This window comes from Streptomyces sp. NPDC002701 (assembly GCF_042889045.1).
In the GTDB taxonomy this organism is placed as follows: domain Bacteria; phylum Actinomycetota; class Actinomycetes; order Streptomycetales; family Streptomycetaceae; genus Streptomyces.
Genome location: NZ_JBIAQL010000028.1, coordinates 1 through 53695, shown reverse-complemented (window position 1 = coordinate 53695; position 53695 = coordinate 1). Strand labels below are relative to the sequence as shown.

Genomic DNA, 53695 nt, shown 5'->3' with positions numbered 1-53695 from the left:
CCGTGCCCGTGTGCACCGGTCCGCTCGACACGGCGGCGTCCCACGTGGGCGGTCAGATCAGAGCAGGGCGACCCGTCCGGAGGAAAGTGGTCGCCGTTGATCAGCGCGCCGCCGGGACGGAGCAGGGCGGCGAGACTGCGGTAGGTACGCAGCAGCACGGAGGCGGGAAGATAGTGCAGGGCTGTGGTCGAGACAGCGACATCCAGCCGGCGGTCGAGCTGCAGCGCATCCGTCCAGCCGTCCTCTCCGATCACCGCGTCCACGTACCGGGCGGCATCGGAGTAATGCGTACGCCCCAACTCCAGCAGTACGGGGTCCATGTCGACGGCGACGATCTCCGCGTCCGGCAGACGGCGGGCGAGCCGGGCGGACAGGGAACCGGGGCCGCAGCCCAAGTCGAGCAGGAGCGGCCGGTCGCGACCGGCACAGAGATGCTCTGTTACATCGGCGATCACCGCGAACCGCTCCTCGCGGTCCACCGCGTAGCGCTGCTGCTGCCGCTCCCAGCGCTCCACCCACATATCGGCCGCTCCCATGCTCACGCCCACTGACCGTGCCACCTCGTTCGTCCCTCACCTGTCACGACTGACCCACAATCTACAGGTGGAAACGGTTATCAATAGCCGTTTACTCCAGTGCACTCAGAACGGTCAGCAGGCGATCGATCTCCTCGTCCGTGTTGTAGACATGCAGGCTGACTCGTACGGACCCCTCCTCGTCATCGGTACCGGCCTGGCAGAGGCTGTCGGCCCGGACCATGAAGCCGTGGCTGTAGAGGATGAAGCCCAGGTCGTCGGAGGGGATGCCGGGGTGCCGGAAGGTGACGATGCCGTGTCTGCGCTGGGACGACGGCAGAGCGCTGTCTGCAGCCAGGCTGGCGGGACAGCCGAGGATCTCGTAGAACCCCAGGCGGTGCAGACCGTCGGTCAGGCGAGTGGCCAGTTCGGTCACATGACGGGCAATCCGTTCGGGCCCCGCCTCGCCCAGCCAGTCGAGCGCCGCCAGGAGCGACACGATGCCCGCGGTGTTGGGGGTGCCCTGCCAGCCCTCGGGCCGCAGCACCGGCCCTCGGGTGTTGCGCGCCCACACCGCTCCCGTGCCGGGCAGGGCCATCGCCTTGTGTCCGGAGAAGACGACGAAGTCGACGTCGAGGTCCGGGTCGCCGACCCGGACGGGGAGGTGGCCGACGCTCTGCGCGGCGTCCAGACAGATCGGCACGTCGGGACCGACGGCGGCGCGCAGGCGGTGCACGTTCATGTCACCGCCGTAGACATGGTGGACATGGGTCGCCGCGACGAACCGGGTGCGGGGGCCCACCATGTCGGCGAGGGCGCGGTGGTCGTAGTCTCCGGAGGACGCCTGGTGGGGAAGGCCCCGCACCCCTACGTCGACACCGCGATCGGCCAGCAGCCGCCGGGCTTCGAGCCAGGGTTCCAGGTTGGCCCGGTGATCGGCGAACGGGACGAGAATCTCATCACCGTCGGCGAGGTACGGCACGAGCCAGTCACGGGCGACCGTGCGCAGGCCCTCGGTGGTACCGCTGGTGAAATGGACGGTGGAGCGGTCCGGATGCGGGTCCCCCAGGAACTCCTTGACCCGTTCACGGGCCTGTTCCACCAGTTCCGTGGTGCGGTTGGCCCACGGATAGGTGCCGCGGCCCGCGTTGGCATTGGACGTGGTGAGGTATGTCCCGACGGCGTCGAGGACGGCCCGCGGTTTCTGCGAGGTCGCCGCACTGTCCAGATACGTCAGGTCCGGATGCGCGGTGACGATCGGGAACTGCGCCCTCAGGTCCTGCTGCCAGGAACGGACGTCGTCGAAGGTCTCCTCGAGCATGGTTCACTCCCTCACCAGCGGTGCGCCGGCGTCCCGCCAGGCCACGATCCCGCCCGCCAGGCTCCTGGCGTCCGGGTGGCCCATGCGGGACAGCAGCGCGGCATAGCGCAGCGACTTCTCCCCCACCGGACAGGCGAGCAGCACCGGGGTGCGTTTGCTGAACGGCAGCCCTCCCCGGACCAGTTCCTCGAAGAGTTCGTCGACGATGTTGAGCGAGCCCTCGATGTGCAGGGCGGCGTAGGCATGCGGACCGCGAAGGTCCACCACCATCGGACGGGGTTCCCCCTGCGCGATCCAGTGCCGCGCTCCGTCGACGTCGACCGCTCTCGCCTCCGCCCTGGCCTCGTCGGCACCGAGCGACGACAGGGACGGCCCGCGCCGCGTCCTGCCCAGGAGCTCCGGGCGGCGTTGACGCACATAGCTCAGGTAGCTCTCGGCCCGGTCGCAGACGATGAACACGGCGGTCTGGCGACGGCCGGTGCCGTCCAGTTCGGCGTCGACGGATGCCAGGTGGCGTACGGCTCCCTGATAGGCGGCGCCGCCGGTCGGTCCCGACAGCAGCCCGCAGCGGCGGATCAGGGTGACCATCCCGTCGATGGCCTGCTGCGAGGTGACCGGTGCAAGGGAGTCGTAGGTGACGGGGTCGAACAGGCCGACCTGGTGCACCTCGTCGATGGTGCGAATGCCGGGAATGAAGTCGGACTTGTCGGCGACCAGTCCGTGAACCCGTACGTCGGGGTCGTGTTCGCGCAGGACACGGGCGACGCCTGTGGAGGAACCGGCCGTGCCGACGCAGGCCACGAACCAGTCCGGCGCCCGCCCGTCGAGGTCCTTGACTATCTCAGGCCCGGTCCCGGCCGCGTGTGCCTCGACGTTGCGCGGGTTGAAGTACTGGTCGGTGTGCAGATAAGTACTGCCGGGCTCGGAGAGCGCCTGGTGAAAGCGGGTGAGCGGATCGTCGGTGTCGGTGGGGTCGAGGCACTCACTCTGTCCGGGCAGTTCCTCGATCTCGGCGCCGAGCAGCAGGAGCAGTTCCTTGATCTCCGGAACGCGCATCCGGTTGGTCACGCTCTTGAACTTCAGCCCGTGCATCCCGGCGAGCAGGGCGAGGGCCTTGGCCGTGTTACCGCTGGAGAGTTCCACGACCGTCCCGTCACCGCCGGTCGCGCCCTCCAGGTGGGGACGGGCCATGTGCCAGGCCGGCCGGTCCTTGACGGATCCGAACGGGTTGAGCATCTCCAGTTTGGCGTAGAGGTCGATGTGGCGCAGACCGTGTACGGACGGGTCGATGCGAACCAGCGGCGTGTTGCCGATGGCTTCCGTGATGCTGTCGTACCTCATGACGGCACTCCCTGCGGGTGCGTGAGCGGCCAGTAGTCCTCGTCCGGGCGCCAGTGCCAGGTGCCACCTTCTTCCGTGACCGCAACCGTCCGGGCCGTCGGCTGACGTTGCGCGTGGTGAGCGTGGAAGTCCATGGCATAACCGGCGGTGTTGACGAAGGCGAGCAGGTCACCCACACGAGGCAGGCGGGAGAGGAACACCAGCCGGCGGGTGATCAGATCGGCCTCTAGGCAGAGGTTGCCGACGATATGGACCCCGACCGGTCCGTCGTCCGCGGTCTCATGCGCGGGGCCGCCGCACGGCAGCAGCACGGGGTCGACCAGGACGCCGTGCTCCTCCAGGCTCACGTCCCCCGCGTTCATGCCGACCCGCACCAGGTACCGGTCCGGGCCGTCGCCCAGGGGGCGCACCTCCAGCACCCTCGCCAGCGACAGACCGCACTGGTCGACGAGGGCGCGACCGGGTTCGACGTACAGGTCGTGGAGGTGTTCCAGGAGCAGGGTGGCGGGCGGCCGGCCGAGGGCGGGAGCGGGCCGGGAGAGGAGTTCGTCGAGGTAGTCGGGTCCGGCGGTAGGTCGATGGGCGGGGTAGAGAGCGGCGCTGCCCCGTACCGTGCCGGCCTCGTTGCGCAGGCCGTAGCCATGGCCGCGCCAGGTCAGGGGCGGGCGGGTGCCGAGGACCGCCTCGCTCAACGCGGTCGTCCAGCGCTCCCAGTCGTCCGCGTGCTCGACGTAGCCGACCCCGAAGCCACCGCCGATGTCCACCACGCGTGGCGCGAGGCCCCGCGCGCGGCACTCGTCCATGAGTAGCACACAGTGCTCCAGGGCCCGGCTCTTCTCGTCAAGGCCGGTGGTGTCCAGGTGGTAGGCGAGGCCGACGAGGTCGACACTGTCCGCATGGCGTTCCAGGGCCGCCCACAGTTCGTCCGCCTCGGCGACCGGCGTTCCGAACCGGCTGCGGCGTGACAGCACCCGGGTGCCCGCGCCAGCGGTTCCGGCGTCCGCCTCGAACCCGGACAGGCGTACCAGCACGTCCGTCCTGCGCAGTCCGTACTCCTGTATCAGACCGGCCAGTTGTTCCAGCTCGGCGAGCGAGTCGACATTCACCGTCGCGCCCACCCGGGCGGCCAGCCACAGGAACTCGGGATCCTTCGGGCCGGTGGCCATCACCCGGTCCCCGGTGAAGCCGCAACCCAGCGCGTGCCGCAGTTCTGCCAGGGAGGCCACGTCGATGCCGACGGCGGCCGGGTCGCAGGCCGCGAGCCTGCGCACCAGGCTGCTGGAACGATTCGCCTTGTGCGCGAAGTACACCCGCCCGGCCAGGCGGTGACGGCGGTAGACGGACTGGAAACGTTCCGCGTTCGCGGCGACGATCTCCGGGAGCAGCACATTCAACGGCGATCCCAGCGCGTCCACGAGGGAGTGCAGGAACGGCGCGTTCCCCAGCAGGGAGGCGAGCGGTGGATCTACCCGCGGCCTCAGATACAAGGGCGCGTCCTTCACGAAGTACCTCCCGCGTCAGGCGACCATCGCGTCATCGTCCCGATGATCAGTCTTGATAGTCGTTTCCAACTACAGGCGCCGTTAAGCGTCTTTCGGCCGTGACCTCCTCCAGCCACGCCCCGGACCCAAAGCGCGCCACGACAAGCGGGCAGCGCAGGGATCAGCCCGAGGGCCCACTCGTCACCCCACGAGCCGCAAGAGGTCCGTAGTGATGTCGGAACCACCGCGTTCCCACCGCTGGCGCAGCTCCGACAGCGACCGCCCCATCCTCACTGGTCAGGCCCTTGGCGATCTCGCCCCAGAACGACCGCTCGACCTCGCGTCGAGTCGAGAGCTGTTCCGGCGACTTCATCGGTGACCGACCCGTCAACTCCGTCATCCAACTTGCTGGTCGTCCCACAACACACCTCTTTGATCAGGAGTGTCGCTACGACTGGTTGAACCTGTTCAATACTCGTCTGTCACGTTCACCGCACACCTCCTCGAGCCGGGTATCGACACTTCAATCGGCACCCTCGGCGACGCCCTGGACAACGTGCTCATGGAATCCCAGATCGTCCTTTACAGGACAGAGTTGATAAGCCCCGCAGGCCCCGGTGCGGCCTCGCCGACGTCGAACTCGGCATCGCGGAATGGGTCGACTGGTTCAACAACCAGCGCCTCCACACCGCGATCGGAGACATCCCACCCTGCGAGCATGAGACCAACCACTACGCTCGAAACCAGTCCCAACCGGCGGCTGAAGCCAAGCAACCCGATTCCACCCAACTCGGGACAGTCCGAAGCCTCCACCGATCCCGGAGCGGTTCAAACTGAACGCGAACGCCCAGTCGGCGTCGGATCGAGCCCGAAGCGTACACAGAGGCGGAAGCCACGATGTCCGAGTACCAGCACTATCAGTTCCTTGCCGTCGACCGGCCCCTGACCGACGCGCAGGTCGCCGAGGTCCGCAAGCTGACCTCCCGCGCCGCTCTCACCCGCACCACGTTCGTGAACAGCTATCAGTGGGGCGACTTCAAGGGCAGCTGCGACCGGCTCATGGAGAAGTTCTACGACGCCCACCTCTATTTCGCGAACTGGGGCTACCGCAAGGTCATCCTGCGATGGCCCGCCGATCAACTCCCGCTGCACACAGCAGCGAGGTATTGCACCGGCGCATCGGCCGACGCACGCCAGCACGGCAAACACGTCCTCATCACGCTGGTCTCCGATGACGAGAACGGGCAGTTCGACGACTTCAACGACCTCTTCGGCCTCGACGACCACGCAGACACCGACCGCGAAGAGCAATGGCTTCCCTCGATCGCCGAAGCACGCCTCGACGTCGCGGCCGGGGACATGCGTCTGCTCTACCTGGCCTGGCTCCTCTGCCTCAACAACAACGAACTCAACGACGACGATGTCGAGCCCCCGCTTCCCGCCGGCCTCGCCGCCCTTCCCGACTCCCTCACTGACCTGGCCGCCTTCCTGCGCGTCGACCCCGACCTGATCACCGCAGCGTCCTCACCTCTCCCCCACGCCGAACCCGAACCCACCCGCGCCGTGTATGAGTCCTGGATCAGCACGCTGCCTCAGACGGACAAGGACGCCACGCTGGTGCGCCTTCTCCACGACGAGGATCACCACGCTGTCGCTGACCTGCGCCGACGGTTCCGCCTGGCCCACCCGGACGTTCCCCCTCGCGAGCCCGGCCGGACCGTTGCCCAGCTCCGAGCTGCCGTGCCCACAGCTACTGCCGGGCGCCTCGCCCGCGAAGCGCGGGAAGAAGCCGAACGCGAGGAAGCCGAACGTCAACGCGCTCATGCTGCCCAGCAACGCCGGTTGACCGCCATCCAGGACGATCCCGAGGCCGCGTGGAGCCGCATCACCGAGATGATCGCGCACCAGAAAGGCCGCAACTACCCCGCCGCCGTTCGGCTACTGGGGGACCTGTCCACGCTCGCAGGCCGCGAGAGCACCAGCGAAGCCTTCGCCGAGCGCTACCACGCACTGCGCAGCCGGCACGCGACCAAGAAGGCCCTTCAGCGCCTGCTGGACGCCGCGGATCTCTGCGCGCCGTCCTGCGCCTGCACGAGCCGGGGCAACACCAGCAGATCCTGAACGTGACTCGGAATCTGGGTTGAGGGCGGGCCATTCGCCATTTGGCGCGTGGACGCCCCGACGGCTCTCAGTCGGCCTGACGGGCTGCAGCCATGATGGCGGCGATAATCCGGGGCCTTCCCCCAAGCCGGGCAATTAACGTTTTCGCAGGTCACGCAAGCCAGTTGAAGGATTTTCGGCGCAAGAACAACGGAGCTCGTTGGTACAGGCAGTCGTCCAAGACAGCTTGTACTTGAGGAGCTCCGTTGCCCTTTCATCATGTCCTGCCGGCCCCGGTGACGGCCATCACCCGTACGGTCACTGTGGCCGCGGGCCGGTTCGCGCCCGGGATCTGGGCGAGCTGACGGCCGTCATGCCGTTCGAGCTGGTCGACGCGGTCCTGGCGGAGACCCGCTCGGTGCAGAGACGGTTGCGTGATCTTCCCTTCGAGGGTCGGGATCTACGTCCTGCTCGCGATGTGCCTGTTCCCGGAAGTCGGCTACCGGCTGGTCCGGGACAAGCCGGCAGCCGGGCTGGCCGAGGTGCCGGTGGCCTCCCCGACGCCGAAGGCCCTGCGTCGTGATCTGTGCCGGCGCCTGGGCAGTGCGCCGGCCACGCCCCCGAACAGGCCGAAACACGCGTACACCCGCACCCAGCCTGGCACACCGCCCTCACCACCTCCATCGACGGCTTCGCCCACGCACAAGCACGAGTGTGGGAAACGATCACCCAACACGACGCCCCCGACGACTGGACACACACGCCATGCACCACGCCGCCACCGCCTGGGCCAAACAGCGCCAATAGCCCCAACATCAGGCAACCATAAGAATTGTGATGCATCGAACAGAAGGAGAAGAGATGTACAGGCGGTGGGTAGCGTTGAGTTATTCGCGGATCTCGGCGTTCACTGGGGGATGTGTATTGCCGTTGTCAGTGCCCAGGTTGGCGAGCAGGCGTAGTCCGTCCTCGGCAGGGCTGGCGGGGGCTGCGAACAACACCAGTAGCTCGATGCCCGATTCGTTCGGCAGCGCGAAATTCTCTTGGTGCAGTTCCAGCAGTCCGACCAGAGGGTGCCGGTATGCCTTGCGTCCATGGGTGCGGGCGCGCACGTCCGCGCGGGCCCACAGGCGGCGGAAGCGTTCACTGCCCATCGCCAGCTCGCCGATGAGTGAGGCCAGGCGGGGATCCTCGGGATATTTGCCAGCGGCCAGGCGCAGGTGCCCGACCGCGTCGAGAGTGCAGTTCTCCCAGCCCGCGTACAGGCCGCGCTCGGCTTCCTCGAGGAAGATGTGCCGGGCGGTGTTCAGGCCCGGCATCGGGCGGCCGTAGAGGAGTTTGGCGAGGCGGTTCCCGGCGAGTACGTCCGTGCGGTGGTTCATGATCAGCGCGGGTGAGTCGCCTACCAGGTCCAGGACGCGCAGCAGCTCCGGCCGGACCCGTCCGCTCGGTGCCTTCGCGTGGTGGCGGCGCTGTCGGGCAAGCCGGTAGAGGTGTCCGCGTTCGGTCTCGTCGAGGTCGAGGACGCGGGCGAGGGCGTCGAGGACCTGCTCGGATGGCTGGGTCGCGCGGCCCTGCTCCAGGCGTACGTAGTAGTCGACGCTGACTCCGGACAGGTGCGCGACCTCTTCGCGGCGCAGCCCTTCGACCCGGCGGCGGCTGTCGGTGGGGATGCCGGCGGCCGCCGGGTCGACCCGGGAACGCCGGGTCCGCAGGAAGCCCGCGAGATCGTCCATCTTCCCAGTATGGCTTCGGCGGGGGCCCGTGAGGGTGGTCCTGCCGTTACCAGGAAGTCCCGTCCGACGGATGAGGAGCCCCTGAATGCCGGACGGCGGGGCGTCCAGGATCGGAGGCATCCGATGTGAAGGAGTTCCCATGAAGACGCTGATCGTCTACGCCCACCCGGAGCCGAAGTCGCTCAACGGCTCGCTGAAGGACCTCGCGGTGTCCACGCTGGAGAGCGCCGGGCACGAGGTGCGGGTGAGCGATCTGTACGCGATGAACTGGAAGGCGGTCGTGGACGCCGCGGACTTCGGCCCCGACGCATCGAGCCCGCTGAAGGTCGCCCGGGAATCGGGCCGGGCCTTCGACGCCGGGACGCTCACGCCGGACGTCCGCGCCGAGCAGGAGAAGCTGCTGTGGGCCGACACGATCATCTTCCAGTTCCCGCTGTGGTGGTACACGATGCCCGCGATCCTCAAGGGCTGGGTGGACCGGGTGTTCAGCTTCCACTTCGCGTACGGTGTCGGCGAGCACAGCGACACGAAGTACGGCGAGCGCTTCGGTGAGGGCACCCTCGCGGGCCGGAAGGCCGTGTTGTCGGTGACCGTCGGCGGCCTGGAGCCGCACTACGCCGCTCGCGGGATCGGCGGGCCCATCGACGATCTGCTGTTCCCGATCCACCACGGCATCCTCTACTACCCGGGCATCGAGGTGCTGCCGCCGTTCGTGCTGTACGGCGCCGACCGGACGACCACCGAGGAGTACCCGGACATCGCCAAGGCATGGGAGCAGCGTCTGCTGACCCTGGAGTCGACCGAGCCGATCGCGTTCCGGCGGCAGAATTCCGGGGACTACGAGATCCCCTCGCTGCACCTGAAGGAAGGACTGGAACCGGCGGGCCGCACGGGTTTCGGCCTGCACGTGCGCGGCTGACCGCCAGCGATGGAACAGGACGAGCTGAGGCGCGAACCCGAGAGCAGTCCGAGAGCCGTGGTGACAGGGGCGGCCAGTTACCTGTTCTCGACCATGGGCCACCCCCGCTCCGCAGCTGCATCGAAGCCGGCCTCACGCCACGCCTGACAGGCAGCCACGTCCGTCACTGCAATCGACCTGCGCTGCCCTCCTTCGGGGCGGTGCACCCCTGCGCCTCCAGTGCCTGACGCTGCAGCTTCTACAGCTCGTCAAGCCGTAGGAGACGGCGCGGATGTGCCGGCGAATGCGCTGGTGAGGTGGTGGTAGACCTCGCGCGCGACGAAGCGCTTGAGGCATCGGAAGATGTCCTTCGTCTTGAGCCCTTCGAGGGTGCGCCGTGCGACGTACTCGCGGGTGCGCGGGTCGTGCCGCAGGCGGACCGGCACGATCGTGTGCAGCGCGCGGTCGGCCTGGACTCAGCCTCCGCCGGTCCCCAGCTCAGTCTCCACCAGCCGGTACATGTGCCGACGCGCGTCCTCCGTGCTCAGCGGAGGTGCCTGCCGCAGCCGCTGCAGGGCCAGTCCGTCCGAGAGGGCGGCGAAGCGGACGGCGAACCCGTCCGGATCGGCGCAGACGAACTCGCCGTCGGCGACGCCCCGTTCGACCAGCGAGCGGATCTGCCCGTGCCAGTCCTCGTACCGCTTGGCCTGGCCGCCGGCGAAGGCATGTTCGGGGTCCTGGTCGCGGTCGCCGACGCTCCAGTAGTCGAACCACATACGCCAGTGCCGGTCGGTGTCCTCCGTGAACAGCGCGTCGATCAGCAGCCGCAGCGCTTCGGCGCCGCCGGACGCCTCCTCGGCGGCGCCGTTCAGCGCCGCGTAGTAGCGCTCGATGTTGAGCACCATTGCCTCGGAAAGGATCTCCTGGACGCTGCCGAAGTGGTAGGTGATCGTGCCGACCGACACCCCGGCCGCGGCGGCGACGTCCCGCACGCCCACGGAGGCGTACCCGCGCTCGGCGATGAGCGGGACGGCTGCCTCCACGATGAGCCGGCGGCGCACCTCGGTGGGCTGGCGCGTGCGGTCGGCCGCGGCGACCGCACGACGGGGCGTCTTCGCGGCCTTCACGCGGACGTCCTCGGGGTGGTGCGGTGCCATGCGCGCTTGACCACTGTCTCTCCGTCCGCCCGTGCTTCCATCCGGCTGTCCATGATGAACTCCGTGGCTGTGGCCCGCAGCTCTGTACGCGTGATGATCTCAGCGTCCCAGTCCTCACCGCGCCGCAGCCGGATCACCCACTCGGAGACCGCCTGCGCGGACAGGGGGTCGTCGGAGCGGATCCGATACGTCTCCCGCGCGCTCTCCTCGTAGCGCAGCCCGTCGGGGTAGACCCGTGAGCCGCCGTAGTTCGGATCGACCTCCAGAGTCCATTCCCCCTTGGCCACGTCATACGTCACCAACCGCTCCGGTGCCGGAGCGACGGCCCGCTCGTGCTCGATGGCCAGCGGCACGGCCTGCTCGGGCTCCTCGAAACGGATGGGCGCGCGGCCCTCGTCGGACGCGGGGTCCCGCACGGGCAGGAGTACGGCGCTCTCGGCGGGCAGCACGGTCAGTTCGCCGCGTTCGCCGTGCGGCCACACCCAGGGCCAGTACGAGTCGGAGACGGCGACCCTGACACGGTGGCCCGGCGGAAAAGCGTACCCGACGCCGTTGAGCTCGAACTCCACCGTCTCGTACGTCCCCGGGGTCCACTCCACGGCCCGGTCTCGTCCGTGCCTGCTGAGCAGGTTGAGGACGCCGCGGGTGACGAGGGTGGACGAGCCGTCGGGGGCGACGTCGCAGATCCGGGCGATGACATGGGCGCGGGGTGTGGCGCTGTCGAGGCGGAGCCGGACCCGAGGGCGGCCGAGAATCTCCACCCTTCCCTCCAACGGGTCGGAGTCGAAGCAGACTGAACGCCCGTCCTCCTCCCGCTGGTCGGGCGGCAGATCACTCGCGTTGCCGAACGGGAAGAACCGGCCGGCGTCGAGACCGGTGTGCTGCGGTGACCGTACGAGGACGGGGATGGTGCCCTGCCCCAGGGGCCGCGCCTCCCAACCGATGCCGGGAGAGGGCCAGTCGGGCTCGCCGACCCATCGTCCCGGCATCACGTCGTACGAAGTGGCCGGCGGGACCGGGTCGTTGAGCCAGGCGCGCAGCAGCGGCTCGCGCATGACGTCAGTGTCCTCGTCCTTGAGGTGCTGGTCCCACCAGCGCAGGGTCTCCTGGAGGAAACCGATGGCCGGTCCGGGCGGCAGGCCCCGGTCCGGGTACTGGTGCGACCAGGGTCCGACGAGCCCGCGTACGCGGTCGGCGGGCAGGTGTTCCACGAGCCGCAGCACGGTGTCCCGATAGGGGTCGTTCCAGCCGCCGACGGCGAGGACCGCCGCGTCGATCGCCGCGTAGTCCTCGCAGACGCTGCCGTGCCGCCAGTAGTCGTCGCGCTGCTGGTGGTCCAGCCAGGTGTGCAGGAGAGGTTCGAGACTCTCGAGTCGCTTGCGCCACATCGGCAGCCACCGGTCCCGTCCCACGCTCGTCGGGTCCGGCGGGCGGGAGGCGAACGCCAGCATCGTGCCCGCCCAGGCGAGCATGTCCACGCCGAGGACGGCGCCGCCCATGTAGTGCACGTCGTTGTCGTAGCGGTCGTCCGTGGAGCAGACGGTGACGATCGCCTTCAGCGGTTCGGGGGCGAGGGCGGCGATCTGGAGGGCGTTGAAGCCGCCCCAGGAGATGCCGAACATGCCCACCCTGCCGGTGCACCATGCCTGTTCGGCCAGCCAGTTGACGACGTCTACGCCGTCCGCGAGTTCCTGGGCGTCGTACTCGTCGCCGGGGGTGCCTTCGCTGTCACCATGGCCGCGGATGTCGACGCGGACGGAGGCGTAGCCGTGACCGGCGTACCAGGGGTGGCGTTGAGCGTCCCGCGGGGCTGTCCAGTCGGTCTTGCGGTAGGGGAGATATTCGAGGAGGGCGGGGACGGGGGCAGTGGCGTCCGTCGGGCGCCAGATGCGGGCGTGCAGGTGGGTGTGGCCGTCCCGCGTGGGGATCCAGGCGTGCTCGATCATGACCTGCCGGTCGAAGTGCTCACGATATTTCAACTTCTTGGCTCCTTGTTGCTCGAGGGCTCCGCCCTCGGATCCCTGCTCCTCAAACGCCGGAAGGGCTGAAGTCTCCGCCCGTTGCCGCTTGATCTTTCAGTCCGTCCAGCGTTTGAGGACGAGCACGCCAGCGCGACAGAGGGGTCTGGGGGCAGCCTCCGGGAACGGGACGGGAAGGGGCGGCCCCCGGCTCACCCCACCGCTCGCCACCGCCGCACACGATGCCCCCCGCCGGTTGCATCCCCGTCACGGCTGGCCCACAGGTCACCCGCCTCCGCCGCGTCCACCCACACCGGCACCGGCCCGGCGACGAACCGCGCCTCGGGATCGGGCTCCAGCACGGCAGCCATCAGCTGCCGCGTGTACGGGTGCCCGGGATCGGAGAAGACCGCGTCCGTCGGCCCCTCCTCGACTATCACACCCCGCCACAGCACGGCCACCCGGTCGGCTATCCCCCGCACCACGGCCAGGTCGTGGCTGATGAACAGGCAGGCCAGCTCTCGCTCCCGCCGCAGGTCGTCGAGGAGACGCAGGACGTCGGCCTGGACCGAGACGTCCAGCGCCGTCGTGATCTCGTCCGCGATCAGTACGTCCGGCTCACCGGCAAGGGCTCGCGCGATTCCGATCCGCTGCCGCTGTCCGCCGGAGAGCTGCGCGGGCAGCCGCTCGGCGAGGGCGGGATCGAGGCGTACGTCGGAGATCAGCCGCCGGGCCCGTGCGGCGGTCTCGGCACGGGTACCGGTCGTGCCGAAGAAGCGCAGCGGCCGGCGCACCGCGTCGCCGACGGACCGGCGCGGGTTGAGGGAGGTGTCGGCGTTTTGGAAGACGAGCTGGACGCGGCGCCGCAGCGCCAACGGCCGCTTCCCGGCGGGCTGGGCGAGGTCGTCCGGCCCGTCACCCGGCTCGTGGCCGGGATCGCGGCGGGGCTCATGGCCGGGCGCACCACCTGATCCGTGGCCCGGCCCATGCCTCATCGTCCCGCCGGACGGCGTACGCAGTCCCGCCAGTGCCCAAGCGAGCGTCGACTTGCCACTGCCCGACTCCCCGACGAGTGCGAGGACCTCGCCCCGCCGGACGTCGAAGGAGACACCGTCCACCGCACGGCTGGTCCCGTAGTCGATGGTGACGTCCCGCGCGGTGACGGCGACCGGAGCCCCGTCGGGGATCACGGCCCTCGGCCGCACCTCCCGCTCCCCCGCCTCACCCACCCGTGCGAGCCCTTCATCGTCGAGCCGCGGCACACTCGCCAGCAGGCGCTTGGTGTACGGGTCCTGGGGCGCCGCGAAGAGCCGGCCGGTGGGCGCCGCCTCCACGACCCGGCCGGACCGCAGTACGGTCACCTCGTCGGCCATGTGCGCGACCACGCCGAGGTCGTGGCTCACCAGCACGGCGGACAGGCCGAGTTCATCGCGCAGCGCGCCGATCAGGTCGAGGACGCCGCGCTGGGTGACGACGTCGAGCCCGGTCGTCGGTTCGTCGAGGACGAGGACCTTGGGGCGGGCCGCGATGGCCATGGCGATGGCGACGCGCTGCTGCTGGCCGCCGGAGAGTTCGTGCGGGTAACGGCGGGCGAGTTCGGCGGGGCTGGGCAGCCGGACCTGTTCGAGGAGGTCCACGACAGGGACGTCACCGCCGGCCTCCGCGATCTGGCGTCCCACGCGTATGGAGGGGGTCAGTGCCTGCCCGGCGTTCTGCGCGACCATGGCGACCGTGCCGCCCCGCAGCCGCCTCAACTCCTTTGCGGACAGTGCGAACACGTCGGACCCGGCGACCCGTACCGAGCCGCTCGTCACCCGCGAGCCGTGCCGCAGGTGCCCCAGCAGTGTCGCGGCGACGGTCGACTTGCCGCTTCCCGACTCGCCGACCAGCGCCATTGTCTGCCCGGGCAGCACCTCCAGGGACACCTCGCGCACCACGGACACGTCGGCGTCCCCCGAGCGGTAGGCCACGGACAACGCGTGCACGGACACCAGCGGGTCCCCTGACACGAGCGGGTTCACGGTCACGTCGGCTGTCATCAGGACCCCTCCCTGATCCGGTCGACGCCCCATGCCTTGGAGAGGCCGTCGGCCGCGAGGTTGAGCCCCACCACGAGTGTGGCCAGGGCGGTGATCGGTGCGAGGCTCGCCATCGGGACGACGGTGATGGCGGTGCGGTTCTCGGCCACCATCAGGCCCCAGTCGGGCGTCGGCGGATCGGCGCCGAAGCCGAGGAAGGACAGCGACGAGATCAGCAGGACGACCCAGGAGGCCCGCATGGCGAACTCGACACACACCACGTCGGTGATGTTGGGCAGGATCTCGCGGCGCAGGATCGCCCAGGTGCCCTCACCCCTGGCCCGCGCCGCGGTCACGTAGTCGGCGGGCGCGACCGCCAGAGCCGCGCCCCGGACCACCCGTACGACCTGGGGCACGTACACGACCGCGATGGCGAGGACGATGACCGACGGGCCCGTGCCCAGCGCGGTGACGACGACCAGCAGGGCGAGCACCGACGGGATGGAGAGCACCGCGTCGAGCACCCGGCCCAGGACGTCGTCGAACCAGCCGCCCCGCAGCGCGGCGGCGCACCCGACGACCGTGCCGATCAGGATGGTGACGAGGGTCGCGGCGACGGAGACGCCGATGGCGTACCGGCCGCCGTACAGAACGCGGGCCAGGACATCACGGCCGTATTGGTCCGTGCCCGCCCAGTGGCTTCCACTGGGTCCGAGCAGCGCCTGGTCGGCGTTGTTGGCGATCGGGTCGTACGAGGTGAGGACCGGGGCGAGCAGCGCGATCAGGACGTGGACGGCCACGATCGCGAGGCCGCTGGCCGCCGCCCGTGAGGAGCGCACGGTGCGCCATGCGCGGACCACGGCGGACGGTGGTGCGGCGGGGGCCGCGGGTGTGGACGCCGGGGCGTCGAGAGTGGTCATCGGGTCCTCCCGCGCGTACGGAGCTTGGGGTTGAGGGCCATGGCACCGAGGTCGGCGGCCAGGTTGCAGACGACGTACACGACCGCGCTGATCAGGGCGATGGCCTGGATGACGGGCAGGTCCCGGTTCTGGACGGAGGCGAGCATCAGCTTTCCGATGCCGGGGTAGTTGAAGACGTTCTCGACGACGGCGACCCCGCCCGCGAGCCAGGCGACGTTCAGGGCGATGACGTGCAGGGTCGGCAGCAGGGCACTCGGTAGTGCGTGCCAGATGACGACCCGCCAGCTCGACAGGCCCTTGAGTCGAGCCGTGGTGACGTATTCGCTCGCCATGACGTCGATGACCGAGGTGCGGGCCATCCGGACGATGTAAGCGGCCATGACGATCGCGAGGGCGAGGGCGGGCAACCACACGGCGGGCATGAGCTGGCCGGCGCTCGCCTCGGGGCCGTACAGGACGACCGCGGGGAACCAGGGCAGGGCGACCGAGAAGCAGAGTACGAGCACGGTGGCGACGACGAACTCGGGGACGCTCATCCCGACCAGGCTGACCGTGGAGATGAGGTGGTCCGGCCAGCGGTCGCGGTACAGGCCGGCGAGGATGCCGAGAACGATCGAGCCGGTGACGGCGAACACGACGGTCACCAGCGCGATGAGCGCGGAGTTGCCGAGGTACATGCCGACTTCGCCGCCCACCGTCTTGCCGGACACGAGGGAGGACCCGAAATCGCCGTGCAGCGCGCCGCCGATCCAGTCGGCGTACCGCTCCCAGGCGGGCTGGTCGAGTTTCAGTTTCTCGCGGAGAGCGGCGACCGCGTCCGGGGTGGCGTCCTTGCCGAGGACCTGGGTGGCGACGTCGCCGGGCAGGGCCTGGACGGCGAGGAAGACCAGGACCGAGGAGAGGACGAGGGTCCCGAGGGCGGCGAGGACGCGGCGGGCGATGAACGAGAGCATGGTCAGGCTCCCTTCAGGCCGATGCCGAGGTAGTCGAACTCGAAGCCGTGCTCGGCGTATCCGCGTACCTTCCGCGAGATGCCGACGAGCCGGTCGGCGAACATGGGGGTCATCGCCCCGCCCTTCTCGACGACGAAGGTCTGTGCCTCGCCGTAGAGTTCGCGCCGCCGCTCGTCGTCGGTCTCCTGCCGCGCCCGGTCGAGCAGCGCGTCGAACGCCTTGTCCGACCAGGCGGTCTCGTTGTAGGAGGAGCCGCCGCGGAAGACCTGCGTGAAGAGCTGGTCGACGGGTCTGCCGGTGTACCAGTAGGTGGCCATGAGCGGCTTCTTCATCCAGATCTGCGTGTAGTACGAGTCTGCCGAGGCTGTCTTCACCCGGACCCGGATGCCGGCCCGCTTGGCCGAGTCCTGGTAGGCGAGGGCCATGGGCGTGAAGACCGGGTCGTAGGAGGAGGTGTAGAGCTCGACCGCCAGGCCGTCGTGGCCCGCCTTCTTCAGCAGGTGCCGGGCCTGTTCCGGGTCGTGCTCGGGGTGGGTGGCGAGGTGGGCGGGGTCGCTCGGCGGCACAGGGTTGTCCCAGCCGGGCGTGCCCGCGCCCTGGAGGGCGACCCTCACCACGTACTCGGGGTCGTAGGCCAGTTTCATTGCCTGCCGGACGCGTACGTCGGTGAAGGGCTTCTCCGTGGTGAGCATCGGCAGCACGTACCACTGGGCGTTCTCGACGCGGGCGATCGTCGCGCGGTCGGAGGCGGCGACGACCCGGGCGGTCGCGAAGTCCAGGTTGGTCTGCGAGAGGAGATCGACCTGGCCCGCGAGCAGGGCGTTCGAGCGGGCCGACATGTCGGCGACGGAGTAGAAGTCGATGGCGTCCAGGACCGGGCGGCCCGCCCAGTGGTTCCTGAACGCGGTGATCCGGCCGGGCCCTGCGGGTGCGAAGGACTCCAGCTTGAAGGGACCCGTACCGATGCCGGTGCGGCCGATGCCCCGCGCGCTGCCCTCGGGGATGACGTAGCAGTTGTAGTGCGTGAGCAGGCTCGGGAACTCCGCATTGGGGGTCTTCAGCGGTACGACGAGGGTGTGGGCGTCGGGAGTGCGCAGCTTCGCCGGGTCGATCAGCGGGGCCAGGACGGCGGCCTGCGGGGACGCCGTCGCCTTGTCGAGGATGTGGCGCAGGGTGTATGCGGCGTCGGCAGAGGTGAGTTCGTGGCCGTCGTGGAAGCTGACGCCCTTGCGGAGACGGAAGGTCCAGGTGCGGGCCTTGGCGTCCGGTTCCCAGGACTCGGCGAGGTCGGGTGCGAGATCGCCGCCCGGGCCGATGCGGACCAGCCGGTTGTAGAGGGCGCCGAGGTATTCGTACGCGGACAGGGCGCTCGCCGGGTCCAGGGTCTCGGCCTCGGAGGCGGGCGGCCTGGCGATGCGGAGTGTTCCGCCGCGATCGGGGGTGCCCTGCTTCGCGCCCTTGGGTAGGGCGGGGACGGCCGAGGCGCCCGTACAGCCAGTGAGCAGCCAGGACGCACCGAGCGACGCGCTGCCCGCGCCTGCCGCGGCAAGGACGGAGCGCCGCCCGGGGTGATGGATGTCGGGCATGGGCCGACCGTCCCTCTCGCTACGCGTCCGCTATTCGTTCAGCGGAACGATTGAATGAAGTGCGTGAACGATAACCAGTCGACGGTGGAACGCCAACCATCGGAACGCGGAAATTTACGTCGGAAACCGAGCCGTTACGTGGCCGGAGACAGCCGGAGGAAACCGGACCCCGGCGGGGACAGGTGATCGTGGAGCGGCGGATGCAGATGATCACGAGATGGAGGGAGAGCGCCTGCCCCCGTAATCGCCACTCCCTGACCCGAGCCCTCTGAGCATGGACCAGTCGGCTCTCGACGAAGCCCGCACCGCCTGGCCGTCCACCAGGGTCCGCGGCTCGGCAGAAGTACTGACAGCGAGCGCCCGCACGTACGCGGCCCGCGCAGACCGTGACACCGCAGCCCACCAATCCGCACGCGCCGTGACCATCGCTACCCAGACCGGATCGGCACGGAATCTGCGTGCAGCTCTGAACACCACGCACGCATGAGAAGGCGTGACCACCGAGGGCCGCCAGAAGATCTTGGGGCTGTGGGCCGGTGACGGCGGCGAGGGCGCCGAGCACTGAGCTTCCGCCAACCTGAAGAGGCAGGTCAAAGGGCTGGCGTGACTGACCTTCGGGGGCGCTCAAGCTGGTCGCGGGCGGCAGTCCGCGGTGCAGATCGTCCGTCAAGCGGTGGACTTCGAGGTTCGTCAGGACGAACAGGGCGCGCAGGAGACGCGTTGCGCGAGCGGGGTCGGTGCGGGACTTGGTGAGGATCCGCCAGTACTTGAGATGGGCACAGCCGTGCTCGACCGGCGCGCGCCCGACGGCAAGGGCCCGGTTGGCGTTCTTCTGTGCGGGGGTGAGGTTGTGGGTGCGGCTGGCATGGAAACCGGTGACGATCACGGGGCCGCGTACGTCGTTATCCAAGCCGCGGAAGCCGGAGCCCGCCAGTGCTCCAAGGCCGACGGCGCGTAGGCGGGCCAGGATGTGGTCGTGGCGGGCGGCGGTGTTGTCGTGGGTGCGACCGGGCCGGGCGGCGGATATCCAGATCAGGCGGCCGCGTTCGTCGGTCAGGGCGAGAAAGCGCAGACCGTCATGGTGGTGTTTGCCGGGGTAGTTGCGCCGGTTGGCCTGCCCGGTACGGTGCTGGGTGGGGATGAGGGTGCCGTCGATCAGGACGACCTCCCCTCCCTGCTTGGTGATCTTCTTCAGGGCGCGGTCCAGGCGCGGGGCCTGGGCGGCGAGCGGGGTGATCGGTTCGTCGCGCCAGCGGCGGACGGAGGACTCGGAGATGTCGTTGCCGCCAGCCATGTCGGCAGGCGTTGGTCGTGACGCAGCACGGCCAAGACGATCACCGCGATCTTCCCGGGCGACAGGATCCGCCACCTGGACCGTAGTGCCTTCAACTGGCGACGCAGCAGACCGGCGAGGTGGTTGACGGTCCGCATGGACAGTGACAGACGGCACCGGTAGACAAACGGGTAGGTGTCCTCGGCGTGTTCATTGGTTTTCGTCACACGATTCCAACGGCCGCCCGAGACGCCGTGGTTACGCCCGCATCACAGGCGGGTGGTGAACCTGCCGTCGGGCAGTTTCCGCAGCCAGCCGCGGTCGACCAGCCTGGCCAGCCTCCCGCGCAACGGCTCCAGCTTGCCCCGCACGCTGATGTCCACGCCCAGCATCTCGCCGACCTGACGGGCCATGACCGGTCCGGCGGCCTGCCGCACAGCGGCGCGCATGCGCTGGTAGTCCGGCGGAAACATGGCCCTCTCCACGTCTGGCGCGCGGTCCGGGATCAGCATCACGGCCCGCCTGCCCGCGCCGGCACGGCCGAGGCACGCTCGTCGGCGAACTGCTCGCTCACGCGCTCAGGGACCCGTTCGGCGACCGCGAGTTCGTCGCGCTCGGCCCGTACGTCCGCCAGCTCCTTGGCCAGCTGTTCCTCGAGTTCGTCCAGTTCCGCGCACCGCGCGGTGATCCATTTCAGTAGCTCGGGGTCCATACACCGGATCGTACTGTGCGCCTCTTGGCGGCTGTTTCTGGTCCTTTGTCATGAGGAGAGGATCTCCAGCGCCGTCAGTACGTCACCGTGATCCGCCGCGCGGAGCCGTTCACGCTGACCGTTCCGCCGTAAGGGATGACCAGTTGGGGATCGGTATGCCCGAAGTCGACGTCGAACACCGCCATGGTGTGCGGGGCGTACGTCGCCAGCGTGCGCAGCACCGCTTCGCGCTGCTCAGCGGTATAGCGTAGTTTCTCTTCCGCTCTGTTCGGCTGCTGGAAGGACCACGCTTTGGCGCGGCCCATCAACAGGGCCGGGAAGCGCGCCAACAGGCCCCGTTCTCCCATGTTGCGCAAGATCCGGAAGACCTCCTCCCCGCTCGGCATCTCCTCCGACGTCTCCAAGAACAGCACGCCGCCCTCGTAGACGGCTGGGTCGCGTGCGATCTCGCGGTCGGCCATCAGCAGCCATGACAGGATTTCCAGATTGCCGCCCCAGGCACGGCCTTCGACGAGCTGGTCGGGCTGGTGCCAGATCCAGCCGTCGGCGGGCTGCGAGTCCGGCTCTCTGTCGAAGGTGGCCGGGTCGGCCCAGTCGCGGTCGGTGTCGCGGTAGCGCGTGGCGGGGCGGAGTTCGTACGGGCCCGAGGTGAACAAGGCCGCGCGTACCGAGTCAGCGGTCATGGGGTGGAGTGCGTAGGGGCGGCCGAGCTCGGTCATCAGGCAGGCGCCGTGGTAGGCAACGATGCCCAGGTTGTGCAGGAAGACCAGCAGGTTAGTGTTGTCGCTCGTCCCGAAGAAGGGCTTGGGGTCAGCACGGATCAGCTCGCGGTCCAGCAAAGGAAGCACGGTGATCTGGTCGTCGCCACCGATGCTGGCCATCACCGCCCTGACCGAGGGGTCGGTGAACGCGGCGTGGATGTCGTCGGCGCGTTCCTTGGGCGTGGATCCCACTTTGCGAGTGGACGGGTACTCCACTGGTTCGAGGCCGAAATCCTCACGCAGCCGCTTGAGCCCCAGCTTGTACGGAAGGGGGAAGAGCTCGGGCAATCCGGACGAAGGGGAGATGATCGCTATGCGGTCACCTGGCACAGGCTTTGGAGGATATGCAGGTGAGGTCATGACCGTCAGGCTAGAGGTCTGATCGACTGCTGATCATCTTCATTCCAGACGGGAATTCTCCGTTCATCGACTTCGAACAGGGGCCGAAGTCACCCCCCGACGCGGCCGCCCGTGCCGCCGTGAGTGAGGTGGTCGGCGACTGAGAACCAACTGCTGAAGAAGGCATGCCAGGCGTTCTCCGCCGGCGCTCTCCGCATCGCCCATATTTCGCTCGCGACGTCCGCCCGGGCACATCTACGGTTGTAGCGTGTCCGCTACAACAACGCTGCCGCTGGCGATGGCCGAGGAACTCCTGCGTCCCATCCTTCCTGCCGCGTCCGTCGGGGAGATCGTTCCGCGTACTGGCGGGGAGCTGAGCACGATCTTCGAGATCCGCTTCGTCGGGGCGGCCGAGCCGGTCGTAGTCAAGATCTATGACGATCAATGGCGCTGGAAACAGGAGAAGGAGATCTACGTCTACCAACTGCTTCAGCAACACGGTGCCGGGCCTGTGCCTGCCATGCTGCACCATGGAGACGCCGACAACGCGCTTGGGCGCTGCTACACGGTGATGACGATGCTCAGAGGCCAGCCGTTGTCCGCCGTCAGCCACGCCCTCGACAGAGCATCGCTGCGGGAGATCTACCGTCAGATCGGGGGCTGCATGGCTGCAGTCCACCACATCCCTCAAGGTGCCTACGGATACCTCACCACTCGGGTTCTGGATCCCCAACCGACAAACACCGCCTACATGACACGGCAGTTCCACGAAAAGCTCAGGGAGTACGCCGATCACGGGGGCGATGCGACGCTCGCGACGGCCATCGAAGCGAAGGCCGCTCGGCAGGCTGGGCTGCTCGGCGCGTGCCGGCATGCGGTGCTGTGCCACAACGACTTCCACGAGGGCAACGTCCTGGTCGCCGAGGACGGCGGCGGATGGCAGGTCAGCGGCTTCATCGACGTGGAGAACGCGATCGCCGCAGATCCGCTCATGGACGTGGCCAAGATCGACTACTACTCCGTTCACGACGACCAGGACAAGCGCGAAGCCCTCTGCGACGGCTACGGCACCCTGCCCGCTGACTGGAGCGAGCGGGTCGGCCTCTACCGCCTCTACCACGCTCTGGAGCTGTGGGACTGGTTCGCCTCCATCGGCAACGCGGCGCCGCTGGAGGGCATCACCGACGACATCCGGCGGATGACGGCATGATCTCAGGTACTGAATACAGGTTCTGGACCACCGGCACCTCGCCGAGGAAGCGGCACCTTGCCGACGGCCGCCCCACCGGGACACCAGCGGATTCAACAAATCGTCGCAACACCGGGAGTGTTGGGTCCGTTCCTCCGAGTGCGTCTGCCCTCAAGTGATCCAACAGGACCCGCACTTCCCGCAGGTCGTCACCGTCCGTGATGAAGGACAACAGGGCTTCCAGGACGCTGCGGACGAGGTCACCGGTCACCCGGACATCCTCTCCGGCACTCAGAGCCCAGGCGGACATCATGCTCAGCGCCGTCGTGGTCATGTGCGAGATCAAGCCCTGCCGTAGCTGGTTCAGCGCCTCCTGCTGCTCGTCACCCTCCAGGTCTGCCATGCCGGTGACGTCCAGCATGATGCCCTGCAGCCGGCTTCCGCCGTACTGGGCGACCAGCACCGCCAGCGGCTGTTCGCCGCGCCCGCCGCGCACCACAGCGGCCACCGCGTGCTCGCCACCGGCCCATGCCGCTTCCAGTGCGGCGACCACCCGCAGTGACCTGATCAGCAGTCAACTCCGGTGCCCTGGGCAGCACCGTAGCCACCCCCGTAACCTGCGCCCCGCCCGCGTCACCGGCACAGGCGGCGCGAACTCCAGCGGTGACGGCGGCCCTGCAAGCGCCGCCCAGCTGTACCACCCCAACGGGGGTGGTGGTGGACAGCGCAGGCGACCTCTACATTTCCGAGTACAACGGCCACCGGGACTGGAAGGTCTCGGCGGACGGCAAGATCAGCACGGTCGCCGCTACGGGCGCCGAGGACTTCGGCAGTGACGACGGCCCGGCCACTTCGGCTCAGCTGAAGCACCCGTACGGGCTCGCCGTGGACTGCGTCGGCGCCCTCTACATCGCCGACCACAACAACCACCGTCTGCGCAAGGTCTCGGCGGCGCCGATGGCCGGGCTGCCCGAGTCGGGCACGGTGGTCTCCTGGGCCAACGCCCGCAGCACACTGCGGATGGCGGTAGCGCGTGAGTCCACCAAGGACGGGGCGGAGGTCCACCAGATGCTCGCCGTCCCCAGAAACGACCAGCACTCACTGGCGGCTGATCCCGCTGGGCACACTGACCGACACCCCACGGGTCTATGAGATCGCGAACCACAACAGCGGCCTGCTCCTGCAAGTCGACACCAACGCCCGCACAGTGATCAAGCAGCACGGAGCAAAGAACAGCCACCGCGACCGGCAATGGCAACTGCTCCCCGTGTGAGCGACACACGGGTCGGGTAAAGGGTGTGATCGCCCCAGGTGAGGATCCGGACGGCAACGTTCAGCTCATGTGCCGCCCGCAGCAAGGACTGCGGGGACCTGGGGCTACACGGCTTCACCGTTTCAAATCTCGAAGGTGCTCTTGTTGAACTCGATAGTGGTCTTGATGATGCTGATGATCTCGGGTTCGTCCTTGCTCTTGGCACTGAACGCATCGGCGTGCTTCGGCAGCCTGTTACCTGGCGTGTCCGCGTGAGCGGCCCCACCAGCGGACAGTGATGCGGCAGTCAGCACGAGTGTGGCAATGACTCGCTTCGGGTTACTCATACGCCGCTAACGATCTTTCCGCTGGCCGGTTACCTCGGCAACCCCCTTCGCCCTTGAGGGGTGGCGAAAGCAGTCCGGAAGTTCCCACAGCGGGCGAGCTGGTCGTGCAGAGCGAGGACCTAGGGGCCTTGATCACCGCCCAGCAGGCGGGGTGGGAGAAGCTGATGCCTGCGCAGCAGTACCTGCTGGAGGCGCTCGGCATCGAACCGCCCGCGGAGGACGAGACGCCCGCGCCTGTACGGCGGTCGACCTCGCGCCCGCAAGTTCCCCGCGCGTGAAGGGCACCCGTGCCCAGCCCGCAAGCACATGGAGTTCGCGGAGACCGGAGCTGTTGATCGCGGAGAAATGCACAAACACGTCGGGCGCTCCGTCGTCTTGCGCGCGAGTCGGCGGAGGCTCCTCATGTTGTCCGCGTATTGCTCCACGTGGCTGCCTGTGTTGCCCCGTTCGAGTGCTCCGGTCCCGGTAGACGTGTAGGTGCACAGCGTTGGTGATTGTCTTGCGACGGTTCGACAAGTTCCCGTCTGCCTTGTTCCTGGAAAGCTCTGGATGATGTGTCACGCTGGTTCGCAGCTCGTCGTCGGCGCCTGCGACGCGCCGGTGACCGCGCTTCCGGGTGCGGTCCGACTGCCGGTAACCGATGCCTGAGCATGGGCCGGCGGGTCCGGCATACTCCGTCGCAGACGAGTACAGGCAACGGCCTTTCCTCAACGCCGTGGCCACCGAGTGCACCCGGTGGCTCAAGGCTCACCGGCTGGCGGACTCCCGTGCCTGCGGGGAGGTGGGCAGGCTGTCTGCCTCCTACGCGTACCGCTGCTGGACGACGGCCGGGGCCGACGAACTGCTCGTGTTGACCAAGTGGTGCTCCCTGTCACTGCTCGTCGACGATGCTCTGGACGGTCCCGGTGGACGGGCGGATCAGCATCTCGGGGCGTACGCGGATCATCTGCTGTCGCTCGGCCGGTCGGCCTGCCCGGCCGCGGCTGCACAACCAGCGTGCCGGCCCACGGGGTTCGTCGCTGCGTTCGACGATCTGCTGGCGCGGCTGGGCCCGCGGATAGGGCCGGACTGGGTCCGGCGATTTCTGCGGCACTGCCTGCTGAGTCTTGAGGCGTTCGGCTGGGAGGCGGTCAACCGAGCCGATGCCTGCTGGCCCTCGCTCGCCTCCTATCAGGCGAACCGGCCGCACAGCAGCGCAAGCCTGGTCAACCTCGATCTGGTGGAGTACGCGACGCGCACACCGCTGACACCGGATCAGGCAGAGCACGAGGATGTGGTGGCGCTGCGGCGCCTGGCAGCCGACTGCACCGCCTGGCACAACGACCTCGTCTCCTGGCCCAAGGAGCGTGCCCAGGGCGACCCCCACAACCTCGTGCTGCTGCTGGCCCACCACGAGCTCATGCCGCTGCCCCGGGCCGAAGGGGAGGTGCGCCTGCGTATCTCCGCCCGTTTGGCGGAACTCCACTGTGCAGCCGACCGCCTGGTCCGGACTGTTCCCGGCGCGGAGACCTACGGCGAGGCTGTGCGCGCCTGGGCACACGGCCTGATGACGTGGCACAACGTCGCGACGGATCGTTTTGAGAGTTCCCATGCCCCTGCCTGACCTCGCCACCGTCCCCTACGCATCCGCGGCCAGTCTGCACAGCGACCTGGCCGCGGTCGACGCCGCGATCCTGGACGCAGTCGACCAGCTCCCGCCCCGTATCCGCGCTGTGGCGCGATATCACCTGGGATTTGCCCCCGGCCCCCGGGCCCCCTGGCACCGCGGCAAAGCACTACGGCCTCGCCTGGCTCTGGCTGCCGGCCGGTGCGGACCCACCCCGGAGCGGGCGGTCGCAGCGGCCGTGTCCGTCGAACTGCTGCACGGATTCTCCCTGCTGCACGACGACATCATGGACGGCGACCGCACCCGGCGTGGCCGCGCTGCGGCCTGGGTCGTCTACGGCGTTCCGGCGGCGTTGCTGGCCGGCGACGCGCTGTTGACGCTCGCGCTCGGTGTGCTGGCCGACAGCGGCAGCGCGGCGAGCATGGGCATGTGCGTGCGGATGATGAGCGCGCTCGTCCGCGGCCAGGGCAACGACCTTGCCTTCGAAGACGATCAGCAGGTCACGGTGGATGCATACCTGGAGATGGCAGAAGGCAAGACCGGAGCCCTGACCGGCGCTGCCTGCGAGCTGGCAGCCACCCTCGCCGGTGCTCCGCCGGTCGTGGCCGAGGCGCTGGAGCGGTTCGGCCGCCATGCGGGAGTAGCCTTCCAGATCGCCGATGACATCCTCGGCATCTGGGGGGACAGCCGCCGCACCGGCAAGCCCGTCGGCAGTGACCTCGCCGCCCGCAAGAAGACCCTTCCGGTCGTGGCGGCGCTCCACACCGCCGCTGCCGAAGCCGGACAGCTGCGCGCGCTCCTCGACACCGGCCTCCCGTTGACCGAGGCGCAGACACGGCAGGCGACCGTGCTCATCGGGCGGCTCGGAGGGCGCACCACCGCCGAGGCCATCGCACAACAGCACCTCGACCTCGCACTCGAGGCACTGCACTGCTGCGATCTTCCCGCGGTCGCGCGGGAGGAACTCCGTTCCATGGCACACCACATGGCCGCCCGGTCCCGTTAGCTGGGGCACCGGGTCCGGCGGGATGCACTGTGCCTCCACCTGACCGCACGCCGGTTCGTCTCCTGCCCGCTCCGGCCCCCGCCTACGAAACCCCTGCGTGCCATCAACGCAGTTCCCTGCCCGAGAGCGAAGAATGATGAATGCCCTGCCTCCGCCCGCCACGGCGGGCAGTTTGGTCCCCGCACCCGCTTCCCGCATCGGTGAAGACACGCACCGCGTCCATCCAGGGCATGGCAGAGCCAGGTTGCCCTCCCTGACCGGGCTGCGTTTCCTTGCCGCCCTGGCCGTCTTCTGCTGCCACGCAGGACTCCTATGGCAGCACGCGGGCGGGTGGCCCGGACTCCGCGTGCTCAATCCGGGTGGCCCGCTGGGGGTCACGCTCTTCTTCATTCTCAGCGGATTCGTGCTCACCTACTCATCCCGCCGGGAAGACAGCGCCGGCAAGTTCTGGCGCCGACGGACCGCGAAAATCCTGCCCGGCCATACGATCGCGTGGATCGTTGCCGTGTCCGTCGTCGGCCTGGGAGTGGCCCGCCCGCTCCAGGAAGCGGGGGTGACAGCGTGGCAGGACCTGCTCAATCTCATGCTCGTCCATACGTTCGTGCCCTCGCCCAGCAGGCTCGCCGCCGGCAACGGTGTCGCCTGGTCACTTTCCTGCGAAGCCTTCTTCTACCTGCTCTTCCCGGCACTGCTGCCGCTGATCAACACGATCAGCCGACGAAGGCTCCCGCTTGCCGCCCTGGCAACCGCGCTCGCCGCCTGGATCCCCGCGACCATTGCCTGGATGTGCGGAGCACGCGGGCACGCCATGGACGTGGGGCTCCACGAAATCCTGCGCCCGCCCATCTCCTACGCCTACGTTTTCCCGCCCAGCAGACTCCCTGACTTCGTGCTGGGCATGATCCTCGCCCGGCTCCACGACCACTACCCGCCCAAACAGCCACGCGTCGCGGCCGCCGTTCTCGCACTGGCGGCCGCGATCGGCCTCTGCCTTCTCCTGCCCGCTCCGTACTCCGTCTCGGCGCTGCCGCTGGTCCCGCTCGCGCTCATCATTCGTTTCGTGGCCGCCCGGGACGCGCAGGGGCTGAGCAGCCCGCTGCGCAGGCCCGCCCTCATCCGGCTCGGGAAGTGGTCGTACGCCTTCTATCTGGTGCACTTCACGATCCTGGCGGTCTTGTTTCACGTATGGAGCGAGGGCTGGTACGTGGTGCCGATCGGCTTGGCTCTGGTCGCGACCTTGCTCGTATCGGCCGCCGTCTACCGCTTCGTCGAGTACCCCTGCTGCCGAACCACAGGAGCTGCCCAGGGGCAGTAGAACCGGCCGAAGCCCGCGAGGCCGCGAAGCCGGGCCAGCACAGACCGGCCCTCGGGAAGGCACTCAGATCAGACGGCGCGGCCCATCACGGACAGCAGCGCCGCCCGCAGGGTCTGCGGCAGCGCCGTTGCAGGGCGGTGCACCCCCACCCGGTGAACGCGCCGCGGAAGCCGGGCGGCGGGAGCGGGAGACCGAGCGCGGCAGCTGCACTCCCCCGTCACCCATGGCCCGTACGAGAGCGACCCCCAAGACCTCGCCGAACAGTGGGGAGCCCGCCATGGCGAATGGCACCGCGTGGCCGCCCTGATGAACAAGGAGGGCTGGGAGCTCTACCGTCTCGAGCAGGACGTGCAGGGCAGTACCTGGGCGCGAGCGCGAGGACCGCAGGACCGATGCCCTGGCCCGCCAGGCCGCGTGGCAACAGGAACAGCAGGATGTGCGCCATGGGCTGACGGCGCGGGTGTGTGGCAGCCCTGTTATCGGCTGACCCTCGCCCACGAAGACTGGCGGCGCCCTCCCGGTCCCGGCGGGCGAGCTGGTCGTCCAGGCTGAGGACCTCGGCGCCTGGATCACCGCGCAGCGGGTGGGGTGGGATCGGCTGGTGCCTGCGCAGCAGTACCTGCTGGAGGCGCTCGGCAATCGAGGCGCCCGCGGAGGGCGAGGCGTTCGCGCCGGTACGGCGCTCCCAGGATGAGCGATGGAACATCAACCTCGCCGTCGCCCGCCAGTTCCACGCCCGCGACGGACACCTCAGCGTTCCCCGCAAGCACGTCGAAATGATCACCATGGACGGCGGCGGGGAGGGCATGCAGGAGGCCGTGAAACTCGGGGCTTTCATCGACAACAGCCGACGCAGGGCCGCCACGCTCAGCCCGGAACGGCGGGCAGCGCTCGATGGCCTCGGCATGCGCTGGTAGGCGTTGGTACAGCGGACAGCAGTGTTCCCGGCAGCCTGTCGGACTGCCGGGAACACTGGGGGTGCGGCTATTCCTTGGGCTTGACGGCGTCCTTGACCTTCTCCTTGGCCCCGCGCAGGTCGCCCTTCGACTCTTCGGTCCGCCCCTCGGCCTTCAGGGACTCGTTGCCGGCCGCGCCGCCAACGACCTTCTTGACCTTGCCCTTGACCTGCTCACCCTTGGCCTGAGTCTTCTCGTCCGCAGCCACAACCCTCACACCCTGTCTCAGTCGAAATAGGTTCCTTCACCACCTGACCGTGAATGTCGCCGCCAAACCAGTGGATCGTTCACCCGGAGCTACACGGCCGCGAAAACACAGCGACAATCTTGACGCTCTCTTTATCCGCGGAGTGCTCAGGTGCTCCCCGCACGAAAGGCGCCGTGGCCGTATCGACTGGTCGATGGTGAGCGTGGACTCCTCGCCGGTACGGAAGTCGAAGGGCGAGTAGCTGACCACGGGAGCTGTAGGACATGCGGGCGCTGACTCACTCCGCCCAGGAGGCCGGCACCCTCACGCTGTGGGACCTGTGCCACGCGGCCGGAGCCCTGTCCCTCGGCGTGGACCTGGCCGTCGGCTGCGGCTACAAGTTCCTCTCCGGCGGCCCCGGCGCCCCCGCCTTCCTGTACGTGGCACACCGGCACCACACGGACCTGAGAACGCCGTTGCCCGGCTGGACCGGCCACGCCGACCCCTTCGCCCTGGCCCGGGAGTACACCCCGCCCCCGAGCATCGCCCGCGCCCGCATCGGCACCCCGCCCGTCTTCGTGCATGTTTCGCTCTCTGTCCGGGTCCACCACCGGGTGGTTCTGGAATGCTGGGCCTATGTCTGAGGGAGCACCAGAGTCAGGTACTGCGATCCATCACGAGGTCCGTCGACGCCGGTATACAGCCACTGCGATCACGGGAATTGCGCTGCTGGCCACAGTCGTACATCTGGCGTGGCCGCACATTGAGTTGGATGCGGCCACAGTGACCTTACTGGCGATCGGGGCGATTCCGTGGCTGGGCGGGATCTTCGACAGCATCAGCCTGCCCGGGGGCGCAAGCGTGCAGTTTCGGCAGCTATCCGCCCGAGTGGAGGAGGCCGAAGCGACCGCCGCCCGCCTGGAACGAGCGGTGGAGGGAGCCGCGGACACCTCTCAGGTCGCCCTGACCGCAGCGCAGGAACACACTTCGGGAGAGCTGAGGACCGATCCGGGAGAGGCCGTGCAGCGCCTGGCGGCCCACTACCTGAACCTGCGTCAGTCCCTCCCCGCAGGGTCGGAGCGAACTCATCTGATGCAGCAGGTATTCAACCAACTGGTCCGGGAAACGACGCGCATCTCCGATCCCCCACTGACCTCATGGCTGGAATCAGACAACGGCGGACTGCGGCTGGCGGCCTACACGCGGCTTTTCCTCGATCCCGATCCCCGCTACCTGGACGCTCTGCTCGATGCTGTCCTCAAGGACGACTTCGCCTACAACGTCAGCCGCGGGATCCGTTCGCTGGAGAACATCGTCGGCGTCATGGGGCCGGAGCAGATCTCCGTCGGAACGGTTCACCGACTCCGCACATACTTGAGTGACCTACCGGAGGGGAACCGTAAGAGGCATCTTCGGCGCCTCCTGGACCGATTTCCGGCGCAAGCCTGATCCGCCGACCGACACCGTGCAGATAGGGATGACAACCGGACGGTAGGCCAACTGGTAGCAGTGAGTCACTGATGACCGCTCCGCCCATGATCCGCCGGACAGGCCCTAGTACTCCAGCAGCGGTTCGTGTTCTGAGGTGCGTTTTCGGTAATGGCAGCGGCGGGCGACGGCCTGACGGCGTCTTCTCCAGGTCGACCAATTCAGTGCGTGGGCGACGGGGTCGCGGTTGGCTCGGGGGTGGGGCAGGAGAGTGTCCAGGAGCCGCCGGATCTCTGCCACGGTGAGCGGGACGAGGGCTGATCCGTTTCTGCAGCCCCCTTTGCGGCCTCGCCGCCGGCCCGGGTCGTGCTGCGAGTGCGGTCAGAACGGCATGGGCGAGCATCGCCAGGGTGATGTGCCGATACCAGCCGAGATAGCGGCGGACCTCGTACTCGTCCAGGCCGCATTCGTTCTTCGCGGCCTGGAAGCACTCCTCGATCGCCCAGCGGGAGCCGGCCACCTGGGCCAGTTCAGCGATCTCAACACTCACCGGGGCGTAGGCCAGGTAGTAGGCCACCTCTTCAGGGTCGGACAGGCTGCGGCGGGCCATCACCCAGCGGTGATGGGTCAGCGGGTCGGGGTCGAAGATGATGTTGGCGGGCAGCTTGGCCCCGGCCCAGTCGTAGATCCGCGGACCCTTTGCCCCGTCACCGCAGGACAGTCGCTGCCAGGCATCACCAGGTGCTTCGTCGATGAGCTGGTCGATGCGCCAGATGTGGCCCAGCAGACCGCGAACGTAGTCCCGCATCCGCCACCGCAGATCAGCCCGAGCGAACCGGCCCGCCACCCGGGCGAACACCGACTCCAACTCCTCAGCCCAGCAACCGACTTCAGTCATCCCCTCCATACCAGGACAACGACAACCACCAGCTCAAGACACGAACCGCTGCTGGAGTACTAGGCACAGATGGGCCTTCGCAGCCCTGCGCACACAAGCCCCACGCGCCCATGCTGACCGACGGCGTGCCCGCGGTGAACGCCATACCGTAGCTCTGAGAAACCTGCTTAACAAACTACTCGGCTGCCTCAATCACTGCCTATGACACCACACGCTGTTAGACCCCGATCGTGACGTCGCAGCCCCATCCATCGATCTTGCTGCTCGACGTCCACTTGACCGCTTAGCGACATGAGGTGTCTTGCTGGATGCAGCGACGCTGCGGTCGGGGGTGGGCACCAGGGTGCCGTCAACGACGGAGACGGGGTTCTCGCGCGGCCGACGCGCAGGCGAGGTGGCCAGCAGCGGTACGAGATGGTCCAAAATGCGGTCGGCCGCGGACGTCAGGACCCGGAACAACGGCGCCACCTGCCGCAACGTGATGTTCATGCGCCCATGCGTCGCCACCAGCAACACCCGGTCCTCAAGCGACAGCTGCCACATTCAACGCCGATCCACCAGTCGACGAACTGACCGGTCGAACCGTGCGCTGAGATGCCGCCTGCTACGTCAGGGAGAGCCACATGTCGACGCTCTCGATCCCCCCTTCGCGAAAGATTCCGGCCGGCTTGAATCCCGCCTTTTCGTAAGCGCGGATCGCCTGGGCGTTGGAGGTTCGGGTGCCGCCGAAGAGGATGACGTGCCGGCATCCGCGCTGACGCAGGATACCGAGCGTTCCCTTGAGCATCTCGGTTCCGAGACCGTTACCCTGCAAATGATCGGCGACAACGGGAGCGATGCGGCAGTCCGCGCCTTCCTCGATGGTCCACCCGAGCTTCCGGTAACGCTCCCTCTCGCCCTCCGGAATTGCGAACTGGGCCAGCAGATACGCCACCACGCGATCGTCACGGGCATCCGCCAGCACGAAACGCAGGGCGGCCGGGTCGTCGAGAGCAGCGCAGATCCGCTCCGCTTCGGCCCGGTCGAGCGGATGCGGGCTGTAGCGCTCCCTGGTCTCCGCCGAGAGCGCTTCGAGGAAATCCCCGAAACTGGAGGCATCTCCGCTCTTCAGAGCCCGCAGGGTGGCGACAGCACCCTTGATACCGGTGACCGGCCTCGCGAGGAACGGGTACGTGATGGATTCATCCATCACGGACAGCGTAACCAACCTGTTCAGGAGAGGGGGAGGCTGTCGCGCAGTACCCCGGCGTCCTGGCCAGCCAGCGAAAATGGGCCCTTTATTCGACTGTCTGATCACGCATAGGAACGAGCTGTTCGAGTTCGATTCGCTACATCTAAAGTCCGGCAGCGACCGCATGATAGTGATGGACCGCGCCGACGCAGGGCCGGATCACACCATGGCGACGCTGGTCGAGAAGCTTGATCCCCGCCGCGCCGCGCAACTTGCCACCGCGCATGAGCGGAGATTCTTCCCGTACCGCGTCGCGGACGGTGCAGGTGCGGCAGGGCCCTTTCCTTCTGCGAAGGCGTAGACGAGGAACTCGGCCGACTACCTGACCGACGCGGCTCCGTTGCCCGCGTTCCCCCCCGGCACCGAACCCCCTTGCCACCAACGGCCAGCGACCGGGCCTTGGGCCAAGCCCCGGTTCGCAGCGTGTAGGCGTCAGGCCCGGGGGGCGCGCTCGTTGCAGGTCCTCGAACATCCGTACCTCGTTGCGCATGCGGGGAGCCCATTTGGTGAAAATCTGCTGGACCTGCGGGGTGCTCAGGTGCATGGCCAGCGCCTTTTGCGACGTCCACTGCTCCAGCACCGTGACGGTTCCGGTGTCGGGGTCGTCGATACAGAAACTCAGGAGGACGTTGCCGGGGTTCGCCGCGGCGATCGGATAGGTGGCTTTGGCCTCGGCGATGAATTCCGTGACGTCACGTGGGTCGACGTGGACTCGGCCGGCGATGATGATCATCGGTGTTCCTTTCGGCAGTGGATGAAACGGTCTGAGCCGTTGGCGTTCACGGCACCGTTCAGAACCATCCGATCGTCCAGTCGGCTACGACCCCGGGCGAGGCAACAGCGGACGGACGAACTCCCACTCCGTATCGGTCAGTTAATGACGACGAACCATCCCATCATGATGCAGAACTCAGACCCATTTGACGACACCACCTAGCAGCTACGGACGACTGCCGCAGCCGGTGTAGCCGTCCTCGCCGTGGAGGTGACCGGCCGTCCAGGCGTTGACGGCCACGTTGACGATGCCCGCGTACAAGTCGCCGCCGGACTGGGTCAGCAAGTCCGTTACCCCGGCGAGAACCAGGGCGAGCTCGGGATTGTCGACCGGCGGCACCGGGGCCTGCCCGGCGCCCTTGTCGCTATTGCTCTCCTTGTAGGAGGACAGACCCTGCGCGAGATCGTCGGCCGTGACGCCGGCGTCGAAGTACCGCCAGGCGGAGCGCACCTGAATGCCGAGCCGCTCGGCGATGGTGGTGATCTGCCGTTCGATTGTGTCCTGTGCGGTCGTCGACACAAGGGCCACCCCCGGCGGGCCAGTTCGGTTGTAGCGTTGTCCGCAAACGATCAGGGGGATTCAGTGATGAGGTCCTTGCACTTCAGTTGGGAACTGAGCGGCCCCGGCTGGGCGACGTTCAGGATCTGGGATGGCTCGACAAAGCACCGGGACAGCGTCAGCTACTGCACAAACGCGCTCGCCGACTTATTGAAAGGCGTGGCGGGCCTCTACGGTTCCCATGGCATCCAGCGGTTCTCATTCGACCTCGAACCGGCAGAGACACGGTGGATTCTTCGTCGCCAAAACAGCGACGTGCACGTTATGATCCGTCGCTTCCCGGACATGTCGACGAGCTTCGACGCACCCGACGGGAAGGGCACCCTCGTGTGGGCCTCCACACGTCCTCGTACCTCCCTGGCACATGCAGTCCTGATGGCTGCCCAGAAGGTGCGGCAAACCCACGGCGAGGGCGGCTACCTCCAGAAGTGGCAGCTGCACGCTTTCCCCACCACCGAACTGGAAACCCTTCGGCACCTGCACCTGGCAGCGGATGACTGCGCTCTCCAGCACTGAACCAACGGCGCCTCACAGCGCAAACAAAACCGGAGTCTGATCGGCGACTCCGGCACCGGCAAGTCCCACCTGCTGATCGCCCTGGGCACGGAGGCCGCGATGCACGGCTTCCGTGTCCGCTACGTGCTGGCCACCAAGCTCGTCAACGAACTGGCCGAGGCCGCCGACGAGAAGCAGCTGTCCAAGACGATCGCTCGCTGACGAAAGGGGTGCGGACACCGCCACGGTGGTGGCTGGTTGAAAACGGTGCCGGGCCCCGCCGGCGGCGCGGAGCGGCCCAGCGGAGCGCCGCCCGGGAATCACACTCCCGGGCGGCGCGCCCCGACCCTGCGCGGGTCGAAGCCATGGTCAGCAGACCGGGAGCGGGTCGGTCTCGCTGGAGATGTCGATGTCCCTCATCCAGCCCCAGGCGCCGTTGTCCGCCTGTGTCCACTCCCAGCGGTAGGGATGGGGCCCGCCGACGTAACCGCCGTCGTCGGAACGGCAGATGAACCAGGACGGGTTGCTGTACATGGTGCCGACCAGTCTGGCCTGGCCGTTGTCGTTGATGTACACGCCCGCGCCGGAGATGTTGTTGCACCACCAGTTGCCGGAGGAGTACCAGCACGGCGCCGCTTGGACGCCCGGCGCGTCCTGGGCGGTGGATACATCGGCCTTCTGCACGAGGCCCATTTCACGGGACACGGCCGGGCCCTCGGACGGCGGCGGCACCGGAACAGCCGCAGCGGGAGTCGTCGACGGTGACGTGGTGGCTGTGGCAGTCGTCGCGCCGCCCGTGAGCAACGCGCCGGCAAGCACTGTCGCGGTGAAGCAGATACGGACTGTGCGTTTCATGAGCGTGCCTTCCTATCTCGGCTCTGCCTCGACGTTCCGTTGAAACCAGCCGCAACGTGGCTGCTGTGGCCGGAACGTTCACGACAGGTGTAGCGGCCCAGGCGTTGTTCGCGTTCGGGGTGCTGATGCCGAACAAACAACTGCCCGAAAAAGGCGACATCCCCGAACCGTCGTACAACCACGGTCAAAAGGCCGCAGCAGCCACCGGTATAGGGTGCCCTCAGCTCAAGGCGGCGCGCTTCGTCAGTCGCCAGTAGAGGTTCGATTGCGTCGCCGCTCCGTGAAGGCTCCCTCGGTCGGCCCGCCGTTCCGCCTTCGTTTGCGGGAGCGGTTATGCGCGGGCCTGCGCCCACCGGCCACGACCGGGTCGGGCCTGATGTGCGGCCTGTACCTGGTCCGCGGCGAACCGGCCCTCGCCGCCGCGGCCCGGGGCCCGGTCCACGGCCAGCAGCCCCCACCGCGACAGCTGGCGACGCGCCGTACCGGCCGCCGAAGGGCCGCTGCAGCCGAGGCACTGTGCAACCTGGGACAGCGGCCACCGCTCGAAGGTGCAGCGCGCATAGGCGTCCACGTCTTCGACGTGCCACAGGGACAGACGACCACCCAGGGCGTGGTGCCGGGGCTCGGGCAGATGCACCAACTTCCTCAGCAGACTCCAGCTGGCCGGGCTCATCGCCAGCCCTGGGTGTCGGCCAGGTACGGGCGCACCGTGTCCAGGGTCAGGCAGGGGTCGTGCCAGGAGGCATCCGCGGACGGCACGCGTGCCGTCAGGGTGTTGAGGCTGTCCTGGGATCCGACGATCGGGTAGACGTCGTGGGCAAGGACGTGGGTCCGGCACTCCAGCCGCTCCTCGGGCGGGGTGCCGAAGTCGGCGCGCAACGGGGCGGGGCGGATCACGGTGGTGACGGGCTGGCCGGCGAGGGCGTCGGCTGCGGGGCCGGTGCCGTGATGGCGGCGGAAGTTGGGGCTGTCGCCGCGGGTGAGGCCGGTGGCGCACAGGATGCCGGTCGGCCGGTGACCGGCAGAGGCGTGGATGGCTTCGGCCTGTCCAGAGTCCGTCAGTCCCTGCCCGACCTGCGTCCCGAGAGGCCCACCGCTTGAGCAGCCCGATGATCGAGGGGAAACGAGCCGGCTCCGCCCGCCGCCGTGAACGCGTCCTCCAGGCCCTGGATGCGGCCCTGCGCAGCGGTCAGGACATCACCGCGTCCGGGCTCGCCCGCACTGCCCGTGTCGACCGCATCTTCCTTTATCGCCACGCGACCTGCTCGAACGCGCCCACGCCGCAGCAACCACCCCTGCCGAGGCAAGCAGAACAGCGACCGTGAGCGGGGTCTCGCTCCAGACAGACCCCGCCAACGCCCTGGAACGCAACACCCGGCTGACGGCACGCGTCCGGCAGCCGGAGAAACGCCTGTCCGAGGAGCTGCGCACAACGGTCTGGACCGAATCCCGTCTCCGTGCCCCGGCCGACCTCGACCAGCTCCAGCGCCGCATCACCGAACTGGAACGACAACTCGTTGACTTGTAAGGACAGTTGGACGAACGAACCGAGGAACTGGACGCGGAACGCGCCGCAAACCGTGAACTGACCCGGGCGCTGAACCACACGCCGGAGGGAACGGGCCCGCCTACAGCCCGAAGGCCCCGCCCTCGATCGGGATGAGCAGACCGATCGCGATCAGCACCAGCGGCGGCAGCAGCATGTAGCTCCAGCGGCTGAGAGCGTTGGCAACGACCGGACGGGTGGCGAAGAACGGACAGACCACAGCATACGGGCTCATCAGACAATCACTCGCGCATACGGCCTGACGCGGGCGAGTCGAGCATCGCTTTGAGGATGCGTTGCAGCTCAACGCGGTCCTGGGGGGTGACCCTCGCCAACCTGCGGTCGTACTCCGCCGCGAGGGCTGCAAGTGCTCGATCGCGTGCTTTCGTGCCCTCGTCGGTCAGTACGAGCCGGTGACGCCGCAGGTCCGCCTCGTCGATCTCGCGGCGGATGAAGCCCTTGGTGACAAGGTTGCGGACGTAGACCGTCACGCTGGCCTTGGGCAGCAGTAGCGCGGTCGCGATCCCGGCCGGGTACGGCGATGCCTCCACCTCGGCCAGGACGAAGAACTCCTTCGTCTCCAACCCGAGCTCGGCCAGCTCCTCCGTGCAGGCATCCATCACGACTGCCAGCAGCCGCTGATTCAGCGTCCACAGCTGCGCCCCGTCGACCGACATGAGGCCCCTCCATCCATGTAGTACAGTTTCGTATTAGTTGTCGATCGTACAAGATGCGGTCTTGTACTGGACTCCTATGGAACAACACTCTCACGAAGGAAGCCAGTCATGATCCAGCGCCTCACGATCCCGCGCGGCCCCATCAACCTCGCCGCGGACCTCCACCTGCCCGACAACGCCGACAGCAGCGCACCGCAGCCCGCCGTGGTGCTCTCCACCCCAGGCAGCAGCGTGAAGGAGCAGATCGGCGCCAACTACGCCTTCCGTCTCGCCTCCCGCGGCATCGCCGCGCTCGTCCTCGACCCCGCCCATCAGGGCCAGAGCGAGGGCGAGCCCCGCGACCTCGAAGACCCCTACCGCCGAGGCGAGGACATCTCCTACGCCATCGACACGCTCACCACGACCCCCGGCATCGACCCGCAGCGCATCGGCGTCCTCGGCATCTGCGCCGGTGGCGGCTACGCCGTCCACACCGCCCGCACGGACCACCGCATCAAAGCAGTCGGCACGGTCGTCCCCGTCAACATCGGCAACGCGTTCCGCAGCTTCTCCCCCGACGGTCCGGCCGCAGCACTCGACGCCCTCGCGGACGCACGCACCGAAGAGGCACGCTCCGGCGAGACGACCCGCGTGAACTGGCTGCCCGACACCCTCGAGGACGCCGCGGCAGCGGGCCTGACCGACACCGACACCACTCAGGCCATCACCTACTACCGCACCGAGCGCGGCGGCAACGAACACTCCACGAACCGGCGCCTCCTGCGCAGCGACTCCCTCCTGCTGGGCTACGACGCCTTCCACCTGGCCGATCAACTCATGGCCCAGCCCCTCCAGGTCGTCCTCGCCGGACGCATCGGCAACACCGGCTCCTACGACATGGGCATCCAGCTGTGGAAGCTGGCCCCCAACCCCGTCGACCTCATGGTGATCGACGGCGCCGGCCACTACGAGATGTACGACGAACCCGCATACGTCGACGCCGCCGTCGAACGACTCACCAGCTTCTATGCGAACAACCTGTAAGGCACCCGAACCAGCCAGCCTCATCCATGCTTACCAGTTGCACCGCCGCGGTCCTACCGCCCACCAGGCCGCCGGGCAGCAGCCGGCGCACTTCGTCACGTTCGACGTCCTGCGTCTGGCGGGCACCGACATCACCACGTGGCCCTACACGCGGCGCCGCGCCGCCCTCGAGGGACTTTTCGCGCACACCGGCTGACAGTGCTGTGGGCGCACGTCATCGCCAGGAGATGAATGAGTGTTTGTAATCCTGACTTGTCGGATGAAGGGAGCGTCTCCGGCATGCCTACGCGATGGAGCCGCCAGAAGTGGCTCCACCGCGCAAGTTACGGTTCGGTGCTCGACTAGCGCGTGCCCCTTTGATGGGCTGGTCAATTGATCGGATGTGTCTGTCCGATTAGTGATCACTGATGCGATGTGGGACCAGATCGAGCCGCTGATGCCGGCGGATCCGGTCCGCGGACGGCGATGGGCCGACCACCGCCGCACTCATGAGACCATCGCGTGGAAGTACCGCACCAACTCGCCCTGGCGGGACCTTCCCGACGAGCTCGGATCATTCAAGACGGCGCACAAGCGGCAGACCAGACGGGCCGTCGACGGCCCCTGGGAGACGATCCTCACTGCCGTCCTGGCGGCAGCGGACGCCGACGACGACATCGACTGGACGGTGTCGGTGGACTCCACGGTCGTCCGAGCCCACCAGCACGCCGCCGGCGCCCTCAAAACAGGGCGGCCCACCCCGGCGAGCCCACCGATCACGCACTCGGACGCTCACACTGCGGACTGAGCACCAAAGTCCACCTGGCCGCAGACGGCCGGGCACGCCCCTCGCCTTCACCCTCACCGCTGGCCAGGCAGGCGATGCACCCGCCTTCGAAACGGTGATGTCCCGCATCCGCGTGCCTCGCACCGGCTCCGGCAGACCCCGGACCCGACCCCTGGCCATTCTGGCCGCCCGCACGTACTCCTCCCGCGCCATCCGCAGCCACCGGGGATCCGTGCGGTCATCCCGCAACCGTCCGACCAGTTCGGCTACCGCCAGCGGCGAGGCCGGCTCGGCGGCCGACCGCCCGGCTTCGACCGCGAGGCATACAAACAGTGCAACACCGTCGAACGGTCTATCAACCGGTTCAAGCAGAGGCGCGGTCTAGCCACACGAACCGACAAACTCGCCATCGCCTACCAGGCCGCACTCCACCTCGCGGACATCCTCATCTGGACCCGCCACTGACCAAAGAGACAGAACCTATGAGTGCAGAGCCGCGCACGTTTGACGCATCCCGGTCAATAGCGCTGCCGCGTCACTATGGAAAACGGATGTGTACCGACCGTGATCGTCGATAGCGTGACTGGCATGGCTATCGCGCGCTTGCCCCTCATCGTCGTCGACTGTCCGGACCCTGGCACGCTAGCGAGGTTCTACGGCGCGATGTTGGATTGGAAGATTGACGTCTCCGCTGACCGGGCTGCGGTTTGTGCTGGCGACGGCCGGTGCATCTCCTTTCATAGGGTGGCTGGTTACACTCCGCCGGAGTGGCCCACTCAGGACCGGCCTCAGCAGATGCACCTCGATGTGATCGTTGACGACCTTGATGTCGCTGAGGCGGCAGTAATCGATCTTGGTGCGACCAAACACCAGGAGCAGCCTGGTACGTCCTACCGAGTCTTCCTGGACCCGGCGGGTCACCCTTTCTGCCTTTGTCTGAACTGAGTGAGCTCTCTGACATGCGTGGCCTTGCATCTTGCGTAGCTGTCAAGGCGGGGCCGCGGCCCCGCCGGCCGGCTCCGCTTCAACACCTGAAGTTGACAGGGCCCTTCAAGAGCCTGGGCGATGCTTGCCGCCCGCCGGTGAAGGGCTGGCAGAAAGACAAGGTCCGCGAGACGAGCGAGGCGATCGTCGGCACGATCACCGGTTCCATGGTTGATCCCCGCACGCTGCTGCTCGGCAGGTACGACAGCGGAGGACGCCTCCAGTACGTAGGCCGAACCACCACCCTCGCCCAGGCGGCAGGTGCCGCGGTCGCCGGGCTGCTCGCTCCGGGGCGGCACGGTCATCCGTGGGCTGGCTGGTCGTTCTCCGCCGCGTGGGGCAGCCAGGAGAAGCTGAACGTCACGCTGGTGGAACCCGAGTTGGTGGTGGAAGTCGGCGTCGACGTCGCCCGCGATGCCTCCGGCCGGTGACGACACTGCGCACGCTGGCACCGCGCCCGTCCCGACCTCTCTCCCACTGGCGTCCCCCGCCTGACGTCACCGCCGCACTGATGGCGGCCGGGCGCGGAGACCCCGCCGACGCGCAACACCGGTAAGCGCGCCCCGATCCCCGGCCGCGGCCGCGCCGCTCCTCCCCTCCTTCCTCCTTCCTCCTTCCTCCTTCCCACCAGCCAAGGGACATGGGCAGAGCAGCCGCAACGGGGATGTCAGCAGGCCGACCAGGGCAAAACCGCGTGGTCACCTGCGCGGACACAAGGACGGCCCTGCGGGCCGCGTAACACCCAGCGCAACAGCCAGGCGCAACCTCCTGCTCCTGGTCGTCCGAGGCACGCCGGTCACGCGGCCCTGACGGCTCCTCGGGCACGAGCCAGCTGGCGCAGCTCGGATCACGCCGCCGACACCGAGGGTCCGGTCTCCCAATAAGGGTGCCTCAGCGAGCCAGACCGCATGGTCCGGGCCCCCGTCTACCGGGCCTGCCTGGTCGACCCTTACCGCACTCATCTGCGTACACGTCGCACCGAGGACCCGGCCATCCCCGTCACCCACCTGCTGGCGGAGATCCAGGAACAGGGTTACACCGGCAGCGCCAACCTCCTGGTCCGCTACATCAATCCAAGGACGCGTCGAGGCCGACCACGCCGCCCTGTCGCCCGCAAGGTCACCGGCCTGCTCACCTGCCGCCCCGGCAACCTCTCCGATGACCAGCGCGCTCTGCACGATCAGCTCACGGGTGCCTGCCCGCAGATGACCGTGCTGGCCGACCAGATCCGTGCCTTCGCCGAGCTGCTGGTTCCGCACGAGGACAACGCCGGGAAGCTGACGGTCTGGATCAACCGGACTCGTGCTGCTGACCTGCCCTTTCTGCACTCCGTGATGGTCCTGGACGCCATGGAACTGCGCCTGCTGCGCGAGGAGCAGGCGCGCCGCAAGGGGGAGGAGGAAGCGCGGGCGCAAGCGGAGCGGGACATGGAAGCGATCACCGCGTTTACCACCACCCTCCAGCGCACCCTGCCGCCCCCGGCGCTGCCCGTGATCCCGGGGCTGGAGCTGGCCTGCCACTACCAGACCGACTCCCCGCGGGACGTCGGCGGCGACTTCTACGACGTCTTCCTCCTGGGCGGAAACCGGTGGGCGTTCTTCCTGGGCGACGTGGCCCGTGCAATGTTCCTCGGGTGTGTCCATGCCGCACTCTCTCCCGTCACCTTCTTGGCCGCTGCTCGGTCTCACGCCTGTGGTCGAGGCCGCTCGTTCGCCGACGCTAGTCGGCGACTATGCCGCGGGCGCTGAGGACGTTCCGCAACTCCGGGCCCAGGAACTCGGAGCCAAGGACGCGCCGGAGGTTGGGAAGCAGCACGAGGTCGTCGAGGGAAGCGACGTCGAACAAGTCGTCCTCGCCGTCCCAGACCGGGGCGCACTCTTGGTACACCTGGTTACCGCCGTCCATGCACAGCTCCTCGACATCGGCCAGGAGTTCCTCGCTGATCTCCAGTGATGCGAAGAAGCTGCGTGCCTCGGGCACCACCTGGTACGCCAGGCCGCGCTGCTGCGCGTACTCCCAGGGCGCGTCGCTGAGCCCCTTCTCCTTCAGGAGGTCAGCGAGGCAGAACTGAGGCGTGAGCGTCTCATCGATGTACATCAGCTGCTCAACAACGACGAGCTTGAAGTTGAAGTCCTTAAACGTGGCCATGCGCACAACCTAGACGGCACCACTGACACCAAGACCACCACAGTCTGACAACGGAGCACACCTGGTTTGGAAGATCAGGCTTCGGTCCCGGCGCCGCCGGCGCGGCCTCCGCCTTCAACCGGCTCACCACACCCTAGAATCCCGGATCTCGCGGGCCGGGTCAGCACCCGTGTTCGTCGAGCACCGCCCGGGTCGCACGGTCGAGCGGGCGCAGCGGATGCGTGCTGCTGTCCTCGGCCGGGCCCAGGCGCAGCGTCGTCCCGCCGGTCACCGGCGTGAGGGTCAGCACGCCGTCGTCGGCCATGGCCTGGACGGCGTCGTGACGGTAGGGGCTCACGGCGAGGCATCGGTTCGCGTACTGCCGGTCGTAGTGGCCGTACGGGCCGGCGAAGTAGTAGTCGGCGACGGGCCCTTGGCCCTGCCACAGCGTGAGGGCGAGCACAGCTGAGGCGATCCCGGGGACTGGGCGCGGTCATCAGCTTCGGTCGGTGCCGGTAGATCAGGGCTGTCCCGGTGCAGGCGCTGAGGCCGGCCACCAGGAGCAACAGCGTGTACTGGGACAGCAGGTCGGCTCGCTGCCCGAAGGTGAGCGGGAACCCGGTGCACGCGAGCACCAGCCAGCGGAATCGGGGTGCCGGTAAGAATGCTGTCACCAGCCGCAAACGACGAGGGTCACATCCGGCGACGTGCGGCGGGGTCGCGTTCGGCGACGTGCCGGGCGACCGAAGCGACGCCGGGGCGGGCGTACCGCTCCAGGGAGCGGACGGAAGCGTGGCGGGAGCGGGCCAGCAGCATCGGGGTCGAGGTGCCGTCCTCGGCGTCGTGCGTCAGGGCACTGTGCCGTAGCCGGTGGAGCGTCCACCCGTCCAGGTCCTCGACGTCCTCGGGTGAGGCGAGCGGGTTGGCCAGCAGCCGCGTGTTCTCCTCGAAGATCTCCTCAGCCCGGCGGTAGGAAAGGCGGGCCCGGCCGGTCTCCGGGCACACGTCCAACGTCGGCGTCCCGGCCGGGGCCCTGCGGTTGCGGTCGGGCGGTGCCGGCCGCTGCTCGATGCCGATCGTCGGATCAGCTCCGATCCAGCCCTGGCGCTGCCACCAGCCGCTCGCCTTGCGCGCGATGGACAGCTCCCGGTTGACGGCGTCGGCGTCCATCTCGTCCGCCCTTGCCGCCGCCAGTTCGGCCAGGACCTCGGGCAGCGCCGGGTCGTCGACCGCGGCGACGGGGAAGACGGGCGGCTTCGCGCCCCGGCGGGCGGGCCCGGTCGGCGCGCGTTCGCCGGCGAGCATCCATCCCCACGTCGTCAGCGAGATCCGGTAGATCCGCGCGGAGGACTTCGCGATGCCCGCGCCGGTGAGGTACCGCTCGACCGCCGCGGTGTACGACGACGGCGAGACGGACAGGGGCACCACCCGGGCACGCGGCAGCCGGAGCGCGCCCCCGCTCCCGAGTTCGGCCACCGGTTCGATCGTCACGCCCGTCCCGTCCTTCCTGCACTGCCGCAGTAAATGCGTACACCTCACTCAGGTGGCCGGAATGCCCCGTAGCAGGTCGCGACGATCACGGTAGGGGCTTTGCCGCAGTAAATCCGGTATTTACTGCGGCAGGAGCGTTGTCCGCTCTCGACGGTCTGAAGGAATTCTCACCCAGCCGACCTCCTGCGAGAAAAGCAGTTGCGCTTGTTGGCTTCTGGTCGTCAGGGTGCGGTGGTGATCGGAACAGAGATCGAACTCCCCGTCGTGGACGGGGTCCTCTCGGGTGTGGACTTCGGCGGTCACGGTGAGAGGGTGCTGCTTGTCCACGGCAGCGGACACAACGCCGCCGCCTGGGCGGATGTGGCGTCCCGTCTGATGAGCGAGTGTCATCCGATCGCCATCGACCTGCGTGGCCATGGACAGACCCGGCTCGACTCCACCGGTCCCGAGCAATACTGGCGAGACATCGGTGGCGTCGTCACCGCGCTGGGCTGGGACCGCCCCGTGCTGGTGGGCCATTCCACCGGCGGGTACGCGGTGACGGCTGCCGCTGCCAGTGGCCTCGTGGAACCGGCAGCCCTCTGCATCGTGGACGGCGTGGTGCTCGATGACCGTAACGCGTCACTCGCCGAGAATGCCGCTGCGCGGACCACCGAGGCGGCGGACCGTTTGCGGGCGATGTTCCGCTACGGCTGGGAAGCGAACGACGATCAGATGCACGCCTATGTCGAGCAGTGCGTGCGGGAGGCCGCAGGGGACTGGCTCAACGCCGGAGCACGGCACGAACTCGTCGAGGAGGTCACGCGGCGCTCCTTCCTGCGCCGCGGCCACCGGTGGGTACGGCGACCGGCCATCGAGGAGATCGCGACTGTCACCGCCGTGGAGCCCGACGCGGAAGTCTTCCCGAGCATCGAGGTGTACGACCGCCTCACCTGTCCGATGACGATCGTGCTGGCCGAGGATGGTTTTTACGCCTCGCGGCGCGACGAAGTGCGTGCCGTCGTCGATGCCGTCCCTGGCCGCCGGCTGATCGACATCAGCTCGAACCACAACATCCCAATGACCCGGCCTGCTGACCTCGCCGCGATCATTCTGGACCTGGTGCGAGGCCGAGCTGCGGCATCGGTCAGGAACATCGATTGATCCCCACCCCACACCTGCAAGGAGTTGCTGTGGCCGTAAGCGAAATGTCCGTGGCAGACAAGGGCGCTGGGCCGTACGGCATCGCGGCCGGACCTGACGGTGCACTGTGGCTCACCTTCGCGCACAGCGGCCGCATCGCGCGCCTCACCCTCGACGGCGAACTCAATGAATACCCCCTGGAATCGTCCCAGTGCCGCCCTACAGTCATCACCCCCGGGCCCGACGGAGCACTGTGGTTCACCCGGTCCCAGGACCACCGGATCGGCCGCATCACCGCCGACGGTGAAACGGAGTCCTTCCCCGTGCCGACGCCCGACGGCGGACCCTTCGGGATCACCGCCGGTCCGGACGATGCGATGTGGTTCACGCAGATGAACACCGACCGCATCGGCCGCATCACCAGCACGGGAGAGATCACCGAGTTCGTCCTTCCCTGTACGGGCGCCTATCCCTCGGCGATCACCGCAGGCCCTGATGGGGCCCTGTGGTTCACCCTCAACCAGGCGAACGCGATCGGCCGCATCACCGTCCACGGCGACATCGTCATCCACCCGCTCCCCACCCCGAGCGCTGCACCCGTCGGCATCACCAGCGACGGCGCCGCATTGTGGTTCGTGGAGATCGCGGCGGGCCAGATCGGCAGGATCTCGGTGGACGGCGCGATCAAGGAGTTCCCGCTCCCTGACCGCACGGCCAAACCCCACGCCATCGTCGCGGCCTCCACAGGGGACTGCTGGTTCACCGAATGGGGAGCCAACAGCATTGGCCACATCACCGGTAGCGGCAAGATCGCCGAGTACAGCCTGCCGTCACCGTCGTCCGAGCCGCACGGCATCACCCTGGGTCCCGACGGCGCTCTGTGGGCAGCCCTTGAAACGGGAGGGGTCGCGCGGCTTGAACCGTAGCTTCAAGACGAAGAACCGCCCACTCCAGAGCACCGCGCACACGTTTCGAGCACGCTCAGGGTGGCTGTGTGTCGGCGTCGTGCCACGCCAGAATCGGCGCGGCCCGATCGGCATGGTGTGCCTGCGCAGATTCATGCTTTCTCTTCGGTGGAACGTACGGCCTTGCCGTCTGCGGCCCGAGGGCCGGGAACGGTCGCCGCTGTGAGGTTGAGGCGGGCAGTTCGAACCCGAGGGTGGCCAGGGCCTTCTCGGCGGCCTACTGGTCCTGCTCGTAGCTGCCGCCGGCGATTCCCAGGCCCCCGATGCAGCGGCCGTTTTCAATTGTCGGGTAGCCGCCGCCGACGGCCATCAGGCGGGAGTGGCCGGCCAGTGGTGCGACCCGCGGGTTGGCAAGGTAGTCGTTCCACCTATGGGTGGGGATGTGAAAGGAGGCCGCGGTCCATGCCTTGTCGAGGGCGACCTCAGCGGTGAGGAAGGGCGCGTTGTCGGCCCGGTCGAATGCCTTCAGATGTCCTCCCTGGTCGGTGACGGCGATGGCCGCCGTGAAGTTGATTCGGGCAGCGGCGGTGTGTACCGCCGCGATGAGTGCGCCGGCGGCGGTCTGGGTGACCGAGGAGGCGGGGGCCGACTTCCGGAGTGTGTCAGTGCTCATGAAGGTTCCTTTATCGCTGTGCTGCGCGGTGGTGGATGAAGCAGCCCGGTGCTGGGTCACCGCAGGGGTGAGGCCGGGGTGGGGATCACTCGGGTGACGATGGTCTTCTCAGGGATCAGCAGGCCGCGGACGACCGGACCGATCTCGTTCCTCCAGCGGTCGTGCTGGTAGACGGCCGCATAGAGGACCTCGCTCCGGGCCTCGTCCTCAAAGCGGCGGATCCATACGTATCCGTCCTGGTCCTCGGCGTCGACGAAGGAGGCAGTCACGTCCATGCCAAGCGATGCCTGGAACGGGATGACCACGTCCTCCATGTAGCGCACCCACTCCTCGCGGCGTCCGGGCTGGGCCTGGTACCGGCGAATCTCATAGTACACGCTGCTGCTCCAAATCTGCGCAGGAGTGGTCAGTTGGTTATGGTCAGGACGAGCTTGCCGCGGGTGCGGCCTGCCTCGCCGTGGGCGTGGGCGGTGCCGGCCTGCTCAAGCGGGAAGGTCTCCTCCACCTCGACGGCAACCTCACCGGCGTCGATCATGCCTGCGATGGTGCTCAGCGCCGCGCCGTCCGGTTCGACCAGGTACGGAGTGACCCGCACGCCGACCGCCTCGGCGGCCGCGGCCAGTTCCGGGGAGACACCCGCTGGGACGGCCACCAGCAGGCCACCCGGGCGCAGGACCTTCAGCGAGCGGGTGCTGGTCCGGTCATGCGCGTCGCCCACCAGGTCGATGACGACGTCGACGTCGGCTATCGCGTCCTCGAAGCGGGTGGTGGTGTAGTCGATGGTCTCATCAGCGCCGAGCTCCTTGAGCCAGGCATGGCGGGCGGCGCTGGCGGTGGCGATCACGTGTGCACCCAGGTGCCGGGCGAACTGGACCGCGAAGTGGCCCACCCCGCCGGCGGCGGCCGTGATCAGGACGCGCTGGCCGGCCTGCACATGGGCGGTGTCAACCACGGTCTGCCAGGCGGTCAGTGCCGCCAGAGGGACGGCGGCCGCGTGCACGTGATCGAGGGTGACCGGCTTGCGGGCCCACTGGCGGGCTGGCGCGGTCACGTATTCGGCGTAGGCGCTCGCGGCGCGCGGGAACCACGGCATGCCGTACACCTCGTCACCGGGCGCGAGTGTGGTGACGCCGAAGCCGACCTCCTCGACGACACCGGAGACGTCCCAGCCCAGGATCAGCGGGAACGTCTGCAGCCCCGCCATGCCCTGACCCTCGCGGGTCTTCCAGTCCACCGGGTTCACGCCGGCGGCGTGCACACGTACCAGCACCTCGGTCGGCAGCGGTTCGGGGCGTGCGACCTCCTCGACGGTCAGCGCTTGCGGCCCGCCGAACTCGTTGAGGGTGACAGCCCGCATGATGTGCTCGCTCATGTTGTCCTCGCTCATATCTGTCTCGCTTCTTTCTTTTGCCGGGACCGCGGTCCCGGCAAAAGAAGAGTGGCGTGTGCTCGCGGATGCGGGTGAGTGGCTGGGAGGCCACCTGTCGTACCATTCCAGCCATGCCGCATCACGTTGTCGTTCTCGCCCTGGACGGAGTCCTGCCGCTGGACCTGGGCATCCCGGCCCGGGTGTTCAACGAGGCATGTGAGCCGGACGGGACCCGTCTGTACTCCGTCAGCACCTGTTCCCTCGGCGGCCGGCCGGTGCGCACGCACGAGGACTACCGGATCGTCGTCGACCACGACGAATCGGCACTGGAGACCGCGGACACCGTCGTACTCGCCACACAGGAGCCCGGCGAGCACCTGCTCGCGACCGGCGCCCTCCCCGAGGAACTCGCCGCGGCACTGGACCGGATCGGGCCACGAACCCGCATCGTCAGCCTGTGTACGTCGGCCTTCCTTCTCGCGGCCGCCGGCCTGCTGGACGGTGGACGGGCCACCACACACTGGGCGCTGTGTGACGCGCTGGCACGGCTGTTCCCCGACGTCGAGGTCGACCCGGACGTGCTGTTCGTCGACAACGGACGCATCCTGACGTCCGCCGGCGGAGCGGCCGGCATCGACCTGTGCCTGCATCTGGTCCGTCTGGACCACGGGGCGGCGGTGGCCTCCGCCGCCGCGCGGCGCTGTGTGGTGGCACCGTGGCGTGAGGGCGGGCAGGCGCAGTTCATCGAACATCCGGTTCCGCAGGACGCCGGCCGTTCCACTTCGGCGACCCGGCAGTGGGCACTGGACCGGCTGGCCGAGCCGATCACACTGGAGGACATGGCTCGGCACGCGCACATGAGCGTGCGCACCTTCACCCGGCGGTTCCGCGGTGAGGTGGGCAGCAGCCCACTGAAGTGGCTGGCTCAGCGGCGGCTCGCGCACGCGCGCCTGCTGCTGGAGTCCACCGACCTGACCGTCGCACGGATCGCCACCGCCTGCGGCTTCGGCGACCCCGTCGCCCTGCGCAAGCACTTCCACACGTACCTGGGCATGTCACCACTGGCCTATCGTCGCGCTCACAGCGCGCCGGAGCCGATGACGGTACGGTGAACCACCCGGTCGCGGCAACGCCCCACCGATCGCCGGCAGAGCAATCGGCGGGGGGACGCTCTGCAAACTGGGCCGCAAGGCATGCTCGTCGACAATTGCTCACTTGGCTTGCCGGTGACGCTCTCGGTAGGTGCGGGTCATGTGATGGTTGCCGCAAACCTCATCGGGCACCAGCGGCCGCTGCGTGAGGTGTCGTGAAACACTCAGCGGCGGTCTGGCGCGGCGCGGAGTTTCATCCGTTTCCAGTCGCCCCGGAACAGCGCTCTCCGCTAACAAGGGGATGAGCCAGGGCAGGCCCGCGACCGCTCCGGCTGTGCCGACCACGCCCGGTGCCGCCGAGGCATCCCAAGAGCCGAGCCCCGCGGCGCCCATGAAGGTGACCGTGCGCCAGGACCGAACCTCATCGAACTGTCTGCTTCGGCCGGCAAAACGAGCCGGCTCGCGGCGTGGCAGATCATCTACACGGCCGTCGCAGCGCAGCGGCGCGCCGCGTCCTGAGCCGCTGAGCCGCCGGTGACCGTCGTGGGCACGGGCGGCGGGTCACGTCGTGCGTGGAACCCGGAATCGCGGGCGAGGCCCACAGCAGCCGCCCGAACGGGTCGGTCAGGACCTGAACGTTCATGCCGGGGCGTTTGTGTTTGCCGGAGTCCGTCTTCGCTGCTCCCGCATCGGCGGTCCACAGGTCACTGTCTGTGGCAGCGGATGTGCCCAGCTTCCGTCCACGGTGTCTGGGCTGGTTGGCCGCTGCGGGTCAGCCGCGCACCGCAGCCAGGCACTCGTCGTATAGGTCCATGATTTCGCCCTTCCCGTCGTTGGTGGCCCACGTCATCGATGCGGCATCCAGGCACGCGAACGCCGTCGCGATCATCGCGCGGGCCTTCGCGCCGTCGCTGCCGGTAGCTGCGTCCATACGGGTCTCGATGAGTGGCAGCAGGTTCTCCTGGAACCGCAGCCGCTTTTCGAGCCAACCGGCACGCAGCGAGGCGGTGTTGTGCAGGAGGCGGAACCGCTCCAGGGCCTGCTCGCGGCTGTCGTGCAAGGCCAGTACGGCAGCAACCCCTGCGCGCAGGGCCTCCCAGACACCGGCATCGGCGGGCTGTTCGCTGATCGCGTCCATCAGGACCTGCCCGAACCGGTCCTGGCCGCCGCCGAGAAGGTCCTCCTTGGTGCCGAAGTAGCGGAAGAGGGTGCGCTGGGAGACGCCAGCCTCCCGGGCGATCTGGGCGATGGTCGTCTCGTCGTAGCCCTGCTCGATGAACAAGCGCAGCGCCGTCTTGAGGATCTCCTGGGAAGCCAGCTGCCGTGTCCGGTCCCACAGCGTGGTCGGTGCGCCCGTCGCTGACTTGGCTTCCTGCTTCATGCCACCAGACTAGCCCAGCGCTGTCATACCGACAGTCACATCTTGTTTGGCAGTCAATGCCAAACTGCCGTACGCTGCCATACGGCGGCACAGCGCCGCCCCCCGCCCCACGGGCACAGTCGCCCCAGCCCAGAAGTACGCAAAGGAGCGCATCATGTCCGCAGCCACAGCTTTGATCACCGGTGGAACCAGCGGCATCGGCAAGGCGACCGCCGAACTACTCCACTCCCGCGGCTACCGCGTCATGGTCACCGGCCTCGGCAATGTCGCCGAGGCCGGACTTCCCGAAGACGTCACGGCTGTCCGGGCCGACGCACGGTCCCTGCCGGACATCGACCAGGCGATGGATCAGGCACGCCGGCAACTCGGCTCCCTCGACCTACTCTTCCTCAACGCGGGCATCTCTCGCCCCGGCCCGATCGAATCAACCGACGAGGACGCCTTCGACGCCCTGTTCGACATCAACGTCAAGGGCAACTTCTTCACGCTGCAAAAAGCGCTCCCACTCCTGAATGAGGGCGCCTCGGTCGTGTTTACCGTGGGAGCCGCCGAAGGGCTCGGAGCCGCCATGACAGCCGCCAAGGGCGCACTGCTGCCCCTCATGCGGTCCCTCGCGCTCGAACTCGCCCCCCGCCGCATCCGCGTCAACGCCGTCAGCCCAGGACTGATCAACACCCCCGCCTACAGCAAGATGGGTGTCTCCCAGGAAATGATCGACTCCTGGGCCCGGGCCGTCCCGCTCGGCCGCGTCGGCGCTCCCGCCGACATCGCCGAAGCCGTGGCCTTCCTCGCCTCGGACGCCGCCGGCTACATCACCGGCGACAACCTCACCGTCTCCGGCGGCATCGGTGTTCACTCCAACGCCTGACGAGTAATTCAGCTCTGCCCTGGAAGGTTCACGGGTCCGGTGCTCAGGCTGTGGCCCTTGCGAGGCCCGTGCGGGAAGCCGGCCCCGCCACTTCGTTCTCCACCCCGGCGCATACGCGTCAACGCGGTGAGCCCGGGAGCCATCGAAACCCCGATCTGGTCGAAGTCGGGCCTATCTCCGGAGGAACTCCCGGCGGTCGGCGAAAACATGGCCGCCCGCATCCCCTTCGGACGTATGGGTTCAGCCCGCGAGGTCGCCGAAACGGTGGCATTTCTCGCCTCCGACGCCTCCGGCTATGCGACTGGCCAGAACATCGCCGTGGGCGGAGGCAGCGGAATCGCGGCCTGAACATCTTTCCACCCACCCGTTCGGCAGCACAGGAGAAAGTTACCCATGGACATCATCGACGCACAATTGCATCTGCCACGGCCCTGGTCGCAGTGGACACAGGACGACGAGTCGTACCCGCACCTGCTGTCCGAGGTCGTCCTCGCACAGATGGACGCAGCAGGCGTGGACGCGGCCGTCCTCGTCAGCCACCCGGAAGTCGCTCCCGTCGAGTGGTGCAAGGCTGCGGTTGCCCGGCACCCCGAGCGTCTCGCCACCGTGCTGACGCTCGACGAGACCTCGCCCGACATCGCCGGGCAGGTGGCCCGCGCACGAGAGGAACCAGGCGTTCTGGGACTTCGGGTCAACATCGCTCTCCCCTCTGCTGCCGTTGAGCGTCTACGGGCCGGGGCCTACGAGAAGCTGCTGACCGCCTCCGAACAGCACCGGATGCCGGTCTGCTTCCTGGCCTCGGGTGTTCTGTCCGATGTTGCGCCAGTGGCACACGCACACCCCGAACTCCCCTTGGTGATTGACCACATGGGGCTGCACCAGCCGCCCTTCGCACCGGCCGACGAGCCACCGTGGCGTGACCTCGGCCAGCTACTCTCCCTCGCCGAACTACCGAACGTCTTCGTCAAACTCTCGGGCGCCCCGACACTGTCCACCCGGACGTACCCGTATCCGGACGTCTGGCCCCATCTGCGGCAGATCCTCGACGCGTTCGGCGCCGACCGATGCATGTGGGCGACCGATCAGCACCGGGTCTTCGGTCGGCTGCACGGCTTCGACCCCGTACCGAGGTACCCGGGCTACCACTCCTACGCTCAAGGTCTGCACTACCTGCTCGACCGGCCCGAGCTGTCCAAGTCGGAAAGGACCGCGCTGTTCGGCGGCACCACACGCCGGGTCATGGGATGGCCACCCGCACAGTGATTCCTAATGCACCCTGTCAAGCGGCGAGGGCACCGGGCGGCGTGAGCTCGTAGAGCTCATAACAGGATCTTGTTGGAGTGCCCTGATCGGGCGTGACCGATGTGACGATTCGGCCGTTCGGGATGGTGTGAGTACTCGGCCGTGGATCGTGGACGACGACTTGTGGGCGCTGATCGAACCGCTGCTGCCACCCTGGCCGGAGAAGTCGCCGGGCCCGCAGCCGGTGGCGGACCGGCTGTGTCTACAGGGCATTCTGTACGTGCTCCACAACGACATAGCCTGGCACCTCCTGCCGCTGGAGCTGGGATTCGGCTCGGGACAGACCTGTTGGCGGCGTCTGAACCGCGGCAGCAGGCCGGCGTCTTCGACCAGTTGCACCGCGTTCTGCTCGCTGAGCTGAACGCGGCCGATGAACTCGACTGGTCGCGAGTGTGCGTGGACGGCTCCCACATCCGCGCGAAAAAGGGGGAGCCGACACCGGTCCGTCGCCGGTCGACCGGCGGAAGACGGGCAGCAAGCACCACTTGATCTGCGACGGACGCGGCACTCCGCTCAAGGTCATCACCACCGCGGCCAACGTCAACGACGTCACCCAGACCCTCGCCCTCGTTGACGGCATCCCGCCTGTGGCCGGACGTGCTGGCCGCCCGCGCCGCCGCCCCGCGTCACTTCTCGTCGACAAGGGCTACGACTCCAACCCAAACCGGCGTGAGCTGCGCAAACGCAGGATCCTGCCGGTCATCTCCCGCAAAGACGCCCCGAACATCAAGGGCCTGGGCAAACTCCGTTACGTCGTCGAGCAGACCTTCGCCCTGCTCCATCACTGCAAGCGCCTCGCCGTCCGCTGGGAACGCCGAACCGAACTCCACGACGCCTTCGTCTGGATGGCCTGCAGCCTCATTTGCTGGAGACGTCTCGAGAAGGCCCGCTCATGATCCTGTTATGAGCTCGTAGCACCGTCCATCGCGGAGAAGGGCCCAGAGTACGTTCACGCGGCTTGACAGACCGCATTAGGAATCAGTGAGCGACTCTGTCGGGGATCTTGTGGATCGCGCTCATTTGCCTTGCCGCCACCAGCATTCCCAGGTCAAGCCGCGTGAGCCGAGGTATCTCTGGAAGACTGTGGGGTGCCGAGGTCCCTGGCACTGTGGTGGCGTGCGTGAGGCGAGTCGCTCGAGGTTGATGGCGATGCCGGTCAGCACGTGTTGGACGTGGGTCTTGCGAAGACCGTGGTAGCGGCTG

General features: G+C 68.2%; 60 protein-coding genes and 8 pseudogenes (1 of these 68 cut by a window edge). 31 read left to right on the top strand and 37 right to left on the bottom strand.

What is annotated here, in order from left to right; translation table 11 throughout:
* The 4 genes from ACFYXC_RS37355 to ACFYXC_RS37340 form a co-directional block, all read right to left on the bottom strand.
* Window positions 1-548, bottom strand: the 5' portion of a protein-coding gene (locus tag ACFYXC_RS37355; RefSeq protein ID WP_388925777.1) for a class I SAM-dependent methyltransferase. Its footprint begins 220 nt before the window's first position; the window shows 548 of its 768 coding nt (coding positions 1-548); its start codon is at window positions 546-548; its stop codon lies beyond the left edge, outside the window.
* A 79-nt stretch (window positions 549-627) separates the two neighbouring features.
* A complete protein-coding gene (locus ACFYXC_RS37350) occupies window positions 628-1836 on the bottom strand; it encodes an aminotransferase class V-fold PLP-dependent enzyme (protein ID WP_389557083.1) in 1209 nt (402 codons plus the stop codon).
* A gap of 3 nt (window positions 1837-1839) precedes the next feature.
* Window positions 1840-3177: a pyridoxal-phosphate dependent enzyme gene (locus ACFYXC_RS37345; protein ID WP_389557081.1), complete on the bottom strand. Its 1338-nt coding sequence runs from the start codon at window positions 3175-3177 to the stop codon at window positions 1840-1842.
* Window positions 3174-4679: a Y4yA family PLP-dependent enzyme gene (locus ACFYXC_RS37340; RefSeq protein WP_389557079.1), complete on the bottom strand. Its 1506-nt coding sequence runs from the start codon at window positions 4677-4679 to the stop codon at window positions 3174-3176. The genes ACFYXC_RS37345 and ACFYXC_RS37340 overlap by 4 nt, the downstream gene beginning before the upstream one ends.
* A gap of 450 nt (window positions 4680-5129) precedes the next feature.
* Between ACFYXC_RS37340 and ACFYXC_RS37335 the strand changes: the two genes are divergently transcribed.
* The 4 genes from ACFYXC_RS37335 to ACFYXC_RS37320 all read left to right on the top strand — a co-directional run bounded on the left by ACFYXC_RS37335 (window position 5130) and on the right by ACFYXC_RS37320 (window position 7720).
* A complete protein-coding gene (locus ACFYXC_RS37335; protein WP_389557120.1) occupies window positions 5130-5495 on the top strand; it encodes an integrase core domain-containing protein in 366 nt (121 codons plus the stop codon).
* Between the two features lie 60 nt (window positions 5496-5555).
* Window positions 5556-6779 carry a hypothetical protein gene (locus ACFYXC_RS37330; protein WP_389557077.1) on the top strand — a complete coding sequence of 408 codons (1224 nt, stop codon included), beginning with the start codon at window positions 5556-5558 and terminating at the stop codon, window positions 6777-6779.
* A gap of 352 nt (window positions 6780-7131) precedes the next feature.
* A complete protein-coding gene (locus ACFYXC_RS37325) occupies window positions 7132-7341 on the top strand; it encodes a hypothetical protein (RefSeq protein WP_389557076.1) in 210 nt (69 codons plus the stop codon).
* A complete protein-coding gene (locus tag ACFYXC_RS37320) occupies window positions 7241-7720 on the top strand; it encodes a hypothetical protein (RefSeq protein ID WP_389557118.1) in 480 nt (159 codons plus the stop codon). The genes ACFYXC_RS37325 and ACFYXC_RS37320 overlap by 101 nt, the downstream gene beginning before the upstream one ends.
* Here ACFYXC_RS37320 and ACFYXC_RS37315 read toward each other — a convergent pair.
* Window positions 7646-8494, bottom strand: coding sequence for a helix-turn-helix transcriptional regulator (locus ACFYXC_RS37315; RefSeq protein ID WP_389557074.1), 849 nt, complete (start codon window positions 8492-8494; stop codon window positions 7646-7648). The two genes, ACFYXC_RS37320 and ACFYXC_RS37315, sit on opposite strands and share 75 nt — an antisense overlap.
* A gap of 139 nt (window positions 8495-8633) precedes the next feature.
* Here ACFYXC_RS37315 and ACFYXC_RS37310 point away from each other — a divergent pair, with 139 nt between their 5' ends.
* Window positions 8634-9413, top strand: coding sequence for an NAD(P)H-dependent oxidoreductase (locus ACFYXC_RS37310; protein ID WP_389557072.1), 780 nt, complete (start codon window positions 8634-8636; stop codon window positions 9411-9413).
* A 248-nt stretch (window positions 9414-9661) separates the two neighbouring features.
* Here ACFYXC_RS37310 and ACFYXC_RS37305 read toward each other — a convergent pair.
* From ACFYXC_RS37305 to ACFYXC_RS37255, 11 genes and pseudogenes are all read right to left on the bottom strand, one after another.
* A pseudogene (locus ACFYXC_RS37305) lies at window positions 9662-9865 on the bottom strand (IS110 family transposase); the annotation flags it as partial.
* Window positions 9866-9868: 3 nt separating this feature from the next.
* On the bottom strand, window positions 9869-10549 hold the full coding sequence (locus tag ACFYXC_RS37300) for a TetR/AcrR family transcriptional regulator (protein ID WP_389557070.1): 681 nt from the start codon (window positions 10547-10549) through the stop codon (window positions 9869-9871).
* Window positions 10516-12528 carry a CocE/NonD family hydrolase gene (locus ACFYXC_RS37295; RefSeq protein WP_389557068.1) on the bottom strand — a complete coding sequence of 671 codons (2013 nt, stop codon included), beginning with the start codon at window positions 12526-12528 and terminating at the stop codon, window positions 10516-10518. Before ACFYXC_RS37295 ends, ACFYXC_RS37300 begins: the two co-directional genes overlap by 34 nt.
* A gap of 191 nt (window positions 12529-12719) precedes the next feature.
* Entirely contained in the window at window positions 12720-14546 is a 1827-nt protein-coding gene (locus ACFYXC_RS37290; protein ID WP_389557066.1) for a dipeptide ABC transporter ATP-binding protein, read from the bottom strand.
* Entirely contained in the window at window positions 14546-15445 is a 900-nt protein-coding gene (locus tag ACFYXC_RS37285; protein WP_389557064.1) for an ABC transporter permease, read from the bottom strand. The genes ACFYXC_RS37290 and ACFYXC_RS37285 overlap by 1 nt, the downstream gene beginning before the upstream one ends.
* On the bottom strand, window positions 15442-16398 hold the full coding sequence (locus ACFYXC_RS37280; protein ID WP_389557062.1) for an ABC transporter permease: 957 nt from the start codon (window positions 16396-16398) through the stop codon (window positions 15442-15444). The genes ACFYXC_RS37285 and ACFYXC_RS37280 overlap by 4 nt, the downstream gene beginning before the upstream one ends.
* A gap of 2 nt (window positions 16399-16400) precedes the next feature.
* Window positions 16401-17984: an ABC transporter substrate-binding protein gene (locus tag ACFYXC_RS37275; protein ID WP_389557061.1), complete on the bottom strand. Its 1584-nt coding sequence runs from the start codon at window positions 17982-17984 to the stop codon at window positions 16401-16403.
* A 19-nt stretch (window positions 17985-18003) separates the two neighbouring features.
* Window positions 18004-19278 (bottom strand): transposase family protein, encoded by a 1275-nt coding sequence (locus ACFYXC_RS37270; protein ID WP_389557059.1) that lies wholly within the window; start codon window positions 19276-19278, stop codon window positions 18004-18006.
* A 248-nt stretch (window positions 19279-19526) separates the two neighbouring features.
* Window positions 19527-19730: a hypothetical protein gene (locus ACFYXC_RS37265; RefSeq protein WP_389557058.1), complete on the bottom strand. Its 204-nt coding sequence runs from the start codon at window positions 19728-19730 to the stop codon at window positions 19527-19529.
* Between the two features lie 38 nt (window positions 19731-19768).
* Complete coding sequence (locus ACFYXC_RS37260; RefSeq protein WP_389557056.1) at window positions 19769-19969, bottom strand: hypothetical protein; 201 nt, start codon at window positions 19967-19969, stop codon at window positions 19769-19771.
* Between the two features lie 74 nt (window positions 19970-20043).
* Window positions 20044-21090, bottom strand: coding sequence for a S66 peptidase family protein (locus ACFYXC_RS37255; RefSeq protein WP_389557055.1), 1047 nt, complete (start codon window positions 21088-21090; stop codon window positions 20044-20046).
* A gap of 247 nt (window positions 21091-21337) precedes the next feature.
* Between ACFYXC_RS37255 and ACFYXC_RS37250 the strand changes: the two genes are divergently transcribed.
* A complete protein-coding gene (locus tag ACFYXC_RS37250) occupies window positions 21338-22279 on the top strand; it encodes a phosphotransferase family protein (RefSeq protein WP_389557053.1) in 942 nt (313 codons plus the stop codon).
* Here the strand turns inward: ACFYXC_RS37250 and ACFYXC_RS37245 are convergent.
* A complete protein-coding gene (locus ACFYXC_RS37245) occupies window positions 22248-22811 on the bottom strand; it encodes a hypothetical protein (protein ID WP_389557052.1) in 564 nt (187 codons plus the stop codon). The two genes, ACFYXC_RS37250 and ACFYXC_RS37245, sit on opposite strands and share 32 nt — an antisense overlap.
* Window positions 22812-22975: 164 nt before the next feature.
* On the opposite strand from ACFYXC_RS37245, the gene ACFYXC_RS37240 reads away from it, so the two are divergent.
* Window positions 22976-23410 (top strand): hypothetical protein, encoded by a 435-nt coding sequence (locus ACFYXC_RS37240; protein WP_389557051.1) that lies wholly within the window; start codon window positions 22976-22978, stop codon window positions 23408-23410.
* 243 nt (window positions 23411-23653) lie between these two features.
* On the opposite strand, the gene ACFYXC_RS37235 is transcribed toward ACFYXC_RS37240, so the two are convergent.
* Window positions 23654-23857 (bottom strand): hypothetical protein, encoded by a 204-nt coding sequence (locus ACFYXC_RS37235; protein ID WP_389557049.1) that lies wholly within the window; start codon window positions 23855-23857, stop codon window positions 23654-23656.
* A 128-nt stretch (window positions 23858-23985) separates the two neighbouring features.
* On the opposite strand from ACFYXC_RS37235, the gene ACFYXC_RS37230 reads away from it, so the two are divergent.
* From ACFYXC_RS37230 to ACFYXC_RS37210, 5 genes are all read left to right on the top strand, one after another.
* Window positions 23986-24135 carry a hypothetical protein gene (locus ACFYXC_RS37230; RefSeq protein WP_389557048.1) on the top strand — a complete coding sequence of 50 codons (150 nt, stop codon included), beginning with the start codon at window positions 23986-23988 and terminating at the stop codon, window positions 24133-24135.
* A gap of 437 nt (window positions 24136-24572) precedes the next feature.
* Window positions 24573-25460: a terpene synthase family protein gene (locus tag ACFYXC_RS37225; protein WP_389557047.1), complete on the top strand. Its 888-nt coding sequence runs from the start codon at window positions 24573-24575 to the stop codon at window positions 25458-25460.
* Window positions 25447-26469 (top strand): polyprenyl synthetase family protein, encoded by a 1023-nt coding sequence (locus ACFYXC_RS37220; RefSeq protein WP_389557046.1) that lies wholly within the window; start codon window positions 25447-25449, stop codon window positions 26467-26469. The genes ACFYXC_RS37225 and ACFYXC_RS37220 overlap by 14 nt, the downstream gene beginning before the upstream one ends.
* A 244-nt stretch (window positions 26470-26713) precedes the next feature.
* The gene (locus tag ACFYXC_RS37215; protein WP_389557044.1) at window positions 26714-27784 is read left to right on the top strand and encodes an acyltransferase family protein; all 1071 of its coding nucleotides are present in this window, start codon (window positions 26714-26716) and stop codon (window positions 27782-27784) included.
* A 464-nt stretch (window positions 27785-28248) separates the two neighbouring features.
* A complete protein-coding gene (locus tag ACFYXC_RS37210; protein ID WP_389557043.1) occupies window positions 28249-28701 on the top strand; it encodes a helicase associated domain-containing protein in 453 nt (150 codons plus the stop codon).
* Window positions 28702-28768: 67 nt separating this feature from the next.
* On the opposite strand, the gene ACFYXC_RS37205 is transcribed toward ACFYXC_RS37210, so the two are convergent.
* A complete protein-coding gene (locus ACFYXC_RS37205; RefSeq protein WP_389557042.1) occupies window positions 28769-28948 on the bottom strand; it encodes a CsbD family protein in 180 nt (59 codons plus the stop codon).
* Window positions 28949-29208: 260 nt separating this feature from the next.
* Between ACFYXC_RS37205 and ACFYXC_RS37200 the strand changes: the two are divergent.
* Both ACFYXC_RS37200 and ACFYXC_RS37195 read left to right on the top strand, forming a co-directional pair.
* Window positions 29209-29520: pseudogene (locus tag ACFYXC_RS37200) on the top strand (kynureninase); the annotation flags it as partial.
* A 43-nt stretch (window positions 29521-29563) separates the two neighbouring features.
* Window positions 29564-30376 (top strand): hypothetical protein, encoded by an 813-nt coding sequence (locus ACFYXC_RS37195; RefSeq protein ID WP_389557041.1) that lies wholly within the window; start codon window positions 29564-29566, stop codon window positions 30374-30376.
* A 352-nt stretch (window positions 30377-30728) separates the two neighbouring features.
* Here ACFYXC_RS37195 and ACFYXC_RS37190 read toward each other — a convergent pair.
* The 5 genes and pseudogenes from ACFYXC_RS37190 to ACFYXC_RS37170 all read right to left on the bottom strand — a co-directional run.
* Window positions 30729-30971, bottom strand: a pseudogene (locus tag ACFYXC_RS37190) (IS701 family transposase); the annotation flags it as partial.
* Window positions 30972-31553: 582 nt separating this feature from the next.
* Window positions 31554-31793: pseudogene (locus ACFYXC_RS37185) on the bottom strand (transposase family protein); the annotation flags it as partial.
* A gap of 64 nt (window positions 31794-31857) precedes the next feature.
* Window positions 31858-32442 (bottom strand): GNAT family N-acetyltransferase, encoded by a 585-nt coding sequence (locus tag ACFYXC_RS37180; protein WP_389557039.1) that lies wholly within the window; start codon window positions 32440-32442, stop codon window positions 31858-31860.
* A 145-nt stretch (window positions 32443-32587) separates the two neighbouring features.
* Window positions 32588-33217, bottom strand: coding sequence for a putative quinol monooxygenase (locus tag ACFYXC_RS37175; RefSeq protein WP_389557038.1), 630 nt, complete (start codon window positions 33215-33217; stop codon window positions 32588-32590).
* A gap of 207 nt (window positions 33218-33424) precedes the next feature.
* Window positions 33425-33778 (bottom strand): hypothetical protein, encoded by a 354-nt coding sequence (locus ACFYXC_RS37170; RefSeq protein ID WP_389557037.1) that lies wholly within the window; start codon window positions 33776-33778, stop codon window positions 33425-33427.
* A gap of 66 nt (window positions 33779-33844) precedes the next feature.
* Between ACFYXC_RS37170 and ACFYXC_RS37165 the strand changes: the two genes are divergently transcribed.
* Both ACFYXC_RS37165 and ACFYXC_RS37160 read left to right on the top strand, forming a co-directional pair.
* The gene (locus ACFYXC_RS37165; RefSeq protein WP_389557036.1) at window positions 33845-34333 is read left to right on the top strand and encodes a hypothetical protein; all 489 of its coding nucleotides are present in this window, start codon (window positions 33845-33847) and stop codon (window positions 34331-34333) included.
* A gap of 30 nt (window positions 34334-34363) precedes the next feature.
* Window positions 34364-34531: pseudogene (locus ACFYXC_RS37160) on the top strand (ATP-binding protein); the annotation flags it as partial.
* 150 nt (window positions 34532-34681) lie between these two features.
* On the opposite strand, the gene ACFYXC_RS37155 reads toward ACFYXC_RS37160, so the two are convergent.
* Complete coding sequence (locus tag ACFYXC_RS37155) at window positions 34682-35167, bottom strand: hypothetical protein (RefSeq protein ID WP_389557034.1); 486 nt, start codon at window positions 35165-35167, stop codon at window positions 34682-34684.
* Window positions 35168-35232: 65 nt separating this feature from the next.
* Here ACFYXC_RS37155 and ACFYXC_RS37150 point away from each other — a divergent pair, with 65 nt between their 5' ends.
* The gene (locus ACFYXC_RS37150; protein WP_389557033.1) at window positions 35233-35424 is read left to right on the top strand and encodes a hypothetical protein; all 192 of its coding nucleotides are present in this window, start codon (window positions 35233-35235) and stop codon (window positions 35422-35424) included.
* 74 nt (window positions 35425-35498) lie between these two features.
* On the opposite strand, the gene ACFYXC_RS37145 is transcribed toward ACFYXC_RS37150, so the two are convergent.
* Both ACFYXC_RS37145 and ACFYXC_RS37140 read right to left on the bottom strand, forming a co-directional pair.
* Entirely contained in the window at window positions 35499-35840 is a 342-nt protein-coding gene (locus ACFYXC_RS37145; RefSeq protein WP_389557031.1) for a hypothetical protein, read from the bottom strand.
* Window positions 35837-36064, bottom strand: a complete 228-nt coding sequence (locus ACFYXC_RS37140; protein ID WP_389557030.1) for a hypothetical protein — start codon at window positions 36062-36064, stop codon at window positions 35837-35839. The genes ACFYXC_RS37145 and ACFYXC_RS37140 overlap by 4 nt, the downstream gene beginning before the upstream one ends.
* Window positions 36065-36488: 424 nt before the next feature.
* On the opposite strand from ACFYXC_RS37140, the gene ACFYXC_RS37135 reads away from it, so the two are divergent.
* On the top strand, window positions 36489-36695 hold the full coding sequence (locus tag ACFYXC_RS37135) for a hypothetical protein (protein WP_389557028.1): 207 nt from the start codon (window positions 36489-36491) through the stop codon (window positions 36693-36695).
* A gap of 100 nt (window positions 36696-36795) precedes the next feature.
* Here ACFYXC_RS37135 and ACFYXC_RS37130 read toward each other — a convergent pair whose 3' ends face one another.
* Both ACFYXC_RS37130 and ACFYXC_RS37125 read right to left on the bottom strand, forming a co-directional pair.
* Complete coding sequence (locus ACFYXC_RS37130) at window positions 36796-36948, bottom strand: hypothetical protein (RefSeq protein ID WP_389557026.1); 153 nt, start codon at window positions 36946-36948, stop codon at window positions 36796-36798.
* A 7-nt stretch (window positions 36949-36955) separates the two neighbouring features.
* Window positions 36956-37390 carry a MarR family winged helix-turn-helix transcriptional regulator gene (locus ACFYXC_RS37125; protein ID WP_389557024.1) on the bottom strand — a complete coding sequence of 145 codons (435 nt, stop codon included), beginning with the start codon at window positions 37388-37390 and terminating at the stop codon, window positions 36956-36958.
* Between the two features lie 66 nt (window positions 37391-37456).
* Between ACFYXC_RS37125 and ACFYXC_RS37120 the strand changes: the two genes are divergently transcribed.
* The 6 genes and pseudogenes from ACFYXC_RS37120 to ACFYXC_RS37095 all read left to right on the top strand — a co-directional run bounded on the left by ACFYXC_RS37120 (window position 37457) and on the right by ACFYXC_RS37095 (window position 41911).
* A complete protein-coding gene (locus ACFYXC_RS37120) occupies window positions 37457-38413 on the top strand; it encodes an alpha/beta hydrolase (protein WP_389557116.1) in 957 nt (318 codons plus the stop codon).
* A gap of 37 nt (window positions 38414-38450) precedes the next feature.
* Entirely contained in the window at window positions 38451-38609 is a 159-nt protein-coding gene (locus tag ACFYXC_RS37115) for a hypothetical protein (RefSeq protein ID WP_389557022.1), read from the top strand.
* 186 nt (window positions 38610-38795) lie between these two features.
* Window positions 38796-39644 (top strand): annotated as a pseudogene (locus tag ACFYXC_RS37110) (IS5 family transposase).
* Window positions 39645-39719: 75 nt separating this feature from the next.
* Complete coding sequence (locus tag ACFYXC_RS37105; RefSeq protein ID WP_389557021.1) at window positions 39720-40124, top strand: VOC family protein; 405 nt, start codon at window positions 39720-39722, stop codon at window positions 40122-40124.
* A 137-nt stretch (window positions 40125-40261) separates the two neighbouring features.
* Window positions 40262-40594: a hypothetical protein gene (locus ACFYXC_RS37100; protein ID WP_389557019.1), complete on the top strand. Its 333-nt coding sequence runs from the start codon at window positions 40262-40264 to the stop codon at window positions 40592-40594.
* Between the two features lie 477 nt (window positions 40595-41071).
* On the top strand, window positions 41072-41911 hold the full coding sequence (locus ACFYXC_RS37095; protein WP_389557018.1) for a PP2C family protein-serine/threonine phosphatase: 840 nt from the start codon (window positions 41072-41074) through the stop codon (window positions 41909-41911).
* On the opposite strand, the gene ACFYXC_RS37090 is transcribed toward ACFYXC_RS37095, so the two are convergent.
* The 3 genes from ACFYXC_RS37090 to ACFYXC_RS37080 all read right to left on the bottom strand — a co-directional run bounded on the left by ACFYXC_RS37090 (window position 41883) and on the right by ACFYXC_RS37080 (window position 43781).
* Entirely contained in the window at window positions 41883-42311 is a 429-nt protein-coding gene (locus ACFYXC_RS37090; RefSeq protein ID WP_389557016.1) for a DUF6892 domain-containing protein, read from the bottom strand. The genes ACFYXC_RS37095 and ACFYXC_RS37090 overlap by 29 nt on opposite strands.
* A gap of 160 nt (window positions 42312-42471) precedes the next feature.
* Window positions 42472-42753 (bottom strand): hypothetical protein, encoded by a 282-nt coding sequence (locus ACFYXC_RS37085; protein WP_389557015.1) that lies wholly within the window; start codon window positions 42751-42753, stop codon window positions 42472-42474.
* Between the two features lie 230 nt (window positions 42754-42983).
* Window positions 42984-43781: a site-specific recombinase gene (locus ACFYXC_RS37080; RefSeq protein ID WP_389557013.1), complete on the bottom strand. Its 798-nt coding sequence runs from the start codon at window positions 43779-43781 to the stop codon at window positions 42984-42986.
* Window positions 43782-44015: 234 nt separating this feature from the next.
* Here ACFYXC_RS37080 and ACFYXC_RS37075 point away from each other — a divergent pair, with 234 nt between their 5' ends.
* Entirely contained in the window at window positions 44016-44924 is a 909-nt protein-coding gene (locus ACFYXC_RS37075; RefSeq protein WP_389557011.1) for an alpha/beta fold hydrolase, read from the top strand.
* Between the two features lie 29 nt (window positions 44925-44953).
* Window positions 44954-45829 carry a virginiamycin B lyase gene (locus tag ACFYXC_RS37070; RefSeq protein WP_389557010.1) on the top strand — a complete coding sequence of 292 codons (876 nt, stop codon included), beginning with the start codon at window positions 44954-44956 and terminating at the stop codon, window positions 45827-45829.
* Between the two features lie 256 nt (window positions 45830-46085).
* On the opposite strand, the gene ACFYXC_RS37065 is transcribed toward ACFYXC_RS37070, so the two are convergent.
* Genes ACFYXC_RS37065 through ACFYXC_RS37055 form a run of 3 tightly spaced genes read right to left on the bottom strand, consistent with a single transcriptional unit; the run spans window position 46086 to window position 47853 of the window.
* Window positions 46086-46481: a heme-binding protein gene (locus ACFYXC_RS37065; RefSeq protein WP_389557008.1), complete on the bottom strand. Its 396-nt coding sequence runs from the start codon at window positions 46479-46481 to the stop codon at window positions 46086-46088.
* Window positions 46482-46537: 56 nt separating this feature from the next.
* Window positions 46538-46858: an NIPSNAP family protein gene (locus ACFYXC_RS37060; RefSeq protein WP_389557007.1), complete on the bottom strand. Its 321-nt coding sequence runs from the start codon at window positions 46856-46858 to the stop codon at window positions 46538-46540.
* Window positions 46859-46887: 29 nt separating this feature from the next.
* On the bottom strand, window positions 46888-47853 hold the full coding sequence (locus ACFYXC_RS37055; RefSeq protein ID WP_389557114.1) for an NADP-dependent oxidoreductase: 966 nt from the start codon (window positions 47851-47853) through the stop codon (window positions 46888-46890).
* Between the two features lie 128 nt (window positions 47854-47981).
* On the opposite strand from ACFYXC_RS37055, the gene ACFYXC_RS37050 reads away from it, so the two are divergent.
* A complete protein-coding gene (locus ACFYXC_RS37050; protein ID WP_389557006.1) occupies window positions 47982-48962 on the top strand; it encodes a GlxA family transcriptional regulator in 981 nt (326 codons plus the stop codon).
* 541 nt (window positions 48963-49503) lie between these two features.
* Here the strand turns inward: ACFYXC_RS37050 and ACFYXC_RS37045 are convergent.
* Both ACFYXC_RS37045 and ACFYXC_RS37040 read right to left on the bottom strand, forming a co-directional pair.
* Window positions 49504-49608: pseudogene (locus ACFYXC_RS37045) on the bottom strand (IS5/IS1182 family transposase); the annotation flags it as partial.
* Window positions 49609-49713: 105 nt separating this feature from the next.
* The gene (locus ACFYXC_RS37040; protein ID WP_389557004.1) at window positions 49714-50322 is read right to left on the bottom strand and encodes a TetR/AcrR family transcriptional regulator; all 609 of its coding nucleotides are present in this window, start codon (window positions 50320-50322) and stop codon (window positions 49714-49716) included.
* 154 nt (window positions 50323-50476) lie between these two features.
* On the opposite strand from ACFYXC_RS37040, the gene ACFYXC_RS37035 reads away from it, so the two are divergent.
* The 4 genes and pseudogenes from ACFYXC_RS37035 (at window position 50477) to ACFYXC_RS37020 (ending at window position 53388) form a co-directional block, all read left to right on the top strand.
* Window positions 50477-51190 (top strand): SDR family NAD(P)-dependent oxidoreductase, encoded by a 714-nt coding sequence (locus tag ACFYXC_RS37035; RefSeq protein WP_389557002.1) that lies wholly within the window; start codon window positions 50477-50479, stop codon window positions 51188-51190.
* Window positions 51191-51229: 39 nt separating this feature from the next.
* Entirely contained in the window at window positions 51230-51538 is a 309-nt protein-coding gene (locus ACFYXC_RS37030; protein ID WP_389557000.1) for an SDR family NAD(P)-dependent oxidoreductase, read from the top strand.
* A 45-nt stretch (window positions 51539-51583) separates the two neighbouring features.
* A complete protein-coding gene (locus ACFYXC_RS37025) occupies window positions 51584-52453 on the top strand; it encodes an amidohydrolase family protein (RefSeq protein WP_389556999.1) in 870 nt (289 codons plus the stop codon).
* 127 nt (window positions 52454-52580) lie between these two features.
* Window positions 52581-53388: pseudogene (locus ACFYXC_RS37020) on the top strand (IS5 family transposase).
* Window positions 53389-53695 lie beyond the last annotated feature (307 nt).

Bases quoted from the DNA above. Each gene is read 5' to 3' on its own strand.
- ACFYXC_RS37315 (WP_389557074.1), bottom strand. From the start codon at position 8,494: ATGGACGATCTCGCGGGCTTCCTGCGGACCCGGCGTTCCCGGGTCGAC.
- ACFYXC_RS37035 (WP_389557002.1), top strand. From the start codon at position 50,477: ATGTCCGCAGCCACAGCTTTGATCACCGGTGGAACCAGCGGCATCGGC.
- ACFYXC_RS37280 (WP_389557062.1), bottom strand. From the start codon at position 16,398: ATGCTCTCGTTCATCGCCCGCCGCGTCCTCGCCGCCCTCGGGACCCTC.
- ACFYXC_RS37345 (WP_389557081.1), bottom strand. From the start codon at position 3,177: ATGAGGTACGACAGCATCACGGAAGCCATCGGCAACACGCCGCTGGTT.
- ACFYXC_RS37145 (WP_389557031.1), bottom strand. From the start codon at position 35,840: ATGAGCCCGGCCAGCTGGAGTCTGCTGAGGAAGTTGGTGCATCTGCCC.
- ACFYXC_RS37055 (WP_389557114.1), bottom strand. From the start codon at position 47,853: ATGAGCGAGCACATCATGCGGGCTGTCACCCTCAACGAGTTCGGCGGG.
- ACFYXC_RS37285 (WP_389557064.1), bottom strand. From the start codon at position 15,445: ATGACCACTCTCGACGCCCCGGCGTCCACACCCGCGGCCCCCGCCGCA.
- ACFYXC_RS37095 (WP_389557018.1), top strand. From the start codon at position 41,072: ATGGTCCGGGCCCCCGTCTACCGGGCCTGCCTGGTCGACCCTTACCGC.
- ACFYXC_RS37090 (WP_389557016.1), bottom strand. From the start codon at position 42,311: ATGGCCACGTTTAAGGACTTCAACTTCAAGCTCGTCGTTGTTGAGCAG.
- ACFYXC_RS37130 (WP_389557026.1), bottom strand. From the start codon at position 36,948: ATGAGCCCGTATGCTGTGGTCTGTCCGTTCTTCGCCACCCGTCCGGTC.
- ACFYXC_RS37325 (WP_389557076.1), top strand. From the start codon at position 7,132: ATGCCGTTCGAGCTGGTCGACGCGGTCCTGGCGGAGACCCGCTCGGTG.
- ACFYXC_RS37165 (WP_389557036.1), top strand. From the start codon at position 33,845: ATGAGGTCCTTGCACTTCAGTTGGGAACTGAGCGGCCCCGGCTGGGCG.
- ACFYXC_RS37255 (WP_389557055.1), bottom strand. From the start codon at position 21,090: ATGACCTCACCTGCATATCCTCCAAAGCCTGTGCCAGGTGACCGCATA.
- ACFYXC_RS37155 (WP_389557034.1), bottom strand. From the start codon at position 35,167: ATGAAACGCACAGTCCGTATCTGCTTCACCGCGACAGTGCTTGCCGGC.
- ACFYXC_RS37125 (WP_389557024.1), bottom strand. From the start codon at position 37,390: ATGTCGGTCGACGGGGCGCAGCTGTGGACGCTGAATCAGCGGCTGCTG.
- ACFYXC_RS37025 (WP_389556999.1), top strand. From the start codon at position 51,584: ATGGACATCATCGACGCACAATTGCATCTGCCACGGCCCTGGTCGCAG.
- ACFYXC_RS37275 (WP_389557061.1), bottom strand. From the start codon at position 17,984: ATGCCCGACATCCATCACCCCGGGCGGCGCTCCGTCCTTGCCGCGGCA.
- ACFYXC_RS37175 (WP_389557038.1), bottom strand. From the start codon at position 33,217: ATGATCATCATCGCCGGCCGAGTCCACGTCGACCCACGTGACGTCACG.
- ACFYXC_RS37220 (WP_389557046.1), top strand. From the start codon at position 25,447: ATGCCCCTGCCTGACCTCGCCACCGTCCCCTACGCATCCGCGGCCAGT.
- ACFYXC_RS37195 (WP_389557041.1), top strand. From the start codon at position 29,564: ATGTCTGAGGGAGCACCAGAGTCAGGTACTGCGATCCATCACGAGGTC.
- ACFYXC_RS37040 (WP_389557004.1), bottom strand. From the start codon at position 50,322: ATGAAGCAGGAAGCCAAGTCAGCGACGGGCGCACCGACCACGCTGTGG.
- ACFYXC_RS37290 (WP_389557066.1), bottom strand. From the start codon at position 14,546: ATGACAGCCGACGTGACCGTGAACCCGCTCGTGTCAGGGGACCCGCTG.
- ACFYXC_RS37265 (WP_389557058.1), bottom strand. From the start codon at position 19,730: ATGTTTCCGCCGGACTACCAGCGCATGCGCGCCGCTGTGCGGCAGGCC.
- ACFYXC_RS37300 (WP_389557070.1), bottom strand. From the start codon at position 10,549: ATGGCACCGCACCACCCCGAGGACGTCCGCGTGAAGGCCGCGAAGACG.
- ACFYXC_RS37180 (WP_389557039.1), bottom strand. From the start codon at position 32,442: ATGGATGAATCCATCACGTACCCGTTCCTCGCGAGGCCGGTCACCGGT.
- ACFYXC_RS37350 (WP_389557083.1), bottom strand. From the start codon at position 1,836: ATGCTCGAGGAGACCTTCGACGACGTCCGTTCCTGGCAGCAGGACCTG.
- ACFYXC_RS37260 (WP_389557056.1), bottom strand. From the start codon at position 19,969: ATGGACCCCGAGCTACTGAAATGGATCACCGCGCGGTGCGCGGAACTG.
- ACFYXC_RS37270 (WP_389557059.1), bottom strand. From the start codon at position 19,278: ATGGCTGGCGGCAACGACATCTCCGAGTCCTCCGTCCGCCGCTGGCGC.
- ACFYXC_RS37235 (WP_389557049.1), bottom strand. From the start codon at position 23,857: ATGAGTAACCCGAAGCGAGTCATTGCCACACTCGTGCTGACTGCCGCA.
- ACFYXC_RS37065 (WP_389557008.1), bottom strand. From the start codon at position 46,481: ATGAGCACTGACACACTCCGGAAGTCGGCCCCCGCCTCCTCGGTCACC.
- ACFYXC_RS37310 (WP_389557072.1), top strand. From the start codon at position 8,634: ATGAAGACGCTGATCGTCTACGCCCACCCGGAGCCGAAGTCGCTCAAC.
- ACFYXC_RS37105 (WP_389557021.1), top strand. From the start codon at position 39,720: ATGGAAAACGGATGTGTACCGACCGTGATCGTCGATAGCGTGACTGGC.
- ACFYXC_RS37330 (WP_389557077.1), top strand. From the start codon at position 5,556: ATGTCCGAGTACCAGCACTATCAGTTCCTTGCCGTCGACCGGCCCCTG.
- ACFYXC_RS37050 (WP_389557006.1), top strand. From the start codon at position 47,982: ATGCCGCATCACGTTGTCGTTCTCGCCCTGGACGGAGTCCTGCCGCTG.